The following is a 57,671-nucleotide window of genomic DNA, read 5'->3' as shown; positions in this document are numbered from 1 at the left end:
AGAAGGTCCAGACTTTTCTAAGGCCAGGTTGCAGAGATAATACCCGCTGGCAAGATTTTGCCGGTCGTCCCGAGATGAAAAACACTCAAGTAGACAGTTCTGTTGCAAGAGCAATGGACAGGCGCAATTTAGTTCTTGTGAATTTTCCCGCGGGAGATGTCATTCGTCTCTTCCCGATATGCAGCTGAAGGTTATGGCTGCACAGGAATCGACAAAGCTACTTCTCTGAGGTTCAGAAGTGCATAGTTCACCAGATAAGGAACACCATGAGATATGTTACCTGGAGGGATCGTAAACCTCTTGCACACGATCTAAAGACGGTTTATCAGGCACCTACAAGAGAGGCAGGATGGAATGCATTACTTGCACTAGAAGAGAAATGGGGGAACAAATACCTCTTGTCAATAAAAAGCTGGAAGGATAACTGGGAAACTCTATCAACCTTCTTTCAATATCCAGAGGAACTGAGAAGATTGGTTTATACAACTAATCCCATTGAATCAGTTAATAGACAACTCAGAAAGGTGACGAAGAACAAAGGAGTCTTTCCAACAGATACTTCTCTCTTAAAGATGGCTTATCTAGCAATAATAAATATAACAAAGAAATGGACAGTAAGAACTCCTGATTGGCCCAGGATCCTTACTCAACTTGTGATAAAGTATGAAAGATTAGCTAAGTATATAAGCTGATTCTTAAACCCATTACAAAAAAGGCGTTTACACAAAAAAAGAGACAGAACCATCTTCTCACTCAAAAGCAGCCAATTACGCCATTCCCAACAGGTTCTTTGAAGAGATGAACCTCGCCGATATGACAAAATATCATCATCCCCTGTCGAAATATCCGATTCTTGATCCATGAGCCGTGTGCGCGACCCGTACGCATGGTTCTGTGAAAGGACGAGGGGCTCCGCCACTCTCCAGCTCGATGGTACTTCTTTCCCATCTGTGGTCATACGCTCTTCTCTGCGAACGGAGAACCTCTCAACGGTCAACCAGTCTCTCTTGCTCTTACGAACCCGCCACCTGCTACCACCGACCACGGTTTCTCATAAGCCCAGATCCCGGATCAAGTCCGGGATGACAGTGCTACTTGATTGCGAAAACGTCACATTACGTCATCTGAACTCGTTTCAAAATCTCGACCTAAGAGCCGCTGTGCGGTAAAGAACGAAGACCCGCTGTACGCCGTGAAAAACCGTCCTTCCCCAAATCGTGGACCCGTCCCTATAAAGAGCAGTTCTCCGTTCCGACGCTGCGCGTCCAGGTTCTTCGTTCTTGGATAAGATCAACACGAAGATCCCAAAACAAGTTCGGGATGACGCAGTGAGAAACTTCCCAAAGCCGATGTCGGGATAACTTCCTCAGTTGCATTGAATCCCTGAATTGATTGCCGGTTCTCTTCACGAGACCCCATACGCTGTAATCGATACCTGCCCTTCGCGCCATGCTGAACTTGTTTCAGAATCTCGATGATCCTTTCTTTTAGTCACCTTCAGCTTTTCCTCGGATAACGGAGAACCTCTCAACGGTCAACCAGTCTCTCTTGCTCTTACGAACCCCCAACCACGGTCTTACAACTCCAGATCCTGGAATAAATCAGATGACATAGTGAATGAGTTATGGGAAGTTGCAGATGTTCGACGTCCCCGGTAGAACTGGGAATCATGAATGGTGCAGCGCTTCTGTTCGCCAAACTCAGACTCGGGTCCCCAGACCCGCTCTGGAGATAAGAGTTTTCTCTTCCGAATCCAACGTCACTTTGTCCAGGCCTCTCATCTGCAAAAAAAAAGGCCCCATAAAGGGACCTCTTTCATTTAACGGGGACTTATTCGGTGAAATCTATTGTTCTCTTTACGCTCTTTTTGCTGTGAAACTCTAACTGATCTTCTTCCTGGAAATCATCGAAGCCTACCGCCTTGATTCCGCACTCTTTTGGGGCGTCGACTCGGCTTACATCATCTTTGTAGTGTTTTAAGACTTCTATTGCAAGGTCTGCCACTTCCTCGTTTCTTCTGTAAACTCTCATCTTGCCCTTTTTCAATACATATCCGTCGTTGATCTGTACACCGGCAATGGTCCCAACCTTACTAATTTTGAAAAGCTGCTTTATGTGGCCATGACCGATTACTTCATCGACCTCTTCCGGCTCTAAAAGCCCCTCAAGAGCTTTCTTCAAATCGTCTATCAGATTGAAGATTATCTCGTAGACCTTTATCTGAACTCCTTCAACTTCGGCCTGCTTTCTCGCCATTGCATCGGGTTTTACCTTAAACCCCATTATAACTGCGTCGGATGCAGATGCAAGCATCACGTCACTCGAATTCACTGAACCTATACCGGAATGAACTACTTCAATCTTCACGTCACTGTTCTCAAGCTTAGCCATTGCCTGTTTCAGGGCTTCGACAGTACCAAAAGAATCTGCCTTCAATATAAGCTTAAGTTCCTTTTTCTCATCGGTGGTTCCGGTCATTGACAGGAACTCTTCGAGTCTGACGTGGCGTTTGGTGGTGACAGATTTCTCTTTCTGGGCTTGACTTTTCGCAAAGTCCGCCAGAGACCTGGAGGTATCGAGATCATCAACTGCGTATACTATGCTATGTACATCTGGCACCTCATCAAAACCAATGATCTGTACCGGGTCGGATGGATTAGCCTCCTTAACACGCTTTCCATATTCGTTTATCAGCGCTTTTACTCTGCCCGAAGCCGAGCCCGCAACAACATAGCTTCCCGGTTTCAGCACCCCATCTTTGATCACCAGAGTAGCTAGCGGGCCCACTGCCTTGTCCAGCCTGGAATCTATTATAATACCTCTTGCATTTCCTTCCGGGATGCATTTGATATCGGCTACTTCGGCAACCAGGAGTATCATTTCGAGGACATCTTCCACGCCCTTTCCAGTCTTGGCAGATACGGGAACCATTACTGTGTCTCCTCCCCAGTCTTCTGGAACAAGTCCAAGCTTTGAAGCAAGCTGCTGTTTTGTGAGGTCAACATTGGCGTTCGGTTTATCGATCTTGTTTATTGCGACTATTATGGGAACGTTCGCTGTCTTGGCGTGGTTATATGCCTCTATGGTCTGTGGCATAACTCCATCGTCCGCCGCGACAACAAGAACCACGATATCCGTCGCCTGAGCGCCTCTGGCTCTCATTTCGGTAAAGGCTTCGTGCCCTGGCGTGTCAATGAATGTTATCTTCTTATTTCTTACTTCGACCTGGTAGGCACCGATCGTCTGTGTAATTCCACCGATCTCGTCTTCAGCAACTTTTGCCTTCCTTATTCTGTCGAGAAGGGTGGTCTTACCATGGTCGACGTGCCCCATTACGGTCACAACCGGTGGCCTCTGAACAAGTCTGGAACTCTCCTTATAAGCATCAGAGTACGCACTTACAATAGCATCAAAAGGATTGATCTCCTGTTCATGGATCAGTTCCACTTCCCATTCGTAGTTCTTAGCAATGTTCATCGCGTCTTCAACAGAAAGTATCTGACCGGGACGAAGTATTATGCCGTTCATAAACTGATCCTTGATCACCTTAGAAATCGGAACGTTCATCTTCTTCGCGAGTACATCAAGCTTGAACTCATTACTCTTTAGCTTGATTGTCCTTGCTTTATGTTCAACCGGTATTTTCTTCTCGGTTGGCGGCTCCTCAATGGAGACCAGTTTCTTCTCAAGTTTTTTTGCCTCTTTTTCCTGAATCTTGCTCTTCGCCTTTTCGGCCTTTCTCAGAGTCTCTTTCTTTTCTTCCTCATAGAGACCGACGATAATATTCACGGTCTCTTCGTCAAGAACTGACATGTGGTTCTTGACGGTAACACCGAGCTCCTCAAGTTCATCCAGCAGCTCTCTTGCCGTTATATTAAGTCTCTTAGCAAGCTCGTACACTCTGGCTTTTGGCATAGCTCAGTCACCTCCCGCCTGTGTGATTATCTTTGAGATTTCGTCTGCAAGGCCGTCATCGGCAATTGCCACTGCAGATATGTTGTCCTTGCCGATGGCCCTTCCCAGAGCGACGCGGTCGTGTTCTTTGAGGAGGATACAGCTTGCCCCATGGCTCTTGCACCTCTTTACCCAGTCTTCCTTTATCGAATCGCTGGTATCGCTAGCCAGAATCAAAGATTTCCTCTTGAATGGCTGCCTCAAGTAACTTCTTAGTTGTTCTTTACCAAACACAACCTTGTTTGCCCTTCTACCTATTCCTAGGAGAGATAAAACTCTCTTTTCATCCATTTTATGCCCTCGATCAACGATATTTGAGGACTACTACTCTGGTTCCCACATTCGCCTTTTCTTTCAGTTCCAGCTTTTCACACTGTTCAAAGGGCTCTCCGGCAAGAAAGTCTTCAACTCCCGCAAGCTGAAAAGTGAGATCCTTTGTCTTGAAGTGCATCGGCACGACGTAAGAAGGAGCTAGATCTCTAGTAAGCTCTCGAGCTAACCCTGCATCAATCGTATACACTCCACCGACAGGAACAAGGAGAATATCAGGACTCTTCAATGTCTCTGTTAAGTCTGGGCCCAGTCGGTGGCCAAGATCGCCGCAGTGAACAACTCTGAATCCGTCGGGAGTTGTCACCTCGAAGATGATATTCTTACCGCGTTTCTTTCCTTCAACATCATCATGAAATGTGGGATGGCCTTTGATAATGAAACCGTAAACTTTCTCGCTCACCGGCTGATTCACAAGTATGTACCCTGACTCAAATCGGTTGTGTGCATTGTGGTCGTGGTGCTGATGAGATTCCAGAATAATGTCCGGCTTAACCTCGGGCAACTCATAACCGACACCTTCATCGAAGGGATCGATCAAAAGAGTCTTTCCATCGCATTCAAGCGAAAAACACGAATGTCCATGCCATCTCAAAACCATATTCATCACCCAGATATTTATTATATCATGGGTTCAGTCACATGTTTATCGAAAGCAAGCGCCGCTAGAGAGCCAAAGCCTTGAGCTCAAAGCCATTGCTGTTCCTGAGAGATATGATCCCCTTTTTGAAGTCGATTGTCCCGTAGGAGCCACCGGTCTGGTCTTTAGGCAGAGAAAGGCTGCCCGGATTCATGAAGATGATCCCATTATCTCTTCTGAGGAGGGAAATGTGGGTATGACCGGAAATTACAATTCCACGTTCGAAAGGCACCTCGTGTTTCATGTGGCCATGCGAAATGAAGATTCCTAAATCGTTTATCAGCAATGTGAGTGCGCTCGCCGCATTTTCCAATCCGACAAGTTCGAGGTCTATCTCGCTGTCGCAGTTACCTCTGACGCCTACAATTCTGCCGCTGAACTTTGCTAGAAGAGTTGCAAGTCCTTTTGGATCGTATCCTTCAGGCAAAGGATTCCTTGGACCGTGATATAGGAAATCACCACTATGCATGATCAAAGTATTTTGACCTACTTCTTCAAGTATTCTCGTCAAAGGCGATAAAGCACCGTGAGTATCGGACAGCACTAGTACCTTTTCAACCATCTGAAATATAAGGCAGTGCCTCCTTTGCAGGAAATCTGTATTTCTTCATCAACGGTTTCATTTGAAACGCCAAGCGGCTTTCCATAATCGAGAGATGCGTCGGTTAGTGGAAATTTGAAACCTTCTAGAGAGACTATTGTCTGCTGGCCGCCATATGGAAAGAGGGACCAGATCTCACCTCGATTTACAAAGAGGGTCATTTCTCTAGAGACCATACCGATTTCGACGTTCTCTTCGATAATAGTAGCTTTGAGAGTGTGTCTTAGACCATATATAGACGCTAAGGTCCCCATGAAATGATCTAGCCGGAGACCCGTTGCGCCAAAGATTTCTACATTTGAAAAACCACGCTCCTCAAGGGCTTGAAGCGCGATTTGGGTGTCTGTGTCATCCTTCTCGGGGGGATAAATTAGCACAAGCGATCCTCTTCCTTTGCACCACTGGAGGGTCTCCTGGCTTACGGAATCCATATCGCCTACAAGGAGATCGGGATGTCTCCCCAGGCTTTTAAGCATTTCTGCCCCTGAATCGGCGGCCGAAACAAATGATGTCTCATTGAGTTTCCTGAAATAGAACTCAATAGTAGATATGTATTGTCCACCTACAAACAGCAGGGCCTTCGTCTTCATTTCGACTTCCCCAGTCCTAACTGATTTCTATATTTATTGACGGTTCTTCTGGCTATGCTGATATCTCTGTTGTTAAGCTCGATAACAAGCTCTGCATCTGAAATGTCTGGGTTGCCTCTGACAATTTCGGCAATCACCTCAAGAGCCTGTTCCTTCTCCTGCAAATTTCCAAAGAAGTACCTGATCGGAAAAGTCCCTACAGGAGTCTGAACGAACTTATCCTTAACAGCTCTGCTTACCGTTGAAACTACAACTCCTATCTTGTCGGCAACTGAATTCATCTTCAACGGTCTTATCTTTTCGCTGGTCTTAAGTAGAAATGGCGCGTTCCTTATCACTATTTCGTTGCCAATTGTTATCAGCGTTGCCTTTCTCCTTTCGAGAGCGCTTATGTAGAACTTTGCTTCCTCGAGTTTCTCTTCAAGATATTTCTTTGCTGTTTTTTCGCCGTGTTCCATGATCTCCTCATACGACTCGTCAACACTGAGTACAAGTGAATAGTCCCTTACCGTAACAATGAACTTCTCATCGATAAACTCTATATAGAGATCTGGTTCAACGTATCTTACAAAAGCGCCGTCACTGTATCCCGAAGAAGGGAAGAGACCCGGTCCCAACAGGGCCTCTATCTCTTCCCTTGAAGATGCAAAGATGCCGTCGAAACCCCCGTCCCTCATAGTCGAGATGACACAGCAAAGCCCATCGACGGAACAGTGATTCTCGCGAGCAATCTTTTCCAGATCCTCAGTAAGCATTCCTAGATCGTCCATGTAATCAAGGAGTATTTCGAAAAGGGAGAAAAGATCATCGTCAAGGATATAGAAAGCGAAATCTCTGAGTATTTCTCTGAACGTTGGTTGCTGTGCTTCAATCCGGTCGAAGTCCCATCCATCCCTGTCAGTACTTTCAGGTTTCATGTAGATCGAGTTGTTTTCGGGAAGTGAGTAAAGATCTCCATCTTCTGTGTTTTCCTCGTCTTCTGGAGAGCTTTCCAGATCGCTTTTCCCTTCTATTAGCTCATAATCCTCTCTCTTCATTTCAAGAAGCGGGTTGGCTTGAACTATCTCTTCTAACTCGGCCGTAATTTCCATTGAATTCAGTTGAAGGAGCTTCAAAGCCTGCTGAGCTTTGAGAGAAAGTCCGAGTTTTTGTTCGAGACGTTGAGAGACATTATGATTGAGTTCCATTAATTCTTCCCCTTCACTTCTGTTCCAGTTCCTTAAAAACCAGTGAGTAAAAATCGGCTATTTGAGAAGCTGAGTTGCAGGGCTCTGAAACAATCGATAGCTCTGCAGCTCTGCCCATGAAATACATAGCAAGTATCGCCGATTTGGTCAGTTCGCCCGTTTGTGAAGCGAAACCGGCAATAGTTCCTGAAAGAAGGTCACCGCTCCCTGCCTTTGCGAGACCGGTATTCCCCGTCGTATTTATGGTTATCTTTCCTTTGTCATCACATAGTACAGACGAAGCCCCCTTCAGAATGGCAGTTGTTCTGTTACCAACGCAAAACTGAATGAAGGATTTAAGATCAGTCTTACCTTCGTTCATCCGCGCAAACTCACCAATGTGCGGTGTTATTATGATTCTTTCAGATCGGGCGAGGACCGAGAGATCCTTTGAGAGAGCGTAAAGTCCATCTGCGTCTACGACGAAATTTTTATCCGGGAAACTCTGGAGCAATTTAAGAATGAACTCAATACTTTCTTTTTCTCTTCCAGCACCCGGACCAACAACAATCGAGTCGATTTTTTCCATGATTTTTGGAAGTAGCTCGATATCTCCTGGGATGAGGAAGTCCCCCCGACTTTCATAAGCGATGGCCTCGGGAAGGTTGTTTCTTATAACGGTTGCAGATCCCTTAGGGGTGTATGTGTAGACCATTCCACAACCAGATCGGAACGCCCCTAGAGCGGAGAGATACGGAGCACCTGTATAAATGTTGCTTCCCCCTACAACAAGCACGGAACCGAACGTGCCTTTGTAACTGTTAGGAACTCTTTCCGGAATGAGTTTTGAAACCATCTCATCATCAATGATTTCTGGCTCAGCAAGAGAATCCATCACATTCTTTGGAAAGCCTGCACTTCCTACCACTATATCGCCGCAGAACTCGCGCCCCGGATAGAGAAAATGGCCTGTCTTGGCCAATCCAAAGGTAACCGTTTTGTGAGCCCTGAAGCAGGATTTTGAAATGCTGCCATCGAATCCAGACACTCCGGAGGGAATGTCCACGGCCAGCCTGATTACGTCCAGTCGATTAACAAAATCAAATATCTGTGCGACTCCTGATTCGAGGTCTCCGTGAAACCCAGTCCCAAAGACTGCGTCGATTGCTATGTCAGCTTTTGAAAGGAGTTCCTCCACGTCGGTCTTCTCTCCGATTACTATGGTCTGGCCGCCAAGCGAACTGTACAAAGTTGCGTTCGCTTTACAGTCAACCGTCGAGGGAACATAGCACTGAACAACCTTTACACGAATTCCAGCACATAGAAGCAACCTTGCAACTGTGTATCCGTCTCCCCCGTTATTACCTCCGCCGCATAGGACGACTGCGTTACTCAAGCTGAATCTTCTAATCTCTTCGAAGACGCTGCGAGCTGCTTCTTCCATTAGAAGTAATGAAGGCACTCCGCTGTCTATTATAGTTTCATCTATTTTCCTCATTTGGTCGGGAAACGCTACTTTCAAATCATCACCCCTAAATCAGATCTTATCATTTTTCTCTTTCTCCTGGCATGTTATAATCTCGCGAAGAGGTGGACAAGATGAAACATTGCTTGGTACTCGTCATCGCTTTTTCTTTGCTTGTCGGAGCATCGTTGCTCGCTTCTGAAAGTGTATACGATGACCTGACCCTGTTTATCCAGCAAATCGTTGAAGCGGGCGATATAGACGCACTGGTTGGGATTCACTTTCATTTAGCCGATACTGAAAGTGCCGATTCAGGATACAGAGACCTAGATTTGAAGGCAAGAATTATCATGGTCGGCGGTGAGGATTTTTACATAGAGTTTTTCGAGCCGGACGAACTGAGTAAGATAGCTCTGGTTTATCTTATCAGAGAGGAAGTGGTCTTCAGCGTTGTGGACGGCGACCCCTGGAAGCAGTACAAATCTACTTACCAGACGGATTTTATTGCGAAGTTAATTGAGGATTTCTTCAGCGGTCTCCTTGATTCGAGAAACTTCACCTGGACAGTAAGTACCGAAGAGGAGAGAAGGATTTATATGATCGATCCTTCCGAGCAAAGGCTGAAAGTTCTCGGCCTTCTCGGTGGTGGGGGTTATCTTCCAAATCTTATGCATATCCACGTCTCTTTGCTGAGAAAAGAAGGCTACTTTCCGAAAATAGAGTACGTGAAAATAACCGACAGGGTAGGCGACGAGTATCTTCTCATCGAAATAGAGGAGTTCAAGACTGTAGTCGATAGATCGATATTCACTGAACTCAGAAGTAAATACTACGAAACCTTTCAGAAGTAATCGCTCCTTATATGTATCAGTATTCTTGGAATGTCTATGTCTAGGTCTCTGTCGTGAGGTCTGGTTGTTACAGTGAAATCTCTGAGCCTTATATATACGCTCTTTCTTACCCTTACCTCACCTCTGATCAACAGATAGCAACCTTTATATATCTCGGCAAAGACTCTTTTTGAATTCCTTTCGTCAAAACGGATATCGAAGATCTCCTCTGTCTCCCTTGCACTTCTGTAACCGAAGATCATCACTCTAAAAAATCCTCCCCGGACAGTTGATTCCGGGTCTGTTATTGCCTCTCCGTATAGTGTTATCTCGTTAAATGAAAGGGACAGATCGACTCACCTCAGCTAACCGCTTGAAATTTCGATGGCCCGAATGTGTTATCATCTTCTTGTCAGATAACGGAGGTAGCCATGAGCGAAAAACCACGAATTGCTTTAATAGCTCACGATAAGAAAAAGATAGATCTGATAATGTTCGTAAGGGAGCACGTAGATGTCTTCAAAAAGTGCGCCCTTTTTGCAACCAGCACGACCGGTAACATCCTAAGGGAGAAAGTGAAACTAGAGCTCACTTCCTTCAAATCAGGCCCCTTGGGGGGAGATCTTCAAATAGGCTCCCTGGTTGCCAGCGATGAAATCGATTTCGTCATCTTTTTAAGAGACCCGCTAACGGCTCAACCTCATGAACCGGATGTAAGCGCACTTCTAAGAGTGTGCGATGTTCACAATAAGCCGTTAGCAACTAACCTCGCGACGGCAGAAGCCCTGGTAATGGAGATCAGAAGGTTTCTCAAGCTTTCTGATGTCGGGAAGGAATAGTATATTTCCCGGGAATATAGCGTATTCCCCAAACTTCTTCTCTATTTCCAGCACAGTTTCCAGAAGTTCTTTTTCTTTTTCAAAGAGAGAGAGCTGTCTTTGATTCTTCTTTTCGCTTAGAGCCCAGCACGATATTCCTATTGCCCTCACAGATGTACCGTTCCAGATTGATCTGATAAGCCAGGGGGTGATCTCCGTAATATCCTTTATCGATGAAATTGTGAAACTCAACTTCTTTGAAAGAGCCTTGGAGCTTCTATCTGCATATCTCAAGAAGAGACTGATACCGGAACCTTCCATCTTGTATCTTCCCATCCTGTAGATTACCCTTGCCGCCAGGAAATTAGTTACTCTAACTATGAGATCGAAATCGCTTATGTCTCCCGAAAGTGTCATTGAATGACCCACGGATTTTGGTCTTTCTTCTTTGAAAAACTCCTTTCTGGAAAACCTGTTGTTTTTAAGGCTCTGGAGAAAACCCATGAAGGCGTTCCCAAACATTGTGTAAAGATCCATCGGAGAGTCATCCAACCCTTTTAAAAGCTCCCCTGTCGTTCTGTACCCCATAGATTCCAACTTTATTAGTGTGTGTCTTCCGATCCCCGGAACGTCTTTCACGGGTATCTCGTTCAAAAACTCTCTTTCCATACCATCTTTGACAACTACAAACCCATTTGGCTTTGAATAATCACTTGCGATTTTAGATATTATCGGGTTTACCGATATTCCAACGGAGGCCGTTATTCCAAATCTCTCTTTCAAATCTCTTTTGAAGGAAATAAATCTATTTATGGATTCCTCCAGCCTGGTGTGAAAGCTCAGGTCTAGATAAGCCTCGTCCACACTTGCAACCATTACCCTGGGCGATACCGACGTCAACATCTTCATGATCTCTTTCGAGACATAGCCGTATTTCTTTGACTGTACTCCAACAGCTATCAGATCGGGACAGAGCTTAACAGCCTCGAAGAAGGCCATTCCAGATTTGACCCCGAATCTCTTAGCCTCGTAACTCGCCGAAGTCACTACCGAATGCCTCTTTCCGATTCCCGTTACGGCTATCGGTTTGCCCTTTAAAGTTGGATTTGCCGCCTGCTCGATACTTGCGAAAAACGCATCCATATCTATATGAGATACATAAGAAATTCCTTTCAAGACAATCAACCCCCAAGAGTATAGCTGTACCACTTCTTCGAATCTTCTTCGAATTCAAGATTGTAAGCTCCAAGTGTCGTCAATACGGAAAAATGGTAGACTTTCTGGGTTCCCACAGCCTCTACCCAAAAAGAAGTGACAGCATTTACGATTATTTTTATACCATCATAACTGAATTTTATCGGAACAAAATAATCTTCATGAAAATATACAAGCACCTTTGTAAGCCTCTTATAGGTCCCCATAAATATCACCACTTAGATATTAGGTATAAATAATTATAACAGATGAATTTCCAAAAAGGCAAGTATTGTTAGAATTATTTTTCTTGAAGTTCTATAGGAGCTTTACAGCAAGAAGACAAGCCGTTCTTCCTTCTACGGTTGAAGGAAATTGCGACTGTCCTCTTGCATACAGAGCATACCCATATGTGTACCGGAAGTCCTTCATATTCGGCCACAATATCGAATCCCAACTCTTGAGAGAGCTTGCGGAACTCCGGAGAATTATGAGAGAAGTCCCTGTCGTTCATCATCAAATAGAAGTGGGAAAGCTCATGAAGCAAGGTTTTCTTAAGAAGCTCCTCATTGTCGGATATAGAAGAAGAGATTTCGATCCTCAGCGGCGTCAGCATCTCACGGCTCTTAGAGTAAACAAGCCTGCCAAGTACCCTCTTAAGTCTGGAGTTGAAGGAGAAGGGTATGTCAGGAAAGACCCCGAAGGCCCTAAGGGAAAGCTCTCTAGCCTTTGTAGCAAGGTTTCTGTCTGCTGAATCCATCCTATCTCCCTTCTGTTGAAGAAGAACGGCTTGCACGAAATCAACTGCGAAAAGTAGTTGCTCATGCAAAAACATTAGGAGCGGTAATCACCGCTCCTATGACAGTACTATCATTACTTCGCCTGCGTCTATGTTATCTCCTTTTTTTACCCTGATCTCTTTCACAGTACCTGCATCTTCTGAAAGAACACTGTTCTCCATCTTCATGGCTTCCAGCATCACAACTTTCTGACCTGGGGAGACCGAATCTCCAACAGACACGAGCACGTCGAGTATAGTGCCTGACATCGGAGAAAGTATGTTGATCCCTTTTCCCGATCCACTGGTATGCTGTACGGGTTCAACCGATTTTTCAGCCTCCCTAACCGTCTCTGTAGGTTTGGGTCTTTCCACTGCTTCTACTTTTTGAGCAGTCTCCTGTTTCTGAGCTGCGCTCACCGGATTAGAACCTGCCGCCGAAGAAAGCTCCTCAATCTCGACGTCGTATTCCTTACCGTTAACTCGCACTATAAATCTTCTCAATTTCTGCTCCTCCTCACTTTCCAGTAGACGGTCGGTTCTCTACGTTTCCACTGCGAAGCTCTGGCCGAGGGAACCGGAGAGACACTTCTAATTCTGAAATCGCTGTGACCGATTACGGCGTTGACCGCCGCGGCTATCGCCGCAATAACTTCTTCCTCATCGTCCGCTATACTCCTCAGAGGCGCCGATACAGAGTTGAAAGTGGTCTTTTCACTAACGGCTTTCATTCGGTGCCCCTCTTCTCTGGATAGCAGTTTCCCTAGAACATTGAAAATTACGTACAGCATTGCGAGAACAAGAAAAACAATGGCAACTCCTATGAGGGTTATCTGAACATAATCTGGCATCAGATGCACCTCAAAGCGGAATATTCCCGTGCTTCTTCGAAGGTCTGCCTTCGACCTTCGTGTCCAGTGTCTCCAGGGCCCTGATAATCTCCCTTCGACTTTCAGCCGGGTCTATTATCGATTCTATATAGCCTCTCCCGGCGGCGACAAAGGGATTGGCAAACACATCTTTGTATTCCGTTATCTTTTCCTGTCTAGTTTTCTCGGGGTTGTCGGAAGCATCTATTTCTCTCTTGAATATGATATTTGCTGCTCCTTCAGGGCCCATCACGGCGATTTCTGCCCCAGGCCAAGCAAAAACGATGTCCGCGCCGAGATGCTGACTGCCCATTGCAATATATGCCCCTCCGTAGGCCTTTCGCAGAATTAGCGTAATCTTCTGGACGGAGGCCTCGCTGTAAGAATAGAGGAGCTTGGCTCCGTGACGGATTATTCCTCCGTGTTCCTGAGATATCCCGGGGAGGAAGCCGGGCGTGTCGACGAATGTGATAATAGGCAAATTGAAAGCATCTAGAAACCTTATGAATCTTGCGGCTTTGTCGGAAGCATTTATATCTAGAGAACCCGCAAATACTGAGGGCTGATTTGCCACAATTCCTACGGATCTACCGCCAATTCTTGCAAAACCTATGACCATATTCTTGGCGTAGTGTTCGTGTACTTCCAGAAATTTACCATCATCTACGACAAGAGAGATAACTTTCTTTATGTCGTATGACTGCTTCGGATTGTCCGGGACTATTTCTCGAAGTTCCAGAACAGGATCACTGACGGTCGATTCTGTCTTCAAAGGCTCTTCCGAGTTATTCTGCGGAAGGTATTCCAGCAACTCTCTTACCAAAAGCATTGCGTTCTTATCGTCTGGTACTAGGAAATGAGCATTCCCACTCTTAGTGTTATGTACGAGTGCTCCCCCGAGTTCTTCCATAGAGGTCTCTTCACCGGTAACGGCCTTTATAACCTGTGGCCCCGTGATGAACATCTGAGAGTGTTTGTCCGTCATTACAATGAAATCGGTAATTGCCGGCGAATAAACGGCTCCTCCAGCGCATGGACCACAGATAACAGTTATTTGCGGGATAACTCCTGAGGAAAGAGTGTTTCTGTGGAAAATTCCACCGTAGCCAAACAGTGAATCAACGCCCTCCTGAATTCTCGCACCACCGGAATCGTTTATGCCGACGATTGGTATGCCGAGCTTCATGGCCATGTCCTGTACCTTCATTATCTTTTTCGCGTGCATCTCTCCAAGGGAGCCGCCCTGTACCGTGAAGTCTTGAGAGAAGACGGCGATTTTTCGCCCGTTTACGGTTCCTATGCCGGTTATCACGCCGTCGGCGGGAAATTCCTTGTTTTCAAGACCAAAACTGGTGGCCCTGTGCTTCACAAATCTGTCGAATTCTTCAAAGCTTCCTTCATCGCAGAGAGCGTCGATTCTCTCCCTGGCGGTAAGCTTTCCAGATTTGTGATGCTTTTCAATCTTGTCCTGACCACCGCCTAGGGTGATCTTTTCGTTTTTTTCAAAGAAGTCTTCAAGTCTACCGGTCACATCGTTCGCCCCCTAGTGGTGTCCTTCGACAAGTTCCATTAGAACTCCGCCTGTGCTCTTTGGGTGGAGAAATACCACTCTCGTTCCTCCTGCCCCAATCTCGGCCTCCTTCGAAAGCGGTTTCAAATTCAGTGAAACAGCTTCTTCGATCGCAGCTTCAACATTGTCTACATGAAAGGCTATGTGGTGAATTCCCTCTCCCCTGCTTTCGAGGAATTTTGATATCTGGCTGTCTTCAGATATCGGTTCGAGTAGCTCGATTCTCGTATCGCCGGCCTTCACGAAGGCAACTCTCAAACCACGATCGGGAAGCTCTTCGATCCCGGTTAGTTCGAGCTTCAACAGATCTCTGTAAACAGAAAGTCTTTCCTCGATTGATCTAACGGCTATGCCTATATGGTCTATCTTGTCGGATCTCACTTCGACTACCTCCCGATATTCTCTAGAAGATATTTTATCAACTCTTCAAGTTTAGCATTTTCAGCGTAGTGTTCCTTTATAATCTGGTACGCGCTGTTCAAGTTATTGTAAAGGTCGCGCTTTCTTCGCTTTTCGGATAGCCTTCCCGAATTTATATAGTCTTCCAAAATTTCTCCGATCTTCTTGTGAAGCTCTTCAATTCCGTTGCCCTTGATGGAATTCGTTCGGACGACAGGTAATTGCTTTCCAGAGAGCTCAAGGATTGCTCTTGTTCTCGAAAACAGCTGATCGGAACCGGGGAGATCACTCTTATTTACAACAAATATGTCACCGATCTCCATAATACCGGCCTTCATTGTCTGTACATCGTCTCCAAGACCCGGTGCCAATACGAGAACCACTATATCGGCGAGATTTGCAATATCCGTCTCAGACTGGCCGGCTCCAACTGTCTCGACATAAATCCAGTCGTAACCGCTTCTACCGAGAAACTCAACCGTGTTGTATATCGAAGGACTCAGTCCACCAACATTTCCGCGACTAGCCATCGACCTAACAAAAATCCCGGGATCATCGGTAGCCCTTCTCATCCTTATCCTATCCCCAAGAAAGGCTCCTCCTGTGAACGGGCTTGAAGGATCTATCGCAACAACGGCCGTTGACTTCTCAACTGCACTCATACATGCAAGGCGGTCGGTTAAGGATGATTTCCCTGCTCCCGGGCTCCCTGTAACGCCAATTACGAAGTAGTCTCTTTGAGGTAGTTTGTCGATTATCTTCCTGGCTTCGTCCGTGTCGTTTTCTATTATACTCAAAACTCTGGAAACCTTTAACTGATCTATCTTTAGTTCCATGGATCTCATTTCTTTACCGTTTTCTCAATCTTTTCTGCGATAGATTTCAGGGAAGTTCCCGGTCCAAAAACCTCGAAGATCCCTGCCTTCTTAAGCTCTTCGGCGTCTTCTGGAGGGATAATTCCACCAACAAAGATGGGCTTGTCTCCAATTCCCGAATCTTTCATCAACTGTAGAACTTTGCTGCAGATCTTCATGTGAGCGCCTGAGAGTATGGAGAGTCCTACGACATCGACATCCTCCTGAAGGGCGGCTTTCACAACAGATTCGGGAGACTGCCTGAGGCCCGTGTATATCACTTCCATTCCCGCATCCCTGAGCGCCATAGCAACAACCTTTGCTCCCCTATCGTGTCCATCTAACCCTGGCTTTGCCACTAGTACCTTGATCTTCATCGTCTCCACCCCTCTCTAGAGAATAACGGCTTCGGTGTATTCTCCGAAAACGTCCCTAAGAGCATTCGCGATCTCTCCCAGAGTAGCATAGGCTTTGACAGCCTTAAGTATGAACGGCATGAGGTTATCACTACCCCTTGCCGCCTCTCTGAGATCGTCAAGCAGACTCTCGACTTTGCCATTGTCTCTTCTGGTTCTGAGGATTTCGATCTTCTTTTTCTGCCTGTTTTCGATTGCAGGATCCAGCCTGAGAATATCTTTGACTTCCTTGTCTTCACTTACAAACTCATTTACACCTACGATTATCTGTTCTTTGTTTTCGATAGAAACCTGATATTTGTAGGCGCTGTCAAGGATCTCCTTTTGCACAAATCCATTGCGGACGGCCTCAACCATGCCCCCAAGGTCATCGATCTTCTGAATGTAGTCTATCGCCAGTTCTTCCATTCTGTCTGTAAGCTCCTCTATGAAGTAAGCTCCGCCAAGTGGATCGACAGTATCTGCAACGCCGGTTTCGGAAGCAATTATTTGCTGCGTTCTGAGGGCTATCGTGACGGAGTCTTCTGTTGGCAAACCGAGAGCCTCGTCGAACGAATTTGTGTGAAGTGATTGAGTGCCTCCAAGAACGGCCGCTAATGCCTGAAATGCCACTCTCACAATATTGTTCATGGGTTGCTGGGCGGTCAGAGTAGATCCTCCAGTCTGAGTGTGGAATCTCAGCATCATTGCCTTTTCGTCAGTTACACCGAATCTTTCTTTCATTATTCTGGCCCAAAGTCTTCTCGCTGCTCTGAACTTAGCTATTTCTTCAAGGAACCCATTATGTGAGTTGAAGAAGAAGGACAATCTCTTTCCAAAAACATTGGGATCGAGTCCTGCATCTATGGCCGCCTGTACGTAGGCAATACCGTCTGCCAAAGTGAAGGCGATCTCCTGGACTGAATTGGCTCCGGCCTCTCTTATGTGATATCCGCTAATGCTTATAGTATTGAAGTCGGGGAGGTTCTTTGAGCAGTATTCGAAGATGTCCGTGATCAACCTCATAGATGAATCTGGTGGAAAAATGTAGGTTCCCCTGGCTATGTACTCTTTGAGAATATCGTTCTGAATCGTTCCTGTCAGCTTTGAAGGATCCACACCTTGTTTTTCGCCAACGGCGATGTACATCGCAAGAAGAATCGCAGCTGTAGAGTTGATAGTCATAGAAGTACTGACTCTTTCGAGGGGAATTCCTTCAAAAAGTGTCTCCATGTCCTCAAGCGAGTCAATCGCGACTCCAACCCTTCCTACTTCGCCTTCCGACATGGGGTCATCTGAGTCGTATCCAATCTGAGTCGGAAGATCAAATGCCACCGAAAGGCCAGTTTGTCCCTGAGAGAGAAGATATCTGTATCTCTGGTTAGACTCTTCGGCTGTTCCAAAACCCGCATACTGTCTCATTGTCCAGAGTCTTCCACGGTACATGGTTGGTTGAACTCCCCGTGTGAAGGGATACTGGCCGGGGAATCCGATTTTCTCTTCGTAATCTTCGTTCTCCCTAGGTGTATAGAGAATCTCAACCGGTCCATCAAATGATGTCTTGAACTCCTTCTTTCTTTCGGGGAACCTTTTCAGGAGAGGTATGACTCTTTCTCTCTTCCAGTCGTCTTTGAGTTTTTCCAGTCTCTCTCGATTGCTCACAAAATCTCCTCCATTCATAGGATCTGAATAATGGTTCTAAGATGGACCAATTACTTTCCTCAGTCAAATGCTATCATCTTCGATTATAACTGTCCTGAACGTCTTTGTGAGTCTAACTTCCTAACTTCTTGGCCTTAGGCTATAATTGTTAGGGAGGTGTTTTCATGAATTTGGATAGGCTTACGGAAGTTGTATTTGTTCCGGGCATGACCGGAAGAGAAGAGATGATTAGAGCAAAGATTATCGAGATGCTTCCCGAGGGCGTAGAACCCTTTGTGGACGATCTTGGAAACGTTGTTTTAGAAGTAGGCAACGGAGATTCAACAATCGCTTTTGCAGCTCACATGGATGAAATTGGATTGTTAGTAACAGGTGTGAATTCCGACGGTTCATTGAGCTTCAAGAAGGTTGGAGGAATCGCCGATGAGCTTCTAGTAGGAAGACACCTGGATGTAATAACCTCTTCCGGCGAGTCCATAGATGGAGTGATAGGTATGACACCTCCTCATCTCCGAGAAAAAACCGATCTTTCCTGGCAGAACCAGGTAATAGATGTTGGCACTTCATCAAAGGAAGAAACTGCATCACTGGGAATAGAGGTTCTTGATTACGCAGTATTCAGAAAACAGATCTCAATACTTAACGATAAATATGTGGCAGTTAGGTCCCTTGATGACAGATCTGGCTGTCTTGCCCTTCTGGATCTTCTCGATATGCTTATGGAGACCGACCTCGACAGACGGATTGTTCTTGCTTGGACTGTACAGGAAGAGATCGGATTGATTGGAGCAAGGGCACTATCCGAAAGGCTGAAGCCGAATCTCTTTTTCCCCGTTGATTCTTTTGCATGCTGCTCAAGGCTTACAGGTCACGTTAGGCCCGGGAATGGACCGGTACTAAGAATGTCGGATACTTCATCACTGGGTGATTACGGTCTCGGAAAACGACTTATGGAGTTTTCAAGAGAAAGGGATATTCCTCTTCAGGTGGGGGTAACCGGCGGAGGAACAGATGGAATCCCCTTCCAGCAGAAGGGGACAAAGATGGTTCCACTTGCCATGGCAGTTAAGTATCTTCATTCCGAAACGGAACATATTTCGATGGAAGACTACGACAATCTCGTTAGATTGATGTTTCTTATTTCCACTGAATTCACGGTTTGATGATCAACTCTGACGACATTAGGAAATGGCTAGTCTCTTCGGGAGTGCTAAACAAAGTCGGAAAACCTAGCCGGTACATCGGCAAGGAACTGAATCGCGTCATTAAGGATCCAGACGGCAAGCTGCGTATCCTTCTCTCCTTTCCAGACACATACGAAGTCGGTATGTCACATTTAGGTCTGAAAATCCTCTATAAAGAGCTCAATAAAACCGATGAGTTCTATGCAGAGAGAGCTTACCTTCCGTGGAAGGACATGATCGGCGAAATGATCAGCGCTCGTATCCCCCTTTATTCAATGGAAACATACACTGCCGCTGCCCAATTCGACATCGTTGGAATAACGCTTCAGTACGAGCTCTGCTACAGTAATGTGCTCGCGCTGCTTGAACTTGCAGGCATTCCCATTCTACAGAGAGAGAGAACTACGGAGCCGATAGTGTTGGGTGGCGGTCCATGTTCGACCAACCCAGAGCCAATGGCCGACTATTTCGACGCCTTTGTCATTGGAGACGGAGAGGCCGTAACACCTCAGATTTGCTGTGAAGTAAGAGAAAACATAGAGCTACTTAGATCTGGCAGAAGAAGGGAGCTTCTGGAACTGTTATCAAAGATTCAGGGAGTTTATGTTCCTTCACTAGGAAGAAGAAAGGTCGTCAAAGCAGTTATTGCCGACCTCTCGGACTACGAGATAGACCCCTCTCCACTGGTTCCTTACATGAAAACCGTTCACGACAGAGCTGTCATGGAAGTGATGCGGGGTTGTAATCGCGGCTGCAGATTCTGCCAGGCGGGGATGATTTACAGGCCTGTTAGAGAACGTGGAGTCGATGAGCTAAGGGAATCCGTGCAGAAGGTACTCAAGGCAACGGGATACGATGAGCTCTCCTTTCTCTCACTCTCGACAATGGATCACTCCTCTATAGATGTCCTGACCGAAGAGATCCTGCCTTTACTTGAGCCGCAGAGAGTTGCGCTTTCTCTTCCCAGTACTAGAATAGATTCTTTTGGAGTCGAGATAGCCTCACAAATCGCGTCAATAAGAAGGACCGGCCTAACATTTGCTCCGGAAGCAGGTTCTCAGCGCCTCAGAAATGTAATAAACAAAAATGTTTCCGAGGACGATCTGATGGCTACCGTTAAGGCTGCCAAAAATAGTGGCTGGCAAAGAGTGAAGCTATATTTTATGATTGGTCTGCCTACCGAGAGGGATGAAGATCTTGAAGAGATAGTCAGATTGGCTAGAAAAGTGAAGGCTGTCGGTTTTAAAGAAGTATCTGTTTCTGCTGCAATCTTCATACCAAAACCCCATACACCGTTCCAGTTCTCGCCCCAGATTAGCGAGGTAGAGGCTTCAAGAAGGCTTGGAATCTTGAGAAAGCTGTCGGGAAGGGGAATACAGCTCGGCTGCCACAATCCATCCAGCAGTACAGTTGAAGGTGTGCTAAGTAGGGGCGACAGAAAAGTAGGCAGGGCAATACTAAGGGCTTACAAGTCTGGAGCGATCTTTGACGAGTGGAACGAGGAATTCGATGCTTCAATATGGCAAGAAGCCTTCAAGGCAGAGGGAGTAGACGTACAAGACTATATGAAAGGCTACTCTACTCAGGATGAACTCACCTGGGACCACATTTCACTTGGTATTTCAAAACGCTTTTTTATCGAGGAATATGAAAAAGCCCTAAGAGAAGAGACGACCGGCGATTGCAGATGGGTGGGTTGCACAGGCTGCGCCGTCTGTCAGACTCTAAATGTCACTAATGTGCTTCGCAAAGCTTGAGAGCGCTCATCTTTGAGGCTTCGGTAATATCTCCCGCACCAAGAAAAAGGATTACCGCGTCTCTCTTCTTTTCCAACCACTCAAGTATTTCCGAGTAGTTAACTGCGTGGACAGCAGGAACTCCATAGCTGCTAAGACCCTTCAAGACCTCGGTCTCGTCAATCGCATACTGTCCTTTTTCATAGGCTTCGTAGAGCTTAAAAACACAAACTTCCGTTGCGTCCTTTAGGGAGTTAGCGAAACGGCCGTTCTCTCTTACCAGTCTTGAGTACCTGTGAGGTTGGAAAACCACGATGACATTTTTACCGGGAAAGAACTCTCGAGCTCCTCGAATGGTACTGCTTATCTCATCGGGGGTATGAGCATAATCATCGAAGAAGAAGAGGTTTCTGAAATCGTCGAGCCCTCTGAACGTGAACCTTCTGTCCACAGATCTATATGATTCAAGAGAATTTCTGATGGATTCAGTTGGGACCCCCATTTCATGGGTTAAAGCAATGGCTGCTGTGGCATTGTATACGTTGAACTCTCCAGGGATCATTAACTTGAAAAGACCAAGGTCTTCATTACCTCTAAAACATCTGAAAGTCTGATTCATTATTCCGGTTGATCTATCCGTGAAGCGGTAGTAGCCCCTGTCTCTACCAAACGTTAGAGTATCCGTGAAAATCCTCTCTGAAGCAGGATCATCGGCGTTTGTCACCAGTAGTTTTCCCACACTTCTGGAGAAGTATCTGAAGTGGCTCTTGAGATTGTCAAATGAGTTGTCGTAGTGCTCGAGGTGATCGCCTCTTACATTTGTTATCACGGCAAAGTCAGGCTTGAAAGAAGCAAAGAAACCGTCGCTCTCGTCCAGTTCGCTGACGATTAAATCTTTGCCCTTCCTGTAGTTTCCGTCCTTCAAAATGGGATTAATGCCACCGAGAAAGACTGTGGGATCTCTTCCAGAATCTATCAGTATCTTTGAAACCATTGCAGTAGTGGTCGTCTTTCCATCAGTTCCGGTTATACAAACAGAAGTATCTCTCAAAAGAAGACTCTTTAGAAGCTCCATCCTGTAAATTGTGGGAACGCTCTCGAAGATAGCTCTTTCCAATTCGGGATTGCCCTGTTTTATGGCTGTCGTTCTTACAACGACATCCGGTTTTTCGAAGTTCTCATAGGAGTGACCTATAAAAACACCAATACCCTTCCCCCGAAGGTAAGCTACTCTTTCATTTTCTTCATAGTTCGATCCATAAACCTGGTCACCCTCAGATGCTAAGTGCATTGCCAGACCGCTCATACCAATTCCGCCAATGCCAATAAAGTGATATTTCAAATCGATTCCTCCCGGAGTATATTATCCAATACAATCTCAACTGGTCTTCTTGGAGGTTTGTAGCTGATCTTTCTATGCAACATTTCATCTAATGCAATTCTCAAAGCTGTGGAGGTCAAATTCCCTTCCAGTATAACATAACCAAGTCCAACTCTTTCCAGTGAGCGAGCGTTGTAAAACTGGTGATTTTCTGCCGCGCCGCTCCACGGTATTATTATACCCTTTCTTCCAAAATACTGTAGCTCGGCGATTGTAGTAGCTCCTCCTCTTGACACAACTAGATCCGCGCACGCAATGGCGTCTGTAAGGTCTTCTATATATGAAAAGGCTCGCACAAAAGGAAACCGTCTAAGCGAAATTGCCGAGCTTTCATCGCCAGTTGAGTGAAGAAAACTGAGTTCGCAATCATTGCTCTGAATCTCTTCGTAAAGCCCTTCACACGCTCTGTTTATCAGTTCGGATCCAAGACTTCCACCGAGCACTACAATGAGGGGCTTATTATCCGGAAGATCGAATCTCTTCATTACTTCATTTCTTGTGATCTTCGATTCTCTCACAGGGTTTCCAGAATAAACAATCCTTTCTTTTGGAAGTTCAAGATCTCTTCCACTCTCCTCAAATGAAATGAAGAACCGCCTTGCGTATTTGGCCAATCTCTTATTTGCTATCCCAACTATCGAGTTTTGTTCATGAATGTAAATGGGTATTTCAAGACTCTTTGCCGCTCTGACAACTGGATAGGAAACGTATCCGCCCGTTGAAAAAAGGAAATCGGGGCTGAATTCGGCAAGCTGTCTCTTTACAGATCTCTCAGTTCTGAGATGCGAAAAGAAAATACTGGCATTGGCAGGACTGTACAGGGGCCGTTTCAGTCCAGTAAGCTTCAATGACATCTTCCTTACCCCGGGGAAATCTCTCTCAACACTTCTATCATCTATCTTTCCCCAAACCGTGAAATACAACAGCTCTATTTCTCTTACACGACTCAGGGCATGCAGAATTGCAACTGCAGGATAATAGTGCCCTCCGGTTCCCCCGCCACAAAAGGCAACCTTAAGTTTTTTCATCCTGGAGTCCCTTTTCTTTTTCTTCTTCAGATTCTAAGAGTATTGAGAAGACCAGTCCGTAACCGATCATCAATGACATTATCGAAGAGCCCCCCGAACTTACGAAGGGCAGTGTTACACCAGTAGGTGGAAAGAGACCCAAATTTACGGCAATATTAATCGTGGCCTGGATCATTATGTAAAGAGCGAATCCAATTATATAGAACTTGCCTTCAAGTGTTCTCGAGCCTCTGAGACCGACAACGATAAGCTCCCGAATAAAGCCAACATAGGCAAGCATTAGCACAAGCAATCCAACGAGACCGAGTTCCTCTCCAATAACTGCAAAAATGAAGTCGGAGTAGCTTACGGGCAGGTAATATTTGACAAGTCCCATACCAAGACCTTTACCGGTGAGACCGCCCGAAGAAATCGCCATAAGGGCGTATGAGACTTGCTCATGTTCCTCGCCGGTTAAAGAAGTCAAGAAGGAGGTTATCCTCTGAATCTGATAATCCTCCATGAATCCGCCACTGTACAGAACTAGCACCAAAATTACAACGAAGATAAGTGCTAGCGCTAAATAACGCATTTTGATACCGCCGATTATCATCATGACAAAGGCAATTGCAACGATAATCCCAGTGGTAGAGAGATCCGGCTCAATAAATACCAGTATGGCAAGTGGCGTAAGAATTCCTAGAGGGATCAGAAAAGTTGTCAGGAAATTTCTCTTCTTTAAACCTCCGAAATATTTTGCAAGAACTAGAAGCAAAGAGATCTTTGCAAACTCCGAGACCTGGAGTGAGAAGCTACCAATATCTATCCATCTGTTTGACCCACCCCTGTCTGGGAAGAAGAGCACGGCAACCAGCATGATAAGCGTAAGCGGATAATAGATGGTAAAGGCGTTCTTGAAATGCCAGGAACCTTTCATATATATCATTATGAGAGCACCCGCAAGACCCATTGCATAAGCTATCAGCTGCTTCTCTAGAAACTCGGAAGCAGTCACGTCGGGGTGTCTCGCCTCCATACTTATTCCGGCACTATAAATGAACACCAGCCCAAAAATTACGAAGACACTTGTGTACAGCGCCAGTACCAAATAGGTCCTCTTCATATTCACTCCAATGCCGTTACTATCTCTCTAAAGTGGTTTCCTCTCTCGCTATAATTCATGTAAAGATCATAGCTGGATCCCGCCGGACTGAGAACAACATTGTCGCCTTTTGCGGCAAGTCCCCTGCATATTTTTACCGCGTCGGCCATGTTTGCCGCGCCGGACACCGGTATTCCCCTCATCTGAAGTTTAGCAGATAATATCTTCATTGAACTCCCAAGCATGACCACGTGTTTAAGTTGACCGAGTTGTTCGATCAATTCCGAGTAAGTTTCGTCCTTTTCCTTTCCTCCAAGAATGAGAATCGTCTTTGAGGGCTCGAAGCTCCTTAAGGCTGCACTGACAGCATGTGCATTAGTTGCTTTCGAATCGTCGTAGTATTTTACTCCTTCTAGCTCTCGCACAAGCTGCAATCTGTGAGAGAGAAAGGTATAGCTTTTCAGTTCCTGAAATACATCCTCGGCGGATAGACCTATAAGCTGCGAAATCAATAGCACTACCAGAACGTTTTCGTAATTGTGCAGACCGGTAAATGGAAGATCTGACGTCCTGAACTCAATGCCTCTCACTCTCAAATATTCCCTGTCAAAACTGTCAAATCCTTCCCCAAGTGCTACAAACGGACGGAGCTTACAGCCTTTCAAAAGCTCTATTTGACAATCGGCTACCGCCTTTGGAACAACAGTAATACCTTCGGTCATCTTTGCCAACCGCAATTTAGATTTGAAATAGTCGTCAATGCTTCTGTGATAATCTAGATGGTCTTCTCCAAGGTTTATTACGGCCGACAAGTGGAAGCGGACTCGTTCTTCCGCAAACCACTTCAACTGGAAGGAACTGACTTCGAGCACGTAGTAATCAAAAGCCTCTTCTGCCACACCGGCGAGAGGGTAGCCGAGGTTTCCGCCCTGAAAGACCTTTCGATTCTTTCCGGAAATAATGTGTTTGAGCATTGTAACGGTTGTTGACTTCCCATTTGTTCCCGTAACGCCGATCACCGTCCCTCTGGGCCTGGACCAAAGCTCATCAAGGGATACTTCAAGCTCGGTCGTGTAGTATTTTCCCGAATGGATAATTCTCTCTCCAACTTCGGAAAACGGCGAGACTCCGGGGGATACAATGAAGGCATCGCAGTCAAGGAGGCGATCCGTATGGCCGCCCTCCTCGTATTCTATATCGAACTTCTTGAGGAGCGTCCTACCTTCCTCTTTAATTTTACCGGTGTCAGAAACAAAAAGCGATTTGGAATCTCTATCTTTTACCAATCTTTCAAGGAGTTTCTCGTTCGAAACTCCGAATCCAACAAGACCGATTCTTCCTTCAAGCAACTTTTCCACCTACCAGGACAGCAGACCGAAGACTGCTCCGATGAAAGCGATCAATGAAAACCTGAATGCAATTTTACTTTCTTTCCAATTAGATAGTTCAAAGTGATGGTGTATTGGGGACATCTTGAAGACTCTCCGACCAAAAACCTTGAATGAGAATACCTGAATGATTACACTGAACATTTCCACGAGGAACATCAAACCAAAAAATATGAGAAAACCCTCTCTCCCGTCTAAAGCAAAAATCACGGCCATGATTCCTCCAAGCGAGAGCGATCCCGTATCGCCCATAAATATAGAAGCGGGAAACCAGTTATACCACAGAAAACCAGCCAAAGCGCCGCTGATCGGAGCGATCAAACCATTTTGCCAAACGGGAAGAGCGAGCATAGGAGCCAAGGAAAATATGTACACTGAGGCCGCCAATCCGTCAACGCCATCGGTAAGATTTACAGCGTTGCTCATTCCGGCAATGATCACAGCAGAAATCGGGTAGTAAGCGAAGCCGAGACCGATTTTCCCGAGAAAGGGTATCTCTATATGTGTATGAGGATTGATAAGCTGAATTAAAAATACGATGAAGGCAGCCGAGACAAGTTGAAGGGCGAGTTTTCTCTTTCCGCTCAGTCCAGATGCATTTCTCTTCACGATTTTCGAGATGTCATCGACAAGTCCTATGAGGCCGAAAAGAATCCCAGCGAGGACAACTATCAAGATCTCTGCTCTAAAGGCAAAGATTGATGCAACTGCCAGGGCGATAGGAATAAAAACAATTCCTGCAGCAGTGGGGGTGCCCGTTTTATAGTTGTGGAGGTCAGGTCCTTCTTCGCGAATGTATTGCCCTATCCTTTTCCTTTTCTGGTATCTTTTTAAGGGCTCGATAGCTAGAACAGACAAAAGGAATGCCAGAAGGAAAGTGAATACTTCTCTATGCACTTTCGATCAGCTCCATAAACGACTTGTATACCCCTTCAAGGGCTATCGCACGCGAGGCTTTGAAGAAGACGAGATCACCACTCCTTACGTTACGGTGGAGCCATGCAGCGATTTCCTCTTCGCTGTCACTCACAAGCGCGGGCTTCACGTTCTTTGAAGCTGCGTTTATCGCCATATCTCTCGTAAAGAGAACTGTCTCATCAAACTTTGACAACAACTCACCAAGCCTTTCGTGAGTTCTCTTTTCTTCTCTCCCCTGTTCGAGAATAGAGCCGGCTACAGCGATCTTTCGAGAGCTTTTAAGCTTTTCTATGGATAGGATCGCCGATTCCCATGATTCAAGGCTGCTGTTGTAGAAGTCACTTATCACAGTGATTCCCTTCAGAATGCTGACGGTAAACCGGTCACTGAAGGGCAACTTGTAATCGTTCAAAAACACTGAAGGTTCTTCCACACCGACGAGACGAGCCACAAGATAGGCAGCGCCAAGATCCATCAGCTGACCGTAGCTCCATATACCTCTGAGTCTGACAAACCGGTCCCCATCGCAAAAGAAATGAAGCATAGTATCGCCTTTATCGTAAGCGAAATCTACTATTGAGAAATCAGCATCTTCTTTTCCAAATAGGAGGACCTCCACCGGTAGCCCTTTCGAGAACTCTCTCAGTCTCTCATCACACCCTCCAAGTACCGCCCTGGACAGTCTTTTCGACTTGAATATGGATAGCTTCTCTTGCAGTAACTCGTCGAAGTCTTTGAAATTTCCAACGTGAGCGCTTCCAACATTGAGAAGGACAGCGATGTCGGGCTGGACAATTCCGACGAGTTTTTCAATATCCCCCTTCGTACTCGTCCCAAATTCAAAGACACCGTACTGAGCTGAAAAAAGCTCTCTCCTATTTTCCAGCAAAGATAACGGCAATCCAATTTCTGTATTGAGGTTACCTGCAGTCTTAAAAACTCTGCCAAGTTTCGAGAGAAAAAGGGAGCTTATCTCTTTTGTCGTAGTCTTTCCATTAGAACCTGTAATACCTATCCTGTTACTAAGTTTCGATTTCGAGAGTATACTCTTTGCTGCTTCTATAAGTATTTCATTTGTGTCCTCTACTCTCAAGACTCTTTGGTCGTCGAAAGGCTTGTCCGAAAATACCAAAGAGGCTCCTTTGGAAAGCGCCTCTCCGACAAAGTCATTTCCATCGACCTTTTCCCCTTTCAGCCCAATAAAAACATCACCGGCAGAAACTTTTCTGGAATCGATGACAATATTTCTGCCTTCCGTTTGAAGCAAGAATTCTTCAACTGATGATTTGGATATCACTTTTTTATATGCCTCCGGAACTTGCTCTCCAGAATGTCCTTTACTACCTGTTTATCATTAAAGGGAATTCTCTTTTCACCAAGGATTTGGAAATCCTCATGGCCTCGCCCAGCTATCAAGACCATGTCCTGACGATTGGCAAGCGTAAGGGCAACGGATATTGCCTCTCTTCTGTCAGGAATAACGAGATAAGGTTTGAATTTATCGACGCCGCTCTCGAGATCCTGAAGGATCTCTGCGGGATCGTCCAGCTTTGGATCATCGGAAGTGAGAATAACTACATCGCTGTATTTTGAAGAGACTTCAGACATCAAAGGACGTTTTCCCTTATCGGCAGATCCTCCTGCGCCAAAAACCAGAATCAACCTGCCTGGAGTGAGTCTTCTTGCCGTCTTCAAAAGTTTTTCCAACGCATCTGGAGTATGGGCAAAGTCTACAACTACGTCAAAGCCGTACTTCGTAGCCTCTTCAACAAACTCGAATCTACCCGGAACGCCTCCGAAGGATGAGATAGCTTTGGCTATGTGATCCAGGTCGTAATTCAATGAATTGAGTGCGGCAACAGCTGCTGCTATATTGTACGCGTTGTGTTCTCCGATCAATCTAGAATAGATCCTATGTGAAGACCCGTACGGCGTTTGTATAGTGAAATCCATGCCCGTTCTTGAGATATCGAGATTCTCGATTCTGTAATCCGATTCATCGCCAAAACCATAGGTCGTGATTCTGTTTCTAGAAATGTGGATATCCGCGATATTTATCTTGTCACCATTTACAACAGCTATTCCGTTGGTCTTCAACAAAGAGAAGAGTTTCATCTTCGATCTGTAATAGTCGTCGAAGGTAGGATGAAAGTCCAGATGGTCTCTTGTGACATTGCTGATTATCCCTACATCAAACCTCATTCCCTCAACCCTGTTCATCGAAAGAGAATGTGACGAGACTTCCATAATGAAGTACTCGCTTTTCAATTTCGTGGAAAGTTGAAGAAGCTTTGCAAGCTCGACCGGTCCGGGCGTGGTGTTCTTAGGATTGGTATATATGTTTTCTCCCACAACATTTCTCACGGTACCGATAAGAGATGCCTTCCTTTCAAATGATGATAAAACATGATAGATAAGAGTTGTGATCGTAGTCTTCCCGTTTGTGCCTGTTACACCGATAGTGGTAAGCTTCCTGTAGGGATGACAGTATTCCTCCATGGTAAGCAATGCCTCGACTAGACGAGAACTTTTGACGTAAACGATAGGAACTACCACTTCCTCGTCTTCAATGGGCATTTCCGCAACTAAAGCGACTGCTCCCTTTCTTTGAAGTTCCCTCGCAATTAGGTGTGAATCGAAATTTGTACCCTTAATGCATATAAAGAGGTTTCTCTCCTTTAGACCCCTGGAATCACTCTCAATATGATCGAATTCAGGATCGACATTTCCGGGATTCACCACCTGAAGAACACTGTTGCCGAGGAGTTCTATGACCTGAGATAACCTCATTGATCACACCCCTTTCGCTCTTAAAGATTGTATCATCGGTCTCTGAAGTTGACAACAGAGGCGGCATATGGTAACATTTATTAGCAGTCTATAGGAGGGAGTGCTAAGTGTCTAGAAGACGTACGGGTGGTCCAGAACTTAACCCGAGGCAGATAAGAGTGCTTTACTGCATCTCAAGAGAATACATCTCTTCTGGAAAACCTGTTAGTTCTAAGCAGGTTTTGGAGCACTCTAATCTCAAGTTTAGTTCTGCTACGGTAAGAAATGACATGCGAAAACTGGAGTTTCTTGGATATATCTACCAGCCACATACTTCGTCAGGTAGAGTTTTGACAGATAAGGGGTTCAGATTTTATCTTGATTCAGTCAAGACTATTACTGAAGACCTTCAGGAGAGTAATGTGGCTATTGCAATAAGGCGCACCAGCTTTGTCGGAGATATCGAGCATCTATTGCAGGGAATGACGAGGATTCTTGCACGAGCTGTATCGGGCTTTGTCGTCATCGAAAAGCCTAAGTTAGATAAACTTGTAGTTAACAGCGTTTCGATTTCAAGGATTACCAAGGGCTATCTCAACGTTTCGATAGTCACGGATCTTGGTGTAAGCCTCAATACAACAGTTTTTGTCGGCCCGGCCGAATTCGATATCGATAATTTCCAAAGGTATGTGAATCTGGCCGTTGTGGGAAAGACCATTGGTGAAATCAGAAATGGAATCAAGCACGTCGAACTTAGATATGACGAATGGCACGATAAGAGACTTCAGGATATTATAAGTTTTTTGCAGAGCATTTTCGATAAGGAAAATGAAGAGAAGTACTACAGATACGGCCTTGAGTTCATCATTGCAAATGAACACCTCGATTCGTCCGATGTATCGGGTTTGGTAAGATCCGTGGAGAATCCGAAAAATCTTGAGATGCTACTGAGCTCCTTCGGTGACGTTGACGAAAACATGGTCTTCATAGGTGATGAAGTGGGCAGAGACGAACTCAAGAATTTCGCTCTATTTGTCTCTCCCTATTCAAGAAAAGACGAAAAGATTGGAAATATCTTCGTCATTTCACCAAAGTTGACCTACTATGAAAAAATAAACGCATACTTGAGCTTTTCGATCAATAGATTATCAGAAGTTTTTTCGAATAGATAGGAGGAATGCAAAATGATAGATGAGAAGAACAAGAAGAATCCGGAAAGTATCGATAATGAAGAAGTGGTCAAAGAAGAACGAAATGCTGCTAGACTTCATGAATCTGATGAACTTGAAAATATTGCTGGAGCAGGGACTGGCGAAAAAGTCGGTGAGGGAAGTGAAGTGAGAGAAAAAGTTATGGAGGATAATGAAGTCCTTGACAAATCTGAGAAATCTGAAATAGACGAATCAAAAGCTCTGAGAGATGAGATCAAAAACCTGAAGGACGAAAACGCACGGCTCAGAGCGGAATTTATAAATTACAGAAATGCTCTGGTTCGTGAATCGGAGGAAAGCATAAGGAGATACAGAGAGAAGATTATTGTTCGACTGATAGAGATCTATGACAATTTGAGCCGCGCGCTGGAAACCCCCGACAATTCGAAGAAGAGTCTCATTTCCGGTATAAAGCTAATCCACAAGTCAGTTGAACGGCTTATGTTTGATGAGGGGCTTTCAGTGATTATGCCTGAAGTAGGCAAGCCCTTTGATCCCTTTTCTCACGAAGTAGAGGGAACGATCTCTTCAAATGATGTTCCGGACATGGCCGTATATAATGTCATAGAACGAGGATACAATTTGAATGGCAAGGTTCTCAAGCCTGCTAGAGTGGTTGTTGCAGTAAACGACTCTTCCGAATCTTAATGAGAGCCTTCGGTGGTGATGTAGATGGCTCAATCTAGAAAAGACTATTATGAGATTCTTGGAGTCTCCAGGAATGCCTCTGACGATGACATAAGGAAGGCATACAGGAGACTTGTCAAGGAGTGGCATCCCGATGCCTACAAAGGTAGCAACAAGAAGGATGCCGAAGCAAAATTCAAGGAAATACAGGAGGCTTACGAAGTCCTCTCCGACAAGGAAAAGAGGGCCATGTTCGATCGCTTTGGCTATGTTGGTGACGCCGCTGCAAATCCTCGAGGCTCGGGAAGAACGCCGGGAAGTACCGGAGGAAGCTTCGACGATGTCTTTGGTGATTTCCAGGATGTGTTCGATGTGTTTTTCGGAGGAAGCAGGTCTGGAGGCAGCTCCAAAACACAAGGGCCAAGAGCTGTAAGAGGAGAGGACATTCATGCTTCCGTTGTGATCGATTTGAAAGATGTGATTCTTGGAAAGAAGGTAATACTGGAATACGACAGAAACAAGGTCTGCCAAAGCTGCAAAGGAACCGGTGCTGAAGGCGGGACAAGTTTCAAAACCTGTCCAACCTGTAACGGAACCGGTTACGTCAAAGAGGAACATAGATCTTTCTTCGGAATGTTCAGCAATACCCATGTCTGCAACACATGCAATGGTTCTGGAAGAATAATCGACAAGCGCTGTAGTGTGTGCGGCGGAAGAGGTTATGAAAAAGAAAGGCACCAGGTAAGCGTGACGATTCCCGCAGGCGTAGAGAACGGGGCTACTCTGAGAATCGGTGGTCACGGGAACGCTGGACAGAACGGCGGTCCATATGGCGATCTATATGTCAGTGTAAGGGTTGAAATGCCTTCGGAGTTTAGACGAAGCGGAAACGACCTCTATGTGAGCAAGGAGATAGATTACGTTGAGGCAGCACTTGGAACTACTTTAGAGATTTCACTTCCCGAAGGGGGAACGGAGATACTTAGAATCCCGGCGGGAACGAGTCCTAATACCGTCTTCAGGATGAAAAATCTCGGTGTTCCCAGCGTGTCTGGCGGAAGACGAGGTGACCTTCTTGTGACGGTCAGAGTAAATATAAGCAAGCCTTCAAGCAAGGAGAAGAGACTTCTTGAGCAGATTGCAAAAGTAAAGAATTCGAGGGTCGTAGAGTGAAGTGAGTAGGAAGACCTTTATAGATTATTTCCTGATAACCGTCGGTTCAATACTGACAGCCATGTCTATAGTTTCCTTTATGGTCCCGAATAACATTATTGCCGGTGGGGTGAGCGGCCTGGCAATAATAGTTTACAGAGTTTTCGGCCTATGGGTGGGAGCCCAGATGTTTGTTTACAACATCGTTCTCTTTCTGCTGGCCTTTGTCACTCTGGGCGTGGGTTTTGGGATGAAGTCGATCTACTCGGCCGTCCTGATGTCATTGACCGTCGATCTGCTGCAGAAACTGAGTTTTCCCGTGTTTGATGCTTCTTCGACTCAGGATGGATTTCTGCTCGTAGCAATCTACGGCGGGGTAATCGCCGGGGCGGGAATGGGGCTAGTCTTGTGGCGCGGTGCTTCTACCGGCGGTACCGACATTGTTGCAATGATTCTCTCTAAGTACCTGGGGTTCAGCACCGGCACCGGTTTGCTGATAAGCGATTCACTTATCACACTTCTAGCGGTTGTGGTTTTCGGACCGATAGCTGCCATGTACGGGATTATCACCATCTTTACAACCAGTAAGACTATAGACGGGATAATTGAAGGCATTGGAAACACTAGAACGGCATTCGTTATTAGCAAAGAAAGTGAAGCGATTAAAGAGAAAGTGATCAACGAAATGGAACGCGGAACGACAATGATCAAAGCTACAGGAGGTTTCTCAGGAGAAGATAGACCGGTTCTCATGGTTTCGATAAGGCGAAGAGAAATCGGGCAGTTGCGGCACATTGTCAAGACTACCGACAGGCGGGCCTTTGTGATAGTGGTGAATAACTCAGAAGTCTTCGGCGAAGGCTTCAAGGATCTCAGTTGAGGCATGCTGTGAAATACATCTGTTTTGACACATCTTCAAGAACGCTTCTACTTTCTGCCGTCAGCAATGCGGCAGAGATGGATATCAGATGCCGTGACATTGATAGATACGGTTCTATGCTAGCCGTAATAATCAGACAAGCCATTGAAAATCTCAAGATCGATGTGTCTGAACTGGAATTTATAGGAGTTGGAATAGGCCCCGGTTCTCTCACAGGTTTGAGGGTGGGAATCTCGACGGCAAAGGGTCTCGCATTTCCCCACGGTATTCCAGCCGTACCATTCAATTCCTTGGATGTGCTAGCCAAAACAGTTGATAGTGACAGATATCTGATCTTGAGAAAAGCAAGGGAAGACCATTACTACTGGAGGGAGTACAAAAGAGGATTGCCTGTCGGTGAGACTAGATTCAGCAATACAGGGATGCTCAAATCGAAGATCGAGCTGCCGACTATGGAGCTTTTCTTTGACGGCGAGATCGATCCGGCATTTGAAGACTTCAGATGTAGCCTGGTGAAGAATTACGATCCCTCTTCAATGAGGGAGATAGTTCTGGACACGTATGCTTCGGGTAATCAAGTTAGCTGTTCGGATCTTGCGCCGATATATCTGCAGAAATCAATAGCCGAAATCAACTGGGAGAAGCGAAGTAACGAGAAAGAGTCTTAGGGTTTTCTCAGGAGGATCAGCGGGACGTACATCTCCTCCTTCGCTAAACCCCCATGCCTTCCCTTGAGAGAGTGTTCCTGCCCAGTATACTTGAAGCATAGAGAAGAGTTCCCCTTGGAAACCGTTATCAATTCACCTCTCCTCTTTCTGAAGACACTGTTGAGAGGTTTTCCAAAGAGCTTTATCTCATCGAGTCCCGACGGTTCAATAATCTCAAGTGCATCACCAAACTGCCGCTCCATTTTCCTTTTCGTTTTCTCACCGTCATATGAGTAGATATATGACATCCTTTGCTCGCCACCGGGCATTGAGTACATCTCTTCGAAGAGATCATCGAATTTCGACCACCATATTTCTTGTTCCCAGGGAGTCTCTATTTGGCCGTGATCAGCGGTAATGAAGAAAGCCGTATTGCGTTCGGCTATGTCTTCGAAAAACTCTTCTATTGCTGAAATAACAGTGGCAGTTTCAGATGTGTAAGATAGGGAATTCGGTCCGTACCTGTGGCCGTAAGTATCTATTAATCCCCAGTAGACCAGTGTAACGCTGGCAATCTCTTCCGAGAGAAGAACCGTTCTCAGTTCCTCAAACATATCGCCGAGGCCGTGGACACCCCGTGCTATGCCGCCCCGTGAATGCATCCTTGTGAGACCTGTGTTGACAAAGCTTTTCGAAGTGAGATGATAACCTCTTACTCCGACTTCTTTGAGCAATTCGAAGATCGTGGGGTTGGGATTGTACTTCAGGGGATCGAATCCAAGTCTGGTCAGGTTATCTCGGTCTTGGGTGTACGGGGCTAGCTCAATCATGTTGACCAGTCCACCGTACTCAGGGACATTCAGAAGATAGCCAAGTACTCCGTGTTCTCCGGGTGGTGTTGCAGTGAATATCGATGTAAGTGCAGTGGCAGTTGTGGAAGGAAAGACGGAGGTTAAAATTCGGATATCTTTCTGGTTGAAATATTTGAAGCTTTTCTTCTCCAGTACCTTAATTAGATTGTAGTATCCCACCGCATCAATAATAAAGACTACTACTTTGTCTATTCCCTCAAGGCTGAGCCCATTATCCTTCAAAGAGTATGTATTGACGCCCTGAGGAATGTCGGCGTCAAAATGTTCCAGAATTGCGGCTGAGAAATTGACTATCGAGCTCCCGTCGTATCGAGGAAAGTTCAGCTCCATTGAAACTCCTTTCTATCAAGGGTAGACAACTCCGGTACGGAGCGATCTCTACTCCCTACTCCTTATCAACCATCACAATTCGTCAATTCTGTTCATCAATGTTGGCTCAATGAAATTATATACGACCACTTGTTCAACGAACAAAAAAACGAAAACCTCTTTGAACAAACTTTCGAAAAGACTCATTCTCAAAAGAGCCCACCCCGCTCGATAAAGCGGATGGGCTCCGAAAGAGCGATAGCCTTGAGAAATCTATGAAATAACAATCGAAAAAGCAGTCTTTACTCCTTAACTCCGCCCTGAGTAAGACCACCTACGATGTAATCCTGAAGAACGAGGAAGAAAATTACCATGGGAACCGCGCCAATCAGCGCAGCAGCCGTAAATGGACCCCAGCTTGTTTCGAATCTTCCAGAAAACTGCCAGAGACCAACTGCGTATGTCCACTTATTCATATCCTGCAGTAGTATTCTGGCGATCAGATACTCGTTGAAGATATTCATGAATGTAAGTATTGCAACTACAGCAAGAATTGGTCTTGCAAGGGGCAGGATTACCTTTGTGAAGGCCTGGAACTTCGTTGCTCCATCTATCATGGCAGCCTCTTCCAGAGAATTCGAGATGGTATCGTAGTAACCTTTGATAAGCCAGATATTGAAAGCTATCCCACCGGAATACGCGAAGATCAGGCCGCCAAGCGTGTTGAGCCCCAGAAATGGAATCAAGCTCCCAATGAACTGAAGAAGAGCGTAAAGTGCGACCATGAACATTATCGTCGGGAACATCTGAATCAAGAGCAACCCTAGAAGGCCCTGTTTCCTCCCACGGAACCTCATCCTGCTGAAAGGATAGGCCGCGAGAGCGGCAACGGCGACACTTATCAAAGAAACGGAAAGGGCAACAATCACCGAATTCAGAAGCCACCTCACGAAATAGAAGTAGGTGCTCTCCTTCTGGACCCATATCTGATTGGCCCTGAAAAGGGCTTTGTCGATCTCCCTCAATTCTCCATCGTAAGATGCCGAGTAAGAGGCTGGTTTCTCTATCAAGTCTGATATTAGCCTGGAAGCACGTTGGTACCTCGCATTGACCTGCTGAAAGAGCGAATTATAGGTTTCCTGCATCGTTCCGAAGTCGTCTAGCGTCACAGTCGTACCTAAAAATCTAAGGTCGATATAATAGTTCACCTTTGAACTCAGTTCTTCTTTCATATCTCTCATGGTTGAAATTAACTGGTTCAACAAAGCCGTTCCATCCCGCGCTTCTCTGTTCGCCCTGTCGAAGTCATCGTACCAACCAAGTGTTCTATAACGATTCGAAGCCCTTATCCCAAAGTACGTATCGAGAATATCCGTCGTCTTTGAGACATAAGCCCTTCCATCTTCAAGAGAGGCAATTTCTTCTTCAATCAGAGCCAGGGTAGATTTTATTCTTATGGATTCAAGTGCCATCAAGTATTCAGTCTGTGCTCTATCGGCCTCTTCTTTAAGCTCAGCAATTCTGCTGCTGAGTATTTCACCCCTCTCCTCAAGAGATTTCAGTTCTTCCCTCAAAGAGGTCGTGTTTTCCGAAACTTCGACGTACTCAGAAATGCTTGTCTCGAGAACTGGAAGAATCCTGGAAAGATTTGAAATAGCGATGTTTATTACATCGATCCCCTTTGACACCTCAGAGTTTCCCGAGGCATTGGCAAGGGCCTCTTTGTTATCGGAAAACCAGGCCATTTCTCCAAAAAGCTCTGAAAGACTAGAAGACAGCTCCTGAACATTCTGCATCTCCGCGAGCTGCTGTTGGAGAAGACCGATAGTCTTTCTTGCTGAGTCGACCTCATCCAGTGAACTCTTAAGCCTAGCTTCTGAAACAGCCGTGAACTCTTCGACTCCTTTTGAGATCACAATCTGCAAAGGGGGAATCAAGGCCGAAAGCTTTCTCTTTTCGGAAAGTATTGTGGGAAGCGCGACCTCAAACGAATCTTCCAGCTCCGCCAATGCAGATTCATAAGTTGCCAGTGCCTTTTGTACCGCTTCTTCATCTGCTTCTACTACGCCAAGTTCCTCGGTCGCGGAAGCATACTCATGATACTCTGGACCAAAAGCCTCTTCAGCGATCAAAGACAGGTCTTGGGAGACTTTTTCGGCTGCAGCTTCGACTTCTTTCCAGGCATCTCCTGCCGCCCTGAAGGAGTCGTAGAGCTTCGTTCTTACTCCGTTCAGCGCATCCTGCTCTGCCTGGGGCATCGTTGATTCCACATCTCGCAAATATCTGTTAATTACCCTGAGCCACTCTACTCTTCGCCATTCCGAGTAATCGATTGAAGAGAGTGATATGTAATTCTCTATCGACTCAAGAGATCTGACAACTTCGTCTTTATTCTCGAACTCCAGTTCTTTTATTGCGTCGAGCGTCTCGTCCCTATAGAGAAAGACATCTTCGTATAGCTTCCTGTACGTCTCCAAAGATTTCACTATGGGATCCGCTCTTTCACCTAACAAATCGATGTAGAAGGGATAAACTCCTTCGAGCGAAGGGGCAGTTGTCTCGAGGAGTTCGCCGACGGCGTAGGCCATCTTCACTTCGCTTAGTTCACCTATCTCCAGCAATCTCTCTTCAAACAGCGCTTTATCACGCAGTCTCACCTCGTTCATCTCACGAATGATCAAACTCTCTTTTTCTTTCAGCTCTTTTTCTATGGCTGAGGTTCCGTTCTCGATGGAAGCGACCATCTCTTCGCTTTCATTCATGAGCTCCTCAAACTTAACAAGATACCTCTCTACAGTCTTCTTGAGGTCCTCCTGACTTCTTCCTCTGTATTCACCAGTGGCATATGTGGCGCTTTGCAGATCAAGAATCAGTCTTCCTACACTCCTCTCTGGAAAAAGAAGATTTCTGTAGTGCTGAAAGGTAATCCTGCTTGAAAAAAGATTAGATGAAAAGGCTGCCTGATCTCTCCTAACAGATGTGCTCACAAGCCAGACCATCGGGAAAAGAACTACAACAACAACGACAATAAGAATTAAGTGTCTGATCCAGTATTTTCTTCTCTCAACGGCCATTATCTACTCACCTCTTCAAAGGAGCCGGAAAGTTTGAAGTTTATCCAGCTGAAACCTGCGACGATGATGAATATTAGTATCGATATGGCGCTCGCGAAACCGAAGTCTTGGCCTCTCCCCTCAAACGCGAGTTTGAACGTATACGAAATCAGAATATCCGTAGCCCCCGCCGGCGTTGAAGCTCCCACGATTGCAGGCCCACCCTGGGTTACTAGATAGATGCCGGTGAAGTTGTTGAAGTTGAACGCGAAGCTTCCGACGAGTAAAGGAGCAACGGTAACCATCAGAAGAGGAAAAGTGATCTTTCTGAATCTCTGAAATTTCGTGGCTCCATCTATTGAAGAGGCCTCATAGAACTCTTCCGGTATGCTTTGAAGAGCCCCCAGACTGACGGTCATCATGTAGGGAAATCCAAGCCATGTATTGACAAGCAGGACAGAAACCTTTGCCCAGAAGGCATCGTTCAACCACTTTATTGGTTCAAGGCCGAAGAGTCCCTGGACAATGAATCGGTTCAATACACCATAGGTCTCGTTGAAGAAACCATTTCGCCAGACTAGAGCAGATATGAATGCGGGAACCGCCCATGGAATAATGAGCAGAGTTCGATATATCTTCTTTCCCCTAAGTCTCTTGTCATTGAGCGTGATGGCAAGAGCCAATCCAATAGTGAAGGAAAAAAGAACGCTAAGACCAGCCCAGGTAAACGTCCAGCCGAATACTTGGAAGAAAGGTCCGCTGATCTTGGGATCCCTGAACATTCTCACAAAATTCCAGAAACCGACATCCGATATGTAACCCTCTACGGCGAACTCATTTCCGTTCTCGTCGATATCGTAGAAGAAGCCGCCCTCTTCCACGAGAGTCCTGTTTGTCTGACGGTTGTAAACTACCGTCTCCTGTACGGCCCTTCCCACATCGAAGGTAGTTTCCGTTCTCAACGCATACTTCCTCTCGGTTGTGGCAAAGGTTGTGTAAAGTGAGTTTGGGAACAGCCTCACTTGATTTCCTTCGCTGTCAGTAAACTCGGCATTCCGAAGCCAAATGCCTCTTATCTCACTGAAATAAAAGGGTGCATTCGGTCTCGTCGAGTCATCCTGAGGAGAGTAGAAATAGATAAACCGTTCACCGGAGGTTGCCCTGATTGCAAGAATCTTGTCGTCTGGTGATCGAGAGAGTGTGTAACTGATTCCGCCCGTGGAAAAACTGTCGGCCGATACCTGGACCATCTTGGCAGTTGCAAGTGTGATATTTCCTTCGGCATCTTTCGTTACTGGCTGAGGACGGGGCGCTGCATATAGAGCACCGGTTTCTTTGGACTTCAGAAGAGTAATGAACCTATCAGTCGGCTTGTAGTCATCAAGCTCAATGAAGATTGAAAACTCGAACTCCTCGGGGCTTTCAGAAATGTAGAAGTAGTCACTGAGAAGCTTCTGTATAGACTGCTGCCTAGTGAATAAATGGCCGGTACCGTAGTTTGTGAAGGCAGTTCTGAACGTGTAATACATTGGGTAAAGCGTAAGAATGAACAGCAGGATCATCGCGGGAATCATGTACCTGTAAGGATACCCCTTTGGATTCAGTGCAATAATATCGATCAACAAGGTTAGCACAATCATCGTAACCATAAGGCCGAAATTCCCGTCTGCAAAAAGCAGATACACGCTCCATAAGGAAAAGGCGTTGAATATTGCAAGAATGGCTAAAAAAAAGAGAAAGATTACAAATCGTTTTCTACTCAAGGTAATCCCTCCGGGCAATTAGAACTAGAGCGCGGGAAGTACCCGCGCTCAGCCTAACAAAATTTAGAGATGTGGATAAATCAAATATAGCAACTAATTTCCGATGCTGGTCTTTATCTTTTCAACCGCCGAATTGAAAGCGTTTTCAACGGTGTCTTGACCGTTGATGACTAGGCCAAGTGCATCAGCCATCGCTCCCCAAACGCTCGCCATTTCGGGAACATTAGGCATTGGGGTACCAACGGAAGCACTCTTCGAGAACTGGAGGACATCATAGAGCTCTGGCCCAGCATTTGCTTCAATGAAGGAAAAGACGTCCGCTCTGGCCGTTCCTCTTCTCTCTCCCAGGAACATACTATACTGGCCTTCGAAGCTACCTATGTAGTTTACCACAAACTCGGTCGCTTCAAGCTTATTCTTGGACTTGGCGTTAATCATGAATCCCTGAACTCCAACGAACGGCCTCGGAGTGGTTCCATCGTCAAATGTGATTTCGCTAAACGGAAGAATCGCGTAATCGATTCCTGCGTCACGATAGCTTGGAGTGGCCCAAATACCGTTCACTATAAAAGCAGCGAGCCCATCTTTGAAAAGCGAGTCCATCAGATTGTAGTTCGGTCCTGCGGGAATGAGGCCCTTGTCAAACCATGATTTTATCAACTTTCCACCGGCAATTGCGCCTTCGTTATTCAGTCCTATATCGGTTACGTCAAGACCATCTGCCGTTTCCTTGAAAATGTAGCCTCCTCTGCCCAGTATGAAAGGAGCAGAGTGATAGAAGTCGCCAGCGGTATAAATCAGACCTACGACTTCATCGTCTGATGCTTCGAGCGCCAACTCCTCGAGCTCAGATATTGTCTTTGGTTCTTCAAATACCAGGTCCTTGTTGTAAATTATCGCGATCGCTTCAATGGTGTAGGGAACACCGTATAGCTTACCCCCGTAGCTGAAGGCATCGAGAGCAACTTCGTAATATTGATCCGAGTCTGGAAGGAATGGGATCGGTTCAATAAGGCCGTTGATTGCGAGCTCTCCAACCCAGTCGTGGGCTCCAACGATTATGTCTGGTCCCTCGCCTGCGGGAGCAGCGGTTAGGAACTTAGGCTTTATATCCCCGAAGTTCACTTGTTGAATTTCCACCTGAATACCATAGTCGCTTTCGAAATCAGCCGCCAGTTTCTCAAGTGCCGGGATCTGGTTTTCTGAGGACCAAATAACAAGCTGTGCCCCTGCAAAAGACAAGAGCACGAATAGCATAAAAAGAACAGCTGTAAGCTTTTTCATCTTCAAAACCCTCCTTTGATAGAATAGGTGTACTGCCTGAATAAATTGTATCAGAAAGTTCCGTTTATTTTAAGATGTGTTACTGTGTCTACCACAGATAGAAGACGCCTTCATTCTCCGTGAAGGCGTCCATCCGTTCCTGATCTTCCCTAATCGATGATGATGGTGCTTCTTTCCAGGTAAAAATTGTTAATACTACGAATTAAACTGGATATACTGTTATTCCCTCTTTGAAATTCTTAGCGACATCGAAGTCGACTCTCAGAGAGTCATTGTATCTTTGAGTCAAAAACCTCTTCCCGACTTCCCCAAGCAGCAAATAGATAAGCAGATCTTCATCTCTATTGGCCAAGAGACCTAGTTCATTCCTGCCCTTCTCGACTTCTGGCTCTAGAGTGTCGCCCGGTCTATGCGAAATCGATTTCTCGTCACCCATCACCCGAGTCTTCAACGTGCTTTCGATCTCCGCGGGCGGCGAACCGTAGAAGCCTTTGATGTATCTTTCAACTTCCTTGGTTATAGTCTTGTATCTTTCATTGTTCATGACATTAAGAACGGCCTGAACACCTACTATTTGAGAGGTTGGTGTAACCAGGGGCGGATAACCCAAATCGGCGCGCACTCTGGGCACCTCTTCGAGTACCTCCTCGAATCTGTCACTCATATTTTGTGCCTTAAGCTGGTTGATCAGATTGGAGTACATGCCCCCGGGTATTTGATTTTCAAGAACGGATGTGTTTATAGTGAAACCGGCATCGGTTTCGCTATGGTTCTTACGAACGCGAACAAAATAATCGTTTATCTCTTTTAGCAGTACGTAATCCGGCTTGTCTGCAAGTCCCAAGTCGTGCAACGCCGTCCAGACACTCTCCACCCCGGGCTGTGAAGTTCCAAAGCCCATTGAAGAGGTTGCCGTATCGAGAATGTCTGCGCCGGCTTCGGCGCTCTTCAAATAGGTCATACCGGCAATGCCAGTAGTGAAGTGAGAATGAACTTCCAGCGGAATGGAGTGCCTTTTCTTGATCTCGCTTACGAGAGTCCATGCGGTTCCGGGTTTCAAGAGGCCGGCCATGTCTTTTATACAGAGTGAGTCTGCGCCAAGTTCTACCGCTTTGTCGGAAATCTCTACGAAGTATTCGACATTATGAACTGGGCTTGTTGTATAAGACATGGCTATCTGAAGGTGCATCCCGCTTTCCTTGACGGCCTTTGCCGCCTTCTCCAGGTTTCGGAAGTCATTAAGGGCATCGAAGATTCTCACTATATCGATTCCGTGTTTTGCCATGGTTCTCACAAACAATTCCACAACATCATCGGCATAGTTTCTGTAACCCAGGAGGTTCTGGCCCCTCAATAGCATCTGGAGCTTCGTTTCCTTGAATCTTTCCTTCAATATATCAAGTCTTTCCCATGGATCCTCGTTTAAGTATCGGACACATGAATCGAAGGTAGCCCCGCCCCACACCTCAACTGCGTGGTAGCCAACCCGATCAACAAGAGGAGCTATCTCCGCCAATTCGCCGGTAGTAAGCCTCGTAGCAAGAAGTGACTGGTGTGCGTCTCTCATCGTAGTATCAACGAAACAGACTTTTCGCAATTTCATGCCTCCTCTCTGTGTACTATACTATGATAGAGGAGTGATGTTATGCGATCAAATAAAAGAGATTACGAATTCGACATAATTGTTATAGGCGCCGGCCATGCAGGTATTGAAGCGGCTCTTGCCGGAGCCAGAATGGGTATGAAAACTCTTATTCTAAATATCAACCTTGATACGGTTGGATGGACGCCATGCAATCCCGCAATGGGTGGTCCTGCAAAGGGGATAGTTGTAAGAGAGATAGATGTTCTGGGAGGCGAGATAGCAAAGTCGACCGATCAGGCATCACTAAATATAAGAATTCTGAACACCAGTAAAGGTGCAGCGGTTAGGGCGTTGAGAGCTCAGGTCGACAAGATTAGGTACAGCCAGACAATGAAGAGAAGCATGGAAATGCAGGAGAATCTCTTCATACAGAGCGGAATAGTAAAGGCTATAGAAACTGAAAAGGGGAGCGTAAAAGGTGTCATCACCAATTTTGGCCTCAGATACTCTGCTCGCTCAGTAATTGTGGCTTCCGGCACTTTTCTTGGTGGAAAGATATTTATCGGGCCTCATGAATTTCCAGCCGGCAGACTTGGAGAGTTTCCGTCTACAGAGTTGACCGGCTCATTGCGGTCCATCGGTTTTGAAGTAAGGCGTTTCAAAACCGGCACACCGGCAAGAATTGCCGGAAGGTCCATCGACTTTGCTGAGATGGAGCGTCAGGGAACCTCCGAAACTCCGCTTTGTTTCTCACATTTCTCAGAACCGTACGTGCTGGAAGACGATCACCCTTGCTGGCTTACGAGAACGAACAAAGAGACCCATGACATTATAAAGAGAGATCTGCATTTTTCTCCGTTGTATGGAGACTTAAAACTCATCGATTCGAGAGGTCCACGTTACTGTCCATCAATCGAGGACAAGGTAATCAAGTTTTCCTCCAAAGACAGCCATCAACTTTTCGTCGAACCGGAGAGCGCTTACAGCAACGAGTACTATTTGAATGGTCTTTCAACGAGCTTACCTTACGAGACCCAGCTCGAAATGATAAGAACAATTCCAGGACTAAGCAGAGCAGAAATAGTACGACCGGCTTATGCAATTGAATACGACTACATTAACCCCACTCAACTTTACTCAACCCTGGAGAGTAAAGTAGTCGAGAATCTTTACTTTGCCGGCCAGGTTAATGGAACGAGCGGTTATGAAGAGGCGGCCGGTCAGGGACTTATCGCAGGAATAAATGCCTCGGCGAAACTATTGGGAGAGAAGCAGCTTGTGCTCAGCCGATCCGAGGCCTATATTGGAGTGATGATTGATGACCTTGTGACAAAAGGTGTCGATGAACCATATAGATTGCTGACTTCCAGGGCAGAGTATAGATTACTTCTCAGGCACGATAACGCTCATATTAGGCTTGCCGAGTACGGTTATAGATATGGGCTGGTGCCTGCCTGGTTTAAGGAAAGAGTAGACAGTCTGACCAGAGAAATAAAGACTCAGTTGATAAGGCTCCAGAAGATCAATGTCAGACCTTCGGAGGGCTTGAACGAGCTGCTCATCCGTAAGGGCAGTTCAAAAATCGATTCGCCTGTGAAGTTTTCTTCGCTGCTGAAGAGGGCCGGCATTGGTTACAGGGATATCTCCATGTTTGATCCAGAACCAATATTGGATGACGATGTTATCGGACAAGTTGAAATAGAAGTCAAGTACAGCGGCTACATCGACCGACTTAAGGCAGAAGTTAAGCGACTCGAAGAGGTCGAGGAGGATTTAATTCCCTCGACTATGGACTATGATGACGTATCAAATTTGTCAACCGAAGCAAGAGAAAAGCTGAAGAAGACCAAACCTTCATCTATTGGCCAAGCTATGAGAATACCCGGCCTCACACCCTCCGACATAATGAATCTTTCATTTCATCTCAAACATGAGGGGGAAAAATGAGCACCGAACGATGTCCGGTGCTTATCCCGATAGCAAGGTCTGTAACGTTTTCTCCAGATCTCTATGTTCAATAGACTTTCCGTCTTTCAGAAGGCAAAATGCGGCCTTTATTACAAGAACTCGAGGATACTTCACAGTCATTTCCTGAACCGGATCAGTAGATATCCGAAGACCCACAGAACTGCTGTTTAGCATTAAACCATCTCCTAAACCTCTTGACACAAGCCACGAGGAATATTATAATCAAATCTGTGTCTGGGCTCGTAGCTCAGTTTGGTTAGAGCTTCCGGCTCATAACCGGGCGGTCGGTGGTTCGACTCCACCCGAGCCCACCAGATGTGGCGGCTTTACGCCGCCTTTTTCTTTATTAATTCTAGCAGTTTTGTTGGTATTCTTCAAGAGAGTTTGCCTATGTTTAACATTCAGGACATGAAACGTAAAGAAAGTTTAGGCAGCATTTATGTACAATATAGGTTTTTGTTTGTCAGCCGATTTCACTTAATGAAAAGACCAATCTTCCTCCAACGAATGTCATATCCGAAAGCCTGTCTTCATTGGCCTTCAATAAGTCAGCATCGATCACAAAGAGATCTGCCGGGTAACCCGGTTCAAGTGAGCAGCCTCTGCAACTATTGGCCAGAAGATGCCCGTTCGAAGTGTACATTTCTATGCTTTCCCTTCTCGAAAAGTATCTGTCTGCAGAGTTCAGATTTCTAATCACTGACGTACTCTCAACGGGAGAATCCGTTGACAATGCTAGAAGGACACCCATATCTCTCATCTTTCCAAATGGATATGCGTTCTCCATACGAGAAGGGCCGAATCTTTCCGGAGCTATCAACCTGTCGGAATCAACGAAGACTGGCTGAATAGATGCAGTGAGCTTCTCTTCTACCATCCTTCGGATTTGCTCTTCAGAGGCGATCTGAACGTGAATCAATCTGTGCCTAAGCGTTTCGCTCTTCGATCCTTCGAAGGCCTTCAGTGCTTCTTCGAGGGCACGATCGCCGATTACGTGAACACAAACCTGAATCCCTTCTCCGTCTGCCCTTTTCACAATCGGTCTAATCTCTTCAGCCTTCTTATAAAGAACGCCTCTTTCCCCGGGAGAATCATAGTACGGTTCAATCATAGCCGCCGTTCTCGCTCCAAGCGAACCGTCGAGATAGAGTTTTGCCGCATTCAATTGAAAGAATTCGTTTTCGAACTGTCGGCCGAGTAGTATCATTTCGATGTCTTCGTCTCGCGATACACAGAATTTCTCGTAAACTCTTAGATCGACAATGCCTGAGAGTCTTTGCATCAGGAGTTCGTATTCTATCCCGTGGTAGTCATCGCTGTGCACTGAGGTCACGCCGTATTTCAAGAAGGCCTTTGCTCCGGCTTCGATTGCAGCCTCTACTTCTCCAGAAGTTAGCAATATGTTTCTTTCGACCTCATCAAGTGCTCTCTCTTTAAGGATCCCGAGATCAATGTCCGTTCCGTCCAGTCCATGAAGTCGTTCGAGACTAAAGAGCTTTATGAAAGCCGAATTCACAGAGGCGATATGACCGCACCTTCTTGTAATTATTACTGGTCTAGATATGATTGAGTCCAGTATCTTTCTTACGGGCATGAAGCCAAGAACCTCCTGGTCCCAGCCCCGGGCTCGAACGATATCGCGTTCAACACTCAGAGCCGTTGCAAGCTTTTCTACCGAGTCACAGTTTTCGAGATTGACTTCAAGCTCCTTTCTTCCAGTTCCGATTAGATGAGCGTGAGAGTCCACAAAACCCGGGTAGACGAATTTACCGCTTACATCTATTTCTACCGCATCTTTTGCCTCTACTTCAGAAATTAGGCCTTCGCTAATGTAGAGATCTCGGGTGACGTATCTTCCATCGGGTACCGAGTAGACTCTGCCTCCCTTAAGTGAATATGCCATTATAGTTTGGCTCCCGAGCTCCCAGCAATTCGACCGGCGAGGGCCGCATTGTTTATCAAAAGAGAGATGTTCGCGTCGAGAGTCTTGCCATTTGATAACTCAGCGATAGTGCTTAAGAGAAACGGTGTCAGAGCCTTACCGGATACCCCCTTAGCTTCGGCAGATGACAGAGCAGTCTCTATTAACCTGGAAAGGTCGTCGTAATCCATCGAATCGGTTTCTGGGATAGGGTTCGCTACAAGCACCGCACCATCGATCCCCAGTCTCTCTTTCTCTTTTAGAATCAGCAGAGCCTCTTCCGGTGAATTTATTGTAAGGTTGATTCTATAGGGACTTCTGGAGCAATGGAATAGTGGGAATGAGTCCGTTTTGTAACCGACCAGAGTGACACCAAAAGTCTCGAGAAACTCAAGAGTCTTAGGGACATCGAGGATGCTCTTTACACCAGCCGATACAACGATCATACTGGTTCGGGAAAGCTCGATAATGTCTTGAGAAACATCCCAGTCTTTACCACGATGAACTCCACCAATGCCTCCAGTAGCGAAGACCGAAATACCGTCTCTCTTTGCGATTGCCATCGTGGCACTTACCGTGGTCGCTGCATCTCTCTTCATCGCTGTGGCGTAGGGAATTTCAGCCGTTCCGACCTTCAAAACATCCGGAGCCGTTCCCAGCCGTATTATCTGCTCTTCCCGAAGACCAACGATTATTTCTCCGTTGAGAATTCCAACAGTCTTCGGTTCACCGCCATTTTTTCTGACTGCCCTCTCCATGCTTAGAGCAGTCTCGAAATTGACACCCCTTGGAAGACCGTGGGCTATCACGGTTGATTCGAGAGCAACAACATTGTTCAACTTCATTCACCTCTCAGACATTTAGGCATCGGAAGGCCCTTTGTTTTCAACCTCATTACTTCAAGATCCCTGGATTGGGCTGGTCAATTGAAGCTGACTTCCAAAAAAGCTTTCACGCGTCCCGTTTGAATCAATTTTATCAGAACGCAATTGAAAAGGATGGAGCGTAATGCTATAATTTCCACGTTGAGCCCCTATAGTTCAACGGATAGAACGGTGGATTCCTAATCCGCAGATGAAGGTTCGATTCCTTCTGGGGGTACCAGAAGCGAGGATATCCTCGCCTTTTTTATTGGCGATTAGCATACAGGAAAGTGGCACCGAAAAGGTTACCTAGGGTACGTTAATTAGTCGTAGATGCTGTCTTTTGCCGATATTTAGGTTTGAGAAGAATTCGAGATGGTCATAGAATTCATTTGAGGATCATTAAATTGAGGAGGTATTCTTGTGGCCGAAACTAGTTTGTTCCAAAATGCGTTAAAGCAATTCAATAAGGCAGCCGATGTGATGGATCTTAGCCAAAGTATGAGGCAGGTCCTGTCCTTTCCTAAGAGAGAGCTCACGGTAAACTTTCCTGTCAGAATGGATAACGGTGAAATCAAGGTTTTCACAGGGCATAGAGTTCAGCATAACGTCGCCAGGGGTCCCGCAAAGGGAGGAATCAGGTATCATCAGAACGTTACCCTTGACGAAGTGAAGGCTCTTGCTTTTTGGATGACATGGAAGTGCGCGGTTGTAGGCATTCCTTATGGGGGAGGAAAGGGTGGGGTCTGTGTAAACCCACAGGAACTTTCTATAAACGAGATTGAGAGACTCTCCAGGAGATACTTCTCAGAGATTCAGATAATCATCGGTGAAGGAGAAGATATCCCAGCACCCGATGTCAATACAAATGCACAGATAATGGCATGGTACATGGACACGTACTCCATGAACATCGGCCACTCCGTACTGGGAATTGTCACAGGAAAACCTCTGGAAATCGGAGGGTCAAAGGGAAGAACCGAGGCCACAGGCCGCGGAGTAAGGGTTGTTGCTGAAGAGGCGCTTAGGTACAAAGACATGGATCCAAAGAAGGCAAAAGTGGCCGTTCAGGGCTTCGGAAACGTCGGTTCCTACGCGGCAAAGCTGATTGCTGAAGAGATGGGTTCGAGAGTGGTTGGCTTGAGCGACGTTTCAGGCGGCCTTTACAATCCCGACGGATTTGATATCGATGATCTGATGGCCTACAGAGACCAGAACAACGGAGTAATCGAAGGTTATCCCAAGGGGCAGAAGATCAGCAATGAAGATCTTCTCGGTCTCGACGTGGATATCCTTGTTCCTGCTGCTCTCGAAAACGCAATTACCGAAAAGAACGCCAGGAACATCAGGGCGAAGATAGTTGTTGAGGGTGCAAATGGCCCTATGACCCCTGAAGCCGAAGATATGATTCTTGCAAAAAACATTTTTGTTATTCCGGACTTCCTGGCAAATGCAGGTGGAGTAACGGTATCATACTTCGAATGGGTACAGGGACTTCAGCATTACTTCTGGGATGTAGAAGATGTTAGGAGAGCCTTGCATAAGATAATGAAAGAGGCTTTTGGTTCCGTAATATCGACAATGAACAAATACAGTATCGATATGAGAACTGCCGCATACGTTGATTCAATAGAGAAAGTCGCGCTTGCAACGAAACTTAGAGGTATCTATCCCTGATAGTCTTAACGGAGAGCAAATTAATCGAGCGGAAGAACTTTCTTCCGCTCTTTTGTTGAGATGAGTATTTATAGCCTTTCGGAAAGATAGAAATTGTCATCAACTCTGTAAGCCGTTAAGAAGCCACCGTAAACACAACCTGTGTCGATACCGATCTTGCCCTCCTGAATGAGTGGACCACTTATTAATGGCGTGTGGCCATAGACAACCGTTCGACCCTTGATCGGGTAGCTGCTCTCTAGAAAGGGTTCTCTAATCCAAAGGAGATCTTTTGGATCTTGCTTCTTCAGAGGAATTCCCGGTCTGACTCCTGCATGAACAAAGATGAAGCCCTTCTCTTCATAGTACAGAACTGTGTTGTTGAGAAACTCGATGTGATATTCGGGAATGGATCTTATGGTTCCGTAACTTCTTATCGTTGTCTCCATTCCGTTATATGCCCATATTGTGGAACCCTGAACGCCATTCAAGTAATCTAGGAACATCTGCTCGTGGTTGCCGCGAATGAAGTGGCACTCGTAATTCGCTGAAAGCGCAATGAGAAAGTCTATAACTCCTCTGGGATTAGGACCGCGGTCCACATAATCTCCTATGAAAACAAGTGAGTCGTCATCCTTGAGATCAAGGGCACTAATGAGTCTTTTCAAAGGCAAAAGGCAACCGTGAATATCCCCTATTGCATAGGTCAACCCAGAATGCCCCTCATCAACAACTGCCATAAGTATGATATAAGCACTCCTGCAACGGGACTGATAATCCATTCAATCTTCTTTTCTTTCGAAAACACAGCCCGGAAAGCAAGCCCCGCGGCTACAGATATTATCACCCAGGTCCATTGATTTGCGAGAATAAAGATGAATATAGACATTCTCTCGGCAATTCCAATTGAATCAGTCGCTTCTTCCTTTATAATCCTTCCCCGAAGAAAATAGGTTAGTCCAACCGTTGTCAGAAGCATTCCCATCAGATACCAGGAAAACTCCACGGTAACGAAGGATTCGATCAAAAAACTTCTTCCAAGCAATGTCAAGAAAAGCAAAAGGAAGAATGCAATTATCTCTATCAGTTCATTGGAAAGTCTCTTTCGTCCCATATCAAGAGTGACCGTCAAACCTATGGACAGTATTAGAATAAGAATTCCAAGCGGATTCGATAAAAAGACATCGAAAGTGAAAGCAAGAAAGACAAGAACAACCCATACAAAATGCATCCAGAACTTCTTGTCATCCATCTTTGCCAGTTTCTTGTTATTCACAAAAGCATGATCAACTACATAATAGGCCACTAAAAGATGTAATGGCATGTCTCAACCTCCGATCTTCTCTCTGCTGTTCCATGGTAGCACGGGAACAAGAAAAGTTGCAACAATCAGTGCGGCCAAAACACCAACCCCGAGACTGATACCGAACGCGCTCAAAAGCTTTCCCTTTGCAAAAACAAATGAGAAGAAGGTGAGCATCGTTGTGGCCGAAGACATGGTTATCGATTTAAGGGTTTTTGATAGCTCGGAATTTCCTTTCTTTTTAGAACTATGCATAACGTACACAAGACTGTCGACCCCAATACCGATTATCAACGGAGCGGAAATTACCGTGACAAATGTTGTTTCAACGCCCAACAGCTCCATCAAACCAAACATGGACATCAAAATCCCTATCATAAGAAGGAGTACTTTGAACCCGTCGATTAAGGACTTTCTCTCCGCCGCTACAACTACAAAGATCGCTAGAAAAGCGACAAGACATATGGAAAGTGAAACTCGCCTTACAAGATCCATCAGATAATAGAAGACCTTTGGATATCCCCCAAAGGTCTCCTTAAGTTCCGGACTTAGACTGTCGTATATTATTTTTATAACATTGTTCCTATATATATACGATGACGGTTCGGAGTTCAACAGAAAGTAAGTCTTTCCATCGCCACCTGTGTAAAGCAACTGGTCTCTAAGACTCTCCGGGATGACTTCAGTAACTAAACTTATAAGATCATCGGAGCTCTCCACAGTCCCGGCCCTATCGAGCAACTCGACGATAAAGTCATAGTAGTTTGCTTTCTTGAATACCGCTTCAACAAGCGGTGAGTCCCGCAGTGCGTCGATCTCTCTCACGACCTGCTCCATCTGACTCATGTAATCTCCCTTTCCTCCTTCAACAATCGAAAGAATGGAGAATGAGCTTTTGAAGTTAGGATTCCGAGCAATCTCCTCGTGTGCCTTTCTCAACGAATCAAGATCGGGAAGTATGAAAGGAACCGTGTTTATTATGCTGCCGCCAAATGTCCTTTCGATGAGGTTCGGAATCGCCACTTGCTCAGAGTCGGGTGACATCAAACCCGGAGGCGTGTAGGAAAAGCTCCTGATGTTATTCAATCCTAGATAACTCAGTATGAGGAGCAACGCAAAAACAACTCCTCCCGAGATGACTCCGAACTTTATGATTACTCTGGAAATCTTCTGAAAGAATCGATCAAGGAGATGTATGTTTGCAACCTTTGTTGAATTCATGAGGGTCTTAATTGATAAGGCCGGAAGAAAGACAATCATTACAACAAAGAAGACTACGATCCCAATCGATGAAAGAATCCCGAGTTCTCTTATGGCGGGCGAGTCGATTGCGGCAAGGATTATGAATACCAGCGCAGTCGTTACCATGCTCGCCAGAAGCGGTCTGGTAAGTGCACCATATGCATCTCTCAGCAGAGCGACCGCGTTCTTCTGCTTTGACGCTCCATCGGAAAGCCTTGTGATCATATGAATTCCGTAGTCTATTCCCAGGCCAAGGGTAATCGCAGTGACAAAAGTAGTTATTATGTTGAGGGATCCGAAAACAACATAGGAAATCCCTAGAGTGATAAACATGGAAATTGCCAGAGAAAAGAAGACATAGAGAGTAATCTTGAGACTTGAGTAGGCAAAAAAGAAGAGAAGAGATATTCCCACAAGAGAGATAATCGTGGTGAGCATGAAGTCACTGTTAACTTGCTTGTTTGAATCGTACGTCCCAAAGTGATCGCCTGCCATGCCGAAGGACAAACCATATGATCTGCATATCTCTCCTACCCACCGTCTCAGAACGGGTATGACTCTGTTTACATAAGACACGTCCGAAGAAGGACCATCAAGTCTTATACCCATTACCAGGACCATTGGATCGTTCGTTGGGATCGTTTCCGGCAACCTTACAAAATTCCAGAATTCGTCGGATTGCGGGGAATTCCCCAGAAGCCCTTTGAGCTCCTCAAATTCAACAAGCATCTGACCTATACTGCGGACAGCTGAAAAATCGTAATTGACGAGGCTTTGAACGGTTCTAGAGAGGTCCTGGTCTCGGCTTCTCATTGAAGAGAGTTCAGCGGGATCTACCATAAGAAGCCCGAGTGGCCCCAAATCTGACATAACATCGAATCTCACGAAAGATTCGATATTCTTCATTTCATTGGCCGTTTCATAAATCTGCCTTCCTGCAGAAATCAGATTCTCTATGCCCTTTTCACTTTTATCATCAGTCTGGAGTACGATATATGTAACGTCTCCAGAAGTATCCCCGCTAATGAAACGATTGTATTGCTTCACAACAGGATTGTCTTTGGGTAGTATTTTGAGTAAATCTGAATCGATATTCAGCTTCGTGGAAAGATATGCACCGAAGGCGCCGAGTATAACGAAAAAAACTATGACGGCAACACGGTGTCTAATGACAAATTCACTCAGTCTCAACAACTAACCATCACTCACCATCGAATATTTTTGTCTTTAGAAAAGCATCTCAAGTATACCAACTTTGAAATGAAGAAACATCTTTTTCGCTAATCGCTTCAGTCTTTTATCAGAAAATACCTTACCGGAAGATAGGGTATTGAGTAGCGTTCCACAGTTTCAATGAAGGACTGGTTGATCGCGCCGCCCTCTCTTAAAACGACAACAGGACCACTTCCGGCAAAGACGTCTGAGACAAAACTCCCGGGACTTATAGAGTGCATAAAATGTACTCTGTAAAAGCTGAATCCTTCTTCCAGCAATGAATTGTAGTCTGACTCCATGACAAGCGTGTAACCAGGCAGATAAGTAAGTCGGAAAGCTCCGTAATCGATGGACTCTATTCTAGTTACCGTGCTACCGAAAAACTCTACTGTCTCGTGTTCTCTTGTACCGTTCTTCCCCGTTTCAATGTAGAAGAGAGTCTGCAACCTAGAGAAGACTTCCTTGTATGGGCAGGTAAATGTTCTAATACCTTTTTCAGCCGACATGATCCAGGGTCCGACACCTTCTCTCTCTAGTTGCAGGAGAACAGAGCTGAATTCCTTTGTCTCTTCGAGATGATTTCGGAACCTCTCAAGCAAAGGTATAAAGCTGTTTCTGAGAAAGAAATCGGGAGTCGCTCTCCGGCTCCCGACATTCTGAAGTGTTTCAAAATTCATGTATAGAATTACTAGAAGCCCACAAATCAGCGCGATAAGCGAAATCAGTATTGAAACACTTGCTATCTTCAATTTACAACCTTAACTCCCAGTTTCTCGAGAATAGTCTCGATAGCTTTCGAAAGTTGAAGATCGTGTTCCACATCTACAGTAGCCGTTGAAAGCGTCAGCTCTCTCCCGTCCTCGCTGGGAGCTTCCTCACCGGCTTCAACAATTATATCTGGTTCTATTCCCTGAAGATGAATATCACTTCCATTCGGAGTAAAATAATGCGCGGTTGGAAGCCATATTTCTCCTCCGTTCGAGAGATTAAATACTGTCTGAACTGCTGCCTTTCCGAAAGTTGTCGTTCCTATCACCGTTGCCAGTCCGTGATCCTTAAGCGCCCCCGTGAGTATCTCTGATGCAGAAGCACTGCCATCGTTTACAAGCACAACAATCGGCTTGTCTGTGAAGTAGGAATTATATCTCGATCCCCAGGAATTGTAAACCTCTTCCTGACCGTCCCTATATCTTATCGTTATTACTCTCTTGCCCTTTGGAAGCATCAGTGATGATATGTTCAAAACGCTCTGTAGTAGCCCGCCAGGATTGTTACGAAGGTCGATAATGAACGCCTCACTCTCTCTGCTCAAATTTAGAGCATCCTGGAATTCATCATAAGTTGGCGCGTTGAAACCGGTTATTTGAATGTAAGAAATATCGGTATCTTCAACAGAAAGCAATTCCGTCTTGACACTCTTAATCTCTATGAAGGCTCTTGTGATCTCTACAAAAAAGGGATCCTCTACGGATTCTCTATAGACCTCAAGAACTACCTGAGTATCGGGGTCTCCTCTCAGCATATTCACTGCACCGTAATAACCGACTTCCGATACCGCCACTCCGTCAATTGTGAGAATCAAATCGCCTGCTCTAAGGCCAACTCTTTCGGAAGGGCTTCCGGCCATCGGGGCCACCACTTCTAGACAATCGAACTCAATGTTGTACTGCACCGTAGAGCCAATCCCACCGTACTTGGAGGTGGTATCCAGTTCGTTTTCCTTAGTTTGAACCGGGTCAAAATACCATGCAAAGGGATCGTCGAGTCCACGCATCGTGCCTGTCAAAGTCTCATTTAAAATCGCGTCATAATCTACCTTTTCAATGTCGTAATAGTTGCGATCTATGTACGTAAGAATCTCGAAAACGGGGCTGAACTTCTCGAACATTTCATCGTCTGTCATCGATGAAAGTGCGCCCAGGAAGAAAACTGCAAGCAGGACTGAAACAGTCAATAATATCTTAAGGACTCTATTCTTTTCCATTTAATTTCCTCCCCTCTACCTTTATGCCAAACACCAGGTATGTAGTATGACCGACCATCCTATCTTCAGGTCTGAATCTTTCGGGGTTTGCCTTATAGCTTCTGGCAAGTATCTCCCACACCTGGATATCAATAACTCCCAATGTTCCAAGAATCGTTAAAGTTTCCTGAACCTGATTAGCTGTCGGGCAGAGAATGCAGATCCTGCCACTTTTCTTAAGAATGGCTACCGCACTCTCAAGGGAAGCGGAAGGATCGGGAACATCAAGAAAGAAGGCGTCGGCTTTCTGACTTTCTTCGCATTCCGCAACATCCCCAGATGCGAACGTCACTCGTTCAATGTGGCCAAGATGGCGAACGTTCTTCTGCGCCTTTTCCAAGAAATCCTGTCTCTTTTCATATGATACCACCTTGCCCGACTCACCTACCGCTCGAGAAAAGACCGAAGTCATTACACCCGTCCCCGTTCCGGCTTCATAAACAACATCGCCCGGCTTTATGTCGAGGTATAACAAGATAAATGCGACATCCTTTGGATACACTATCTGTGTTGACCTCTTCAAAGAGAAGATGCCGTCAATCATTGATGGTTTTATCAAGAAGGCATCCCGAAGCCCCAATCTGATCTTCTCTCCGAATTCTCTTCCCACAAGAGAATCCATTATCAGGTTTCCATAATGTGTCTTCAGGACACTGCCTCTCTTCACCTCAGAGAAGTATTTCGCTTCTTCGTCTTCGAGCATTATCAGAACGCTGTCACCGTAATCAATCATCTAAACTCCTCTGAGTTTAATTATGTTCTCGATCAGAGTGTCAAGCTCTTCGATCTGACCAGATTTACTGGCCTCAATTACGCACTTCCTCGTATAGCCTTTGACTATCATTTCTGATACTTTTGAGAGTGCAGAGTTGACGGCCGACACCTGCGTCAGAATATCACCACAGACTCTGTCATTTTCAACCATTTTCTGCAGCCCTCTAATCTGGCCCTCGATTCTTTTCAGTCTGTTCAGGACAGCTTTCCTTGTTTCTTCGTCTACTCTTTGCATGGCTTCACCTCATAAGGAACCGAATACGCTGCCACCAATGAACTCCTTTATAATGGAGGTTCTCGGAATATCCTCGAGGTTCATCATTGGAAGCAGATAATCAATGAACCTGAGAAGCCTCTTAGCTTCGAGATATTCTGGTACGGAATCATCAATTTGAACAAGTAGAGGCTCTGCAAACCCCTTTAACGCTGCTAGCTCATACACTATTGCAGAATTGAACATGACATCTGCCTCTTCCTGAAAGGGAAATATATACTTATCCTCTCCTCTTCGGACGCTTGGCCACATACGCATTGTGTCCAGTGCCGAGTGTCCTCTCGATCTGTTGTCACGCACTATTCTGCGTAGCAATCTGACGTCTGTTGTTGGTATTCTGTTCAGACTATCGAGATTCATTTGCGTCAGGGCGCTGACATATATCTTGAATTTCCTGTGCCTTGGAACGGAGCTGCTTAACAATTCATTAAGGCCATGAATCCCCTCTATGATCACCGGTTGACCCTCGGAGATTCTGATGGGTTTGTCATGGAAGCCGCTCTTGCCAAGCATGAAATCAAATTTGGGAAGTAAGACCTCTTTGCCATCCAAGAGTTGCGAGATCTGCTCGTTGAACAGATCGATGTTAAGAGCATGTATCGATTCGAAATCGTAATTACCGTTCTCGTCAAGCGGAGTTTTTTCTCTGTCGACGAAGTAATCGTCAATCGATATCTGAACGGGATTCATACCGAGTACCTTGAGATGAAGCATCAGCCTCTTTGAGAAGGTTGTCTTTCCGGAACTTGAAGGACCTGCTATAAGAATCAGACTGGGTTCCTTATGTTTGGCAATCTGGTCTGCGATGGCACCGATCTTCTTTTCATGGAGGGATTCCGTAATATTCACTATCTCTCGAATCTCTCTTGGACCCTTACTTATTATTTCGTTTATCTCTCCAATAGTCTTCACTCCGAGGATCTCGCCCCATCTTTCATGTTCGAGGAAGATGGCAGAGATCTTTGGCTGATCGACGAACTTCGGTAGCCTGTCAGGCTGTTTTGTGTCGGGGAGATTCAGTATGAAATAATCTCCATAGGGTATTAGAGAAAAATTTAGTATAGCTCCGGTCGAGTAAGGCATATAACCGTAGAAGTAGTTCATGAATCCCTTACATCTGTAAATATTGACGGTCGATTTCTTTCTGTATTTGAAGAGCAGAGCCTTGTCTCTCTGTCCATCTTCACTGAAAAGCCGTATTGCCTCGAATTTCCTCAGCGTGGCTTTTTCGAAAACGATATCCTCTTTGACTAACTCCCTCATTCTCTCTTCGATTCTAATGAGATTCTCCGAAGTACTTTCTAATCCCTCGATATTGCAGACTAGTCCCGTTCCTCTGGAGTGGTGCACATTCAACTGTGCCGAACCGAACAGCTCCCTGATTGCAATGAAGAGTATGAACAGAGTCCCCCTCGTATAGATCCTTATTCCATCGAGGGAAAAGAGATC

Annotated in this window: 52 protein-coding genes, 2 tRNA genes and 1 pseudogene (1 of these 55 cut by a window edge); 14 read left to right on the top strand and 41 right to left on the bottom strand. The window is 45.7% G+C overall.

What is annotated here, in order from left to right; all coding sequences use genetic code 11:
* Positions 1-224: 224 nt before the first annotated feature.
* Positions 225-692, top strand: a pseudogene (locus Y696_RS07855) (transposase); the annotation flags it as partial.
* Between the two features lie 1,138 nt (positions 693-1,830).
* On the opposite strand, the gene infB reads toward Y696_RS07855, so the two are convergent.
* The 7 genes from infB to Y696_RS07820 form a co-directional block, all read right to left on the bottom strand.
* Positions 1,831-3,915 carry a translation initiation factor IF-2 gene (infB, locus tag Y696_RS07850; RefSeq protein ID WP_121510177.1) on the bottom strand — a complete coding sequence of 695 codons (2,085 nt, stop codon included), beginning with the start codon at positions 3,913-3,915 and terminating at the stop codon, positions 1,831-1,833.
* Positions 3,916-3,918: 3 nt separating this feature from the next.
* Positions 3,919-4,245: a ribosomal L7Ae/L30e/S12e/Gadd45 family protein gene (locus tag Y696_RS07845; protein ID WP_006487088.1), complete on the bottom strand. Its 327-nt coding sequence runs from the start codon at positions 4,243-4,245 to the stop codon at positions 3,919-3,921.
* A 13-nt stretch (positions 4,246-4,258) separates the two neighbouring features.
* Positions 4,259-4,885 (bottom strand): MBL fold metallo-hydrolase, encoded by a 627-nt coding sequence (locus tag Y696_RS07840; protein ID WP_257211883.1) that lies wholly within the window; start codon positions 4,883-4,885, stop codon positions 4,259-4,261.
* A 64-nt stretch (positions 4,886-4,949) separates the two neighbouring features.
* A complete protein-coding gene (gene yfcE / locus Y696_RS07835; RefSeq protein ID WP_259459888.1) occupies positions 4,950-5,468 on the bottom strand; it encodes a phosphodiesterase in 519 nt (172 codons plus the stop codon).
* Positions 5,468-6,115: a thiamine diphosphokinase gene (locus tag Y696_RS07830; RefSeq protein ID WP_121510176.1), complete on the bottom strand. Its 648-nt coding sequence runs from the start codon at positions 6,113-6,115 to the stop codon at positions 5,468-5,470. Before Y696_RS07830 ends, yfcE begins: the two co-directional genes overlap by 1 nt.
* Positions 6,112-7,302 carry an RNA polymerase subunit sigma-54 gene (locus Y696_RS07825; RefSeq protein ID WP_121510175.1) on the bottom strand — a complete coding sequence of 397 codons (1,191 nt, stop codon included), beginning with the start codon at positions 7,300-7,302 and terminating at the stop codon, positions 6,112-6,114. Before Y696_RS07825 ends, Y696_RS07830 begins: the two co-directional genes overlap by 4 nt.
* 13 nt (positions 7,303-7,315) lie before the next feature.
* Positions 7,316-8,803 carry an NAD(P)H-hydrate dehydratase gene (locus Y696_RS07820; protein ID WP_121510174.1) on the bottom strand — a complete coding sequence of 496 codons (1,488 nt, stop codon included), beginning with the start codon at positions 8,801-8,803 and terminating at the stop codon, positions 7,316-7,318.
* 77 nt (positions 8,804-8,880) lie between these two features.
* Between Y696_RS07820 and Y696_RS07815 the strand changes: the two genes are divergently transcribed.
* Positions 8,881-9,597, top strand: coding sequence for a hypothetical protein (locus Y696_RS07815; protein ID WP_121510173.1), 717 nt, complete (start codon positions 8,881-8,883; stop codon positions 9,595-9,597).
* Here the strand turns inward: Y696_RS07815 and Y696_RS07810 are convergent.
* Positions 9,588-9,839, bottom strand: a complete 252-nt coding sequence (locus tag Y696_RS07810) for a hypothetical protein (protein WP_099771480.1) — start codon at positions 9,837-9,839, stop codon at positions 9,588-9,590. The genes Y696_RS07815 and Y696_RS07810 overlap by 10 nt on opposite strands.
* Before the next feature lie 168 nt (positions 9,840-10,007).
* Here Y696_RS07810 and Y696_RS07805 point away from each other — a divergent pair, with 168 nt between their 5' ends.
* Complete coding sequence (locus Y696_RS07805; protein WP_006487072.1) at positions 10,008-10,415, top strand: methylglyoxal synthase; 408 nt, start codon at positions 10,008-10,010, stop codon at positions 10,413-10,415.
* On the opposite strand, the gene Y696_RS07800 is transcribed toward Y696_RS07805, so the two are convergent.
* The 10 genes from Y696_RS07800 to Y696_RS07755 form a co-directional block, all read right to left on the bottom strand.
* Complete coding sequence (locus Y696_RS07800; RefSeq protein ID WP_099771462.1) at positions 10,332-11,570, bottom strand: DNA polymerase IV; 1,239 nt, start codon at positions 11,568-11,570, stop codon at positions 10,332-10,334. The two genes, Y696_RS07805 and Y696_RS07800, sit on opposite strands and share 84 nt — an antisense overlap.
* Positions 11,571-11,575: 5 nt before the next feature.
* On the bottom strand, positions 11,576-11,815 hold the full coding sequence (locus Y696_RS07795; protein ID WP_257211880.1) for a hypothetical protein: 240 nt from the start codon (positions 11,813-11,815) through the stop codon (positions 11,576-11,578).
* A gap of 74 nt (positions 11,816-11,889) precedes the next feature.
* Positions 11,890-12,348 carry a SprT-like domain-containing protein gene (locus Y696_RS07790; RefSeq protein ID WP_121510181.1) on the bottom strand — a complete coding sequence of 153 codons (459 nt, stop codon included), beginning with the start codon at positions 12,346-12,348 and terminating at the stop codon, positions 11,890-11,892.
* Positions 12,349-12,444: 96 nt separating this feature from the next.
* Positions 12,445-12,870 (bottom strand): biotin/lipoyl-containing protein, encoded by a 426-nt coding sequence (locus Y696_RS07785; protein ID WP_121510172.1) that lies wholly within the window; start codon positions 12,868-12,870, stop codon positions 12,445-12,447.
* The gene (locus tag Y696_RS07780; protein ID WP_121510171.1) at positions 12,867-13,217 is read right to left on the bottom strand and encodes an OadG family protein; all 351 of its coding nucleotides are present in this window, start codon (positions 13,215-13,217) and stop codon (positions 12,867-12,869) included. Before Y696_RS07780 ends, Y696_RS07785 begins: the two co-directional genes overlap by 4 nt.
* A 10-nt stretch (positions 13,218-13,227) precedes the next feature.
* Positions 13,228-14,766, bottom strand: a complete 1,539-nt coding sequence (locus Y696_RS07775) for an acyl-CoA carboxylase subunit beta (protein WP_099771458.1) — start codon at positions 14,764-14,766, stop codon at positions 13,228-13,230.
* A gap of 12 nt (positions 14,767-14,778) precedes the next feature.
* Positions 14,779-15,186: a methylmalonyl-CoA epimerase gene (gene mce / locus Y696_RS07770; protein ID WP_099771457.1), complete on the bottom strand. Its 408-nt coding sequence runs from the start codon at positions 15,184-15,186 to the stop codon at positions 14,779-14,781.
* A 5-nt stretch (positions 15,187-15,191) separates the two neighbouring features.
* Positions 15,192-16,040, bottom strand: coding sequence for a methylmalonyl Co-A mutase-associated GTPase MeaB (gene meaB / locus Y696_RS07765; RefSeq protein ID WP_259459887.1), 849 nt, complete (start codon positions 16,038-16,040; stop codon positions 15,192-15,194).
* A 5-nt stretch (positions 16,041-16,045) separates the two neighbouring features.
* Entirely contained in the window at positions 16,046-16,435 is a 390-nt protein-coding gene (locus Y696_RS07760; RefSeq protein WP_121510169.1) for a cobalamin B12-binding domain-containing protein, read from the bottom strand.
* Between the two features lie 15 nt (positions 16,436-16,450).
* Entirely contained in the window at positions 16,451-18,115 is a 1,665-nt protein-coding gene (locus tag Y696_RS07755) for a methylmalonyl-CoA mutase (RefSeq protein WP_121510168.1), read from the bottom strand.
* 164 nt (positions 18,116-18,279) lie between these two features.
* On the opposite strand from Y696_RS07755, the gene Y696_RS07750 reads away from it, so the two are divergent.
* Both Y696_RS07750 and Y696_RS07745 read left to right on the top strand, forming a co-directional pair.
* Entirely contained in the window at positions 18,280-19,278 is a 999-nt protein-coding gene (locus Y696_RS07750) for a M42 family metallopeptidase (protein ID WP_099771453.1), read from the top strand.
* The gene (locus Y696_RS07745) at positions 19,278-21,056 is read left to right on the top strand and encodes a TIGR03960 family B12-binding radical SAM protein (RefSeq protein WP_121510180.1); all 1,779 of its coding nucleotides are present in this window, start codon (positions 19,278-19,280) and stop codon (positions 21,054-21,056) included. Before Y696_RS07750 ends, Y696_RS07745 begins: the two co-directional genes overlap by 1 nt.
* Here the strand turns inward: Y696_RS07745 and murC are convergent.
* The 7 genes from murC to Y696_RS07710 are packed head-to-tail and all read right to left on the bottom strand — an operon-like array spanning position 21,034 to position 29,621.
* Positions 21,034-22,377: a UDP-N-acetylmuramate--L-alanine ligase gene (murC, locus tag Y696_RS07740; RefSeq protein WP_121510167.1), complete on the bottom strand. Its 1,344-nt coding sequence runs from the start codon at positions 22,375-22,377 to the stop codon at positions 21,034-21,036. The genes Y696_RS07745 and murC overlap by 23 nt on opposite strands.
* Entirely contained in the window at positions 22,374-23,444 is a 1,071-nt protein-coding gene (locus Y696_RS07735; RefSeq protein WP_121510166.1) for a UDP-N-acetylglucosamine--N-acetylmuramyl-(pentapeptide) pyrophosphoryl-undecaprenol N-acetylglucosamine transferase, read from the bottom strand. Before Y696_RS07735 ends, murC begins: the two co-directional genes overlap by 4 nt.
* Positions 23,431-24,546 (bottom strand): FtsW/RodA/SpoVE family cell cycle protein, encoded by a 1,116-nt coding sequence (locus Y696_RS07730; RefSeq protein WP_121510165.1) that lies wholly within the window; start codon positions 24,544-24,546, stop codon positions 23,431-23,433. Before Y696_RS07730 ends, Y696_RS07735 begins: the two co-directional genes overlap by 14 nt.
* 2 nt (positions 24,547-24,548) lie before the next feature.
* Positions 24,549-25,883, bottom strand: coding sequence for a UDP-N-acetylmuramoyl-L-alanine--D-glutamate ligase (murD, locus tag Y696_RS07725; protein WP_121510164.1), 1,335 nt, complete (start codon positions 25,881-25,883; stop codon positions 24,549-24,551).
* Entirely contained in the window at positions 25,884-26,810 is a 927-nt protein-coding gene (locus tag Y696_RS07720; RefSeq protein ID WP_121510163.1) for a phospho-N-acetylmuramoyl-pentapeptide-transferase, read from the bottom strand.
* Complete coding sequence (gene murF, locus Y696_RS07715) at positions 26,803-28,128, bottom strand: UDP-N-acetylmuramoyl-tripeptide--D-alanyl-D-alanine ligase (protein ID WP_121510162.1); 1,326 nt, start codon at positions 28,126-28,128, stop codon at positions 26,803-26,805. Before murF ends, Y696_RS07720 begins: the two co-directional genes overlap by 8 nt.
* Positions 28,125-29,621, bottom strand: coding sequence for a UDP-N-acetylmuramoyl-L-alanyl-D-glutamate--2,6-diaminopimelate ligase (locus Y696_RS07710; protein ID WP_014731098.1), 1,497 nt, complete (start codon positions 29,619-29,621; stop codon positions 28,125-28,127). Before Y696_RS07710 ends, murF begins: the two co-directional genes overlap by 4 nt.
* A 107-nt stretch (positions 29,622-29,728) precedes the next feature.
* Between Y696_RS07710 and hrcA the strand changes: the two genes are divergently transcribed.
* The 5 genes from hrcA to tsaB are packed head-to-tail and all read left to right on the top strand — an operon-like array spanning position 29,729 to position 34,138.
* Positions 29,729-30,772 carry a heat-inducible transcriptional repressor HrcA gene (gene hrcA / locus Y696_RS07705; protein ID WP_121510161.1) on the top strand — a complete coding sequence of 348 codons (1,044 nt, stop codon included), beginning with the start codon at positions 29,729-29,731 and terminating at the stop codon, positions 30,770-30,772.
* Between the two features lie 12 nt (positions 30,773-30,784).
* Complete coding sequence (locus Y696_RS07700; protein WP_121510160.1) at positions 30,785-31,459, top strand: nucleotide exchange factor GrpE; 675 nt, start codon at positions 30,785-30,787, stop codon at positions 31,457-31,459.
* A 24-nt stretch (positions 31,460-31,483) separates the two neighbouring features.
* Positions 31,484-32,611, top strand: a complete 1,128-nt coding sequence (dnaJ, locus tag Y696_RS07695) for a molecular chaperone DnaJ (protein WP_099771444.1) — start codon at positions 31,484-31,486, stop codon at positions 32,609-32,611.
* A 1-nt stretch (position 32,612) separates the two neighbouring features.
* Positions 32,613-33,470, top strand: a complete 858-nt coding sequence (locus Y696_RS07690; RefSeq protein WP_099771443.1) for a YitT family protein — start codon at positions 32,613-32,615, stop codon at positions 33,468-33,470.
* Between the two features lie 8 nt (positions 33,471-33,478).
* On the top strand, positions 33,479-34,138 hold the full coding sequence (gene tsaB, locus Y696_RS07685; RefSeq protein WP_099771442.1) for a tRNA (adenosine(37)-N6)-threonylcarbamoyltransferase complex dimerization subunit type 1 TsaB: 660 nt from the start codon (positions 33,479-33,481) through the stop codon (positions 34,136-34,138).
* On the opposite strand, the gene Y696_RS07680 is transcribed toward tsaB, so the two are convergent.
* From Y696_RS07680 to Y696_RS07660, 5 genes are all read right to left on the bottom strand, one after another.
* The gene (locus tag Y696_RS07680; RefSeq protein WP_099771441.1) at positions 34,135-35,319 is read right to left on the bottom strand and encodes an alkaline phosphatase family protein; all 1,185 of its coding nucleotides are present in this window, start codon (positions 35,317-35,319) and stop codon (positions 34,135-34,137) included. The genes tsaB and Y696_RS07680 overlap by 4 nt on opposite strands.
* Positions 35,320-35,600: 281 nt before the next feature.
* Positions 35,601-38,372 (bottom strand): ABC transporter permease subunit, encoded by a 2,772-nt coding sequence (locus Y696_RS07675; RefSeq protein ID WP_121510159.1) that lies wholly within the window; start codon positions 38,370-38,372, stop codon positions 35,601-35,603.
* The gene (locus tag Y696_RS07670) at positions 38,372-40,114 is read right to left on the bottom strand and encodes an ABC transporter permease subunit (RefSeq protein WP_121510158.1); all 1,743 of its coding nucleotides are present in this window, start codon (positions 40,112-40,114) and stop codon (positions 38,372-38,374) included. The genes Y696_RS07675 and Y696_RS07670 overlap by 1 nt, the downstream gene beginning before the upstream one ends.
* A gap of 93 nt (positions 40,115-40,207) precedes the next feature.
* Positions 40,208-41,398 carry a maltose ABC transporter substrate-binding protein gene (locus Y696_RS07665; protein WP_121510157.1) on the bottom strand — a complete coding sequence of 397 codons (1,191 nt, stop codon included), beginning with the start codon at positions 41,396-41,398 and terminating at the stop codon, positions 40,208-40,210.
* Positions 41,399-41,600: 202 nt separating this feature from the next.
* Complete coding sequence (locus Y696_RS07660; RefSeq protein WP_121510156.1) at positions 41,601-42,995, bottom strand: pyruvate carboxylase subunit B; 1,395 nt, start codon at positions 42,993-42,995, stop codon at positions 41,601-41,603.
* A 48-nt stretch (positions 42,996-43,043) separates the two neighbouring features.
* Between Y696_RS07660 and mnmG the strand changes: the two genes are divergently transcribed.
* Positions 43,044-44,930, top strand: a complete 1,887-nt coding sequence (gene mnmG, locus Y696_RS07655) for a tRNA uridine-5-carboxymethylaminomethyl(34) synthesis enzyme MnmG (protein ID WP_099771436.1) — start codon at positions 43,044-43,046, stop codon at positions 44,928-44,930.
* Between the two features lie 21 nt (positions 44,931-44,951).
* Here mnmG and Y696_RS14030 read toward each other — a convergent pair whose 3' ends face one another.
* Positions 44,952-45,125 carry a hypothetical protein gene (locus Y696_RS14030; protein ID WP_006487012.1) on the bottom strand — a complete coding sequence of 58 codons (174 nt, stop codon included), beginning with the start codon at positions 45,123-45,125 and terminating at the stop codon, positions 44,952-44,954.
* A 62-nt stretch (positions 45,126-45,187) separates the two neighbouring features.
* Between Y696_RS14030 and Y696_RS07650 the strand changes: the two genes are divergently transcribed.
* Positions 45,188-45,265 (top strand) — tRNA-Ile (locus Y696_RS07650).
* 149 nt (positions 45,266-45,414) lie between these two features.
* Here the strand turns inward: Y696_RS07650 and Y696_RS07645 are convergent.
* Both Y696_RS07645 and Y696_RS07640 read right to left on the bottom strand, forming a co-directional pair.
* Complete coding sequence (locus tag Y696_RS07645) at positions 45,415-46,854, bottom strand: amidohydrolase (protein ID WP_121510155.1); 1,440 nt, start codon at positions 46,852-46,854, stop codon at positions 45,415-45,417.
* The gene (locus Y696_RS07640) at positions 46,854-47,711 is read right to left on the bottom strand and encodes a pseudouridine-5'-phosphate glycosidase (protein WP_121510154.1); all 858 of its coding nucleotides are present in this window, start codon (positions 47,709-47,711) and stop codon (positions 46,854-46,856) included. Before Y696_RS07640 ends, Y696_RS07645 begins: the two co-directional genes overlap by 1 nt.
* 190 nt (positions 47,712-47,901) lie before the next feature.
* Here Y696_RS07640 and Y696_RS07635 point away from each other — a divergent pair.
* Positions 47,902-47,976, top strand: a tRNA-Arg gene (locus tag Y696_RS07635).
* 182 nt (positions 47,977-48,158) lie between these two features.
* Entirely contained in the window at positions 48,159-49,412 is a 1,254-nt protein-coding gene (locus tag Y696_RS07630) for a Glu/Leu/Phe/Val dehydrogenase (RefSeq protein ID WP_121510153.1), read from the top strand.
* 68 nt (positions 49,413-49,480) lie between these two features.
* On the opposite strand, the gene Y696_RS07625 is transcribed toward Y696_RS07630, so the two are convergent.
* The 8 genes from Y696_RS07625 to Y696_RS07590 form a co-directional block, all read right to left on the bottom strand.
* A complete protein-coding gene (locus Y696_RS07625) occupies positions 49,481-50,101 on the bottom strand; it encodes a metallophosphoesterase family protein (RefSeq protein ID WP_121510152.1) in 621 nt (206 codons plus the stop codon).
* Entirely contained in the window at positions 50,098-50,715 is a 618-nt protein-coding gene (locus Y696_RS07620) for a hypothetical protein (RefSeq protein WP_099771431.1), read from the bottom strand. The genes Y696_RS07625 and Y696_RS07620 overlap by 4 nt, the downstream gene beginning before the upstream one ends.
* A 3-nt stretch (positions 50,716-50,718) precedes the next feature.
* Positions 50,719-53,127, bottom strand: coding sequence for an RND family transporter (locus Y696_RS07615; protein WP_259459883.1), 2,409 nt, complete (start codon positions 53,125-53,127; stop codon positions 50,719-50,721).
* A 98-nt stretch (positions 53,128-53,225) separates the two neighbouring features.
* Positions 53,226-53,900 (bottom strand): hypothetical protein, encoded by a 675-nt coding sequence (locus tag Y696_RS07610; RefSeq protein ID WP_099771429.1) that lies wholly within the window; start codon positions 53,898-53,900, stop codon positions 53,226-53,228.
* A complete protein-coding gene (locus Y696_RS07605; RefSeq protein ID WP_121510150.1) occupies positions 53,897-55,135 on the bottom strand; it encodes a S41 family peptidase in 1,239 nt (412 codons plus the stop codon). Before Y696_RS07605 ends, Y696_RS07610 begins: the two co-directional genes overlap by 4 nt.
* On the bottom strand, positions 55,122-55,907 hold the full coding sequence (locus Y696_RS07600) for a tRNA (adenine-N1)-methyltransferase (RefSeq protein WP_121510149.1): 786 nt from the start codon (positions 55,905-55,907) through the stop codon (positions 55,122-55,124). The genes Y696_RS07605 and Y696_RS07600 overlap by 14 nt, the downstream gene beginning before the upstream one ends.
* Entirely contained in the window at positions 55,908-56,183 is a 276-nt protein-coding gene (locus Y696_RS07595; RefSeq protein ID WP_121510148.1) for a metal-sensitive transcriptional regulator, read from the bottom strand.
* A gap of 9 nt (positions 56,184-56,192) precedes the next feature.
* Positions 56,193-57,671 carry the 3' portion of a nucleoside kinase gene (locus tag Y696_RS07590; protein WP_099771425.1) on the bottom strand. 189 nt of this gene lie beyond the right edge of the window, so 1,479 of the gene's 1,668 nt are visible here — the last part of the coding sequence; the start codon falls outside the window, past its right edge; it ends in the stop codon at positions 56,193-56,195.

It is taken from the genome of Mesotoga sp. H07pep.5.4 (assembly GCF_003664935.1).
Classification (GTDB): Bacteria; Thermotogota; Thermotogae; order Petrotogales; family Kosmotogaceae; genus Mesotoga; species Mesotoga prima.
The sequence above is the reverse complement of the archived record's forward strand: the minus strand, read 5'-3'. Positions and strand labels throughout refer to the sequence as shown.

Excerpts from the sequence above, each read along its gene's own strand:
- infB (WP_121510177.1), bottom strand. The coding sequence starts at position 3,915 with ATGCCAAAAGCCAGAGTGTACGAGCTTGCTAAGAGACTTAATATAACG.
- Y696_RS07845 (WP_006487088.1), bottom strand. The coding sequence starts at position 4,245 with ATGGATGAAAAGAGAGTTTTATCTCTCCTAGGAATAGGTAGAAGGGCA.
- Y696_RS07840 (WP_257211883.1), bottom strand. The coding sequence starts at position 4,885 with ATGGTTTTGAGATGGCATGGACATTCGTGTTTTTCGCTTGAATGCGAT.
- Y696_RS07830 (WP_121510176.1), bottom strand. The coding sequence starts at position 6,115 with ATGAAGACGAAGGCCCTGCTGTTTGTAGGTGGACAATACATATCTACT.
- Y696_RS07825 (WP_121510175.1), bottom strand. The coding sequence starts at position 7,302 with ATGGAACTCAATCATAATGTCTCTCAACGTCTCGAACAAAAACTCGGA.
- Y696_RS07815 (WP_121510173.1), top strand. The coding sequence starts at position 8,881 with ATGAAACATTGCTTGGTACTCGTCATCGCTTTTTCTTTGCTTGTCGGA.
- Y696_RS07810 (WP_099771480.1), bottom strand. The coding sequence starts at position 9,839 with ATGATCTTCGGTTACAGAAGTGCAAGGGAGACAGAGGAGATCTTCGAT.
- Y696_RS07805 (WP_006487072.1), top strand. The coding sequence starts at position 10,008 with ATGAGCGAAAAACCACGAATTGCTTTAATAGCTCACGATAAGAAAAAG.
- Y696_RS07795 (WP_257211880.1), bottom strand. The coding sequence starts at position 11,815 with ATGGGGACCTATAAGAGGCTTACAAAGGTGCTTGTATATTTTCATGAA.
- Y696_RS07790 (WP_121510181.1), bottom strand. The coding sequence starts at position 12,348 with ATGGATTCAGCAGACAGAAACCTTGCTACAAAGGCTAGAGAGCTTTCC.
- Y696_RS07780 (WP_121510171.1), bottom strand. The coding sequence starts at position 13,217 with ATGCCAGATTATGTTCAGATAACCCTCATAGGAGTTGCCATTGTTTTT.
- meaB (WP_259459887.1), bottom strand. The coding sequence starts at position 16,040 with ATGGAACTAAAGATAGATCAGTTAAAGGTTTCCAGAGTTTTGAGTATA.
- Y696_RS07760 (WP_121510169.1), bottom strand. The coding sequence starts at position 16,435 with ATGAAGATCAAGGTACTAGTGGCAAAGCCAGGGTTAGATGGACACGAT.
- Y696_RS07750 (WP_099771453.1), top strand. The coding sequence starts at position 18,280 with ATGAATTTGGATAGGCTTACGGAAGTTGTATTTGTTCCGGGCATGACC.
- Y696_RS07745 (WP_121510180.1), top strand. The coding sequence starts at position 19,278 with ATGATCAACTCTGACGACATTAGGAAATGGCTAGTCTCTTCGGGAGTG.
- Y696_RS07735 (WP_121510166.1), bottom strand. The coding sequence starts at position 23,444 with ATGAAAAAACTTAAGGTTGCCTTTTGTGGCGGGGGAACCGGAGGGCAC.
- Y696_RS07730 (WP_121510165.1), bottom strand. The coding sequence starts at position 24,546 with ATGAAGAGGACCTATTTGGTACTGGCGCTGTACACAAGTGTCTTCGTA.
- Y696_RS07710 (WP_014731098.1), bottom strand. The coding sequence starts at position 29,621 with ATGAGGTTATCTCAGGTCATAGAACTCCTCGGCAACAGTGTTCTTCAG.
- Y696_RS07700 (WP_121510160.1), top strand. The coding sequence starts at position 30,785 with ATGATAGATGAGAAGAACAAGAAGAATCCGGAAAGTATCGATAATGAA.
- dnaJ (WP_099771444.1), top strand. The coding sequence starts at position 31,484 with ATGGCTCAATCTAGAAAAGACTATTATGAGATTCTTGGAGTCTCCAGG.
- Y696_RS07680 (WP_099771441.1), bottom strand. The coding sequence starts at position 35,319 with ATGGAGCTGAACTTTCCTCGATACGACGGGAGCTCGATAGTCAATTTC.
- Y696_RS07675 (WP_121510159.1), bottom strand. The coding sequence starts at position 38,372 with ATGGCCGTTGAGAGAAGAAAATACTGGATCAGACACTTAATTCTTATT.
- Y696_RS07665 (WP_121510157.1), bottom strand. The coding sequence starts at position 41,398 with ATGAAAAAGCTTACAGCTGTTCTTTTTATGCTATTCGTGCTCTTGTCT.
- mnmG (WP_099771436.1), top strand. The coding sequence starts at position 43,044 with ATGCGATCAAATAAAAGAGATTACGAATTCGACATAATTGTTATAGGC.
- Y696_RS14030 (WP_006487012.1), bottom strand. The coding sequence starts at position 45,125 with ATGCTAAACAGCAGTTCTGTGGGTCTTCGGATATCTACTGATCCGGTT.
- Y696_RS07645 (WP_121510155.1), bottom strand. The coding sequence starts at position 46,854 with ATGGCATATTCACTTAAGGGAGGCAGAGTCTACTCGGTACCCGATGGA.
- Y696_RS07620 (WP_099771431.1), bottom strand. The coding sequence starts at position 50,715 with ATGCCATTACATCTTTTAGTGGCCTATTATGTAGTTGATCATGCTTTT.
- Y696_RS07605 (WP_121510150.1), bottom strand. The coding sequence starts at position 55,135 with ATGGAAAAGAATAGAGTCCTTAAGATATTATTGACTGTTTCAGTCCTG.
- Y696_RS07600 (WP_121510149.1), bottom strand. The coding sequence starts at position 55,907 with ATGATTGATTACGGTGACAGCGTTCTGATAATGCTCGAAGACGAAGAA.
- Y696_RS07595 (WP_121510148.1), bottom strand. The coding sequence starts at position 56,183 with ATGCAAAGAGTAGACGAAGAAACAAGGAAAGCTGTCCTGAACAGACTG.